We start from the raw sequence: 57,671 nt of genomic DNA, 5'->3' as shown, positions 1-57,671 counted from the left end.
GCGCGGTGTCCAGTACGGCGAGTGACGCCTCGTCGGCCGGACGGCGGGTCAGTTTCGGCCACAGTTCCCGGGCCAGTCCCGGTGGAACGTCCCCCTCGGCGCCCGCCTCGGGCTCCTCCCCGATCGCCGGCAGCGCGGCGACCAGCGTCGGGATCAGGCTCCTGGCCCCGCCCAGCACCGCTTCGCGCGACAGGTCGAACCGCAGCGGATCCGTGGTGGCCGCCGCCACCACGGCCACCCTCAGCCGGTCCGTGGAGCCGCTGTGCGGGGGCAGCGCGGCGACCGCCCGGCGGGCCGCGGCGCGGGCGTCGGCCGGTGCCGTGAACCGGACGCCCGGCCGCAGCGCTCCGGTCCACAACCACTCGGCGATCTCCTCGTACGCGTGGTTCCGGGCCAGTTCGGTCGCGTCCACGCCCCGGTAGTAGTACGCGTCGCGCTCGATGAGGGTGATGCCGGTGGGGAAGGCCGGCTCCCCGGACGGTGCCGCGTGCTCCCGGCGCCCCGTCCGGCGGGCGAGCGCCTCCACCTCCCTCGCGTCGAACGTGCTCCCGCGCCCGCCCGGCGCGCGGCTGCTGCTGAGCTGGCCCCGGCTCACGTACGCGTACACCGTCTCGGGCTTCACGCCCAGGCGCTCGGCCGTCTCCCGCGTGGTGAGCCGGCGTGGACCGGGCCCGTCCTCCCCGGCCGTCGAAGGCGCCGCTCCTGATTGATCCGTCATGCCGCCCACCGTATTCATATTGATTCAATCAACATTGACAGATCTCCAGTCAAGCATGGACAGTCGCATCAATGTCAACAGGCGTCGCACGGTCTGTTCGCCGGGCTGTCCCCGGCCGGTCCGCACGGCGACGGCACCCCTGGAGGAAGCAATGACGACCACCACCGCCCCCGCGCCGCTCGAAGCCCCCAGGGGCCTCGCCGGCGTCGTCGTCACGGACACCGCGCTCGGCGATGTCCGGGGCCGCGAGGGCTTCTACCACTACCGCCAGTACTCGGCGATCGACCTCGCGCAGAACCGGAGCTTCGAGGACGTCTGGTACCTGATGACGGAGGGAGAACTGCCCGGACCCGAGGCCCGCACCGCCTTCGCCGCCCGTACCGCCGCGCTGCGCCGACTGCCCGCAGAGGTGCGCGACGCCCTGCCGGCCATAGCGCGGGCGAGCGCCGCGTCCGGCCCGCTCTCCGGGTTGCGTACGGCCCTCTCCCTGCTCGGAGCGTCGGCCGGCTTCCGGCCCGTGTACGACATCGGCGCGGACCGCCGACGCGACGACGCGCTCGCCGCCTGCGCGGCCGTCCCCACGGTGCTGACCGCCCTGTACCGCCTGGGCCGGGGACTGGATCCGGTGGAGCCGCGCGACGATCTGCCCTACGCGGCCAACTACCTCTACATGCTCACCGGAGAGGTCCCGGACGCCGCTCGGGTGCGGGCCGTCGAGCAGTACCTGATCTCCACCGTCGACCACGGCTTCAACGCCTCGACGTTCACCGCACGCGTCGTCGCCTCCACCGGGGCCGATGTCGCCGCCTGCCTGGTCGCGGCCGTCGGCGCGCTCTCCGGGCCGCTGCACGGCGGAGCGCCCAGCCGCGCCCTCGACACCCTGGACGCGATCGGCACCCCCGACCGCATCGACGGCTGGATCCGGGAACGGGTCCTCGCCGGCGACCGGATCATGGGGTTCGGGCACCCGGTCTACCGCACCGAGGACCCCCGCTCGCGCATGCTGCGCTCCCTCGCCCAGGAGTTCGGCGGCCCGCTGGTGGACTTCGCCGTCGAGGTGGAACGGCAGGTCGAGGCGATCCTCGCCGAGCTGAAGCCCGGCCGCGAACTGCACACCAACGTCGAGTTCTACGCGGGCGTCGTCATGGAGCTGTGCGGGCTGCCGCGCGAGATGTTCACCCCGACCTTCTGCGCGGCGCGAGTCGTCGGCTGGAGCGCCAATATCCTGGAGCAGGCGGAGGACACCAAGATCATCCGCCCGGCGGCCCGCTACGTCGGCCCGCCCCCGCCGCAGCCGGTCCCCGCCGTCTGAACCTCAGGAAAGGCCCCGTCGAACGTGTCGTCCCCCTCCCGCAGCCGGCAGATCCCCGTCATCGTCCTCGCGGGATTCCTGGGATCGGGCAAGACGACCCTGCTCAACCACCTCCTTCGCCACCGCGCGGGAAACCGCATCGGCGTCGTCGTCAACGATTTCGGGACCATCGAGATCGACGCCATGACGGTGTCCGGGCAGGTCGGTTCGACCGTCTCGCTCGGCGGTGGCTGCCTGTGCTGCGCGGTCGACGCGAGTGAACTGGACACCTACCTGGAGACCCTGACCCGCCCCGCCGCCCGCCTCGATGTGATCGTCATCGAGGCGAGCGGACTGGCCGAACCCCAGGAACTCGTCCGGATGATCCTGGCCAGCGACAACCCGAACATCCTGTACGGCGGACTGGTCGAGGTGGTCGACGCGGCCGAGTTCTCGGCCACCCGGGAGCGGCACCCGGAGATCGACCGCCATCTCGCCGTCGCCGACCTCGTCGTGCTGAACAAGACGGACCGCGCCGACGAGGCCGAACAGGCCCGGGTGCGCGCGGCCGTCGCGGCGAGCGGGAGCACCGCCGCCGTCGTCCCCGCCGTTCACGGCCGGATCGACCCGGAACTCCTCTTCGACCCGGCGCTGCGTCCCGACGGCGACGAGAAGGCCCGGCAGCTCACGTTCGAGGACCTGTATCGGGAGGAGCGGGCCGAGGAGACCGGCGCATCGCACGGTGAGCATCTGCACACGGCGTACGAGAGCGTCGACTTCACCGCCGACGTGCCCCTGGACCCGCGTGCGCTGATGGGGTTCCTGGACTCCCGGCCCGAGGGTCTCTACCGCATCAAGGGACATGTCGACTTCGGGGACGGCGACCGGGACCACGCCTACGGGATGCACGCCGTCGGCCGGTTCCTGCGCTTCGTCCCCCGCCCCTGGGCCCGCGACGAACCCCGCCTCACCCGTCTCGTGCTGATCGGCTCCGGCATCGACGCGCCCGCCCTGCGCAAGGAACTGGAGAACTGCCGGGTCGCGGGGGAGACCGACCCGGAAACGACGCGGGACGCCGCACACGAGCGGGCCATGTGGGGCGTCCTGCGGTACGTGCAACAGCCCGGCGACGACGACGCGTAGCGCGCCACCGCCGCCGGGCCGGGGTCTACACGGGGCCGGCGACCACCGCGACCGGGGCCGCCAGCGGCGTACCCGACCCGTCGCGGCGCGGGTCCGGCTCGGGCAGCTCGGACGGGGCGCCGTTCTTCTGCGCGGCGCGCGCCGGCGTGGCACCCGCCCAGGCGAACACCAGCACGTCCTCGCCCTTCAGGAACCGCTGGCAGCGCACCCCACCGGTCGCCCGGCCCTTGCGCGGGTACTGGTCGAACGGGGTGAGCTTGCAGGTCAGCAACGAATCGTCCAGCGTGCCGTGCGAACCGGCGACCGTGAACACCATCGCGTCCGCCGCCGGGTCCACCGCGGAGAAGGACAGCACCTCGGCGCCGGCCGCGAGCTTGATGCCCGCCATCCCGCCGGCCGGCCGGCCCTGCGGGCGGACCTGCGCCGCCGGATACCGCAGCAGCTGCGCGTCCGAGGTGATGAAGACCAGGTCCTCCTCGCCCGAGCGCAGCTCGGCCGCGCCGACGATGCGGTCGCCGTCCTTGAGGGCGATGACCTCCAGCTCGTCCTTGTTGGCCGGGTAATCGGGCACCACGCGCTTCACGACGCCCTGGAGCGTGCCGATCGCCAGCCCCGGGGACGACTCGTCGAGCGTGGTGAGGCAGACGACCTCCTCGTCCGCCTCCAGCGTCAGGAACTCCGAGACCATCGCCCCGCCGGACAGGACGGGCGCCGCGTGCGTGTCGGGCAGCTGCGGCAGGTCGATGACCGCGAGCCGCAGCAGCCGCCCGGTGGTGGTCACCACGCCGATGTCCCCGCGCGCCGTGGCCGGGACGGCCGACACGATCACATCGTGCTTGGCCCGCTTGGCGTCCTCGGCGAACACGATCGGGTCGTCGTTGGCCGTCCGCGCCAGCAGTCCCGTCGAGGACAGCAGCACCCGGCAGGGGTCGTCCGCGACCTCCAGCGGCACCGAGGCGACCGGCGCGCCGGCCGACTCCAGCAGCACCGTGCGCCGGTCGGTGCCGAACTTCTTCGCGACCGCCGCCAGTTCCGAGGAGACGAGCTTGCGCAGCTCGCCGTCCGACTCCAGGATCGCGGTCAGCTCCTCGATCTCGGTGTTGAGCCGGTCCCGCTCGCTCTCCAGCTCGATCCGGTCGAACCGGGTCAGCCGGCGCAGCGGGGTGTCCAGGATGTACTGGGTCTGGATCTCGCTCAGCGAGAAGCGCTCGATGAGCCGCTCCTTCGCCTGCGCCGAGTTGTCACTGGAACGGATGAGGCGGATGACCTCGTCGATGTCGAGCAGCGCGACGAGCAGGCCCTCGACCAGGTGCAGCCGGTCGCGACGCTTGCCCCGGCGGAACTCGCTGCGCCGGCGCACCACGTCGAAGCGGTGGTCGAGATAGACCTCGAGGAGTTCCTTGAGGCCGAGGGTGAGCGGCTGCCCGTCGACCAGTGCCACATTGTTGATGCCGAAGGACTCCTCCATCGGCGTCAGCTTGTAGAGCTGTTCGAGGACGGCCTCGGGCACGAAGCCGTTCTTGATCTCGATGACCAGGCGCAGCCCGTGCGCGCGGTCGGTGAGGTCCTTGACGTCGGCGATGCCCTGGAGCTTCTTCGCCGAGACCAGGTCCTTGATCTTGCCGATCACCTTCTCCGGACCGACGGTGAAGGGCAGTTCGGTGACGACCAGGCCCTTGCGGCGCGGGGTGACGTTTTCCACGGAGGCGGTGGCTCGGATCTTGAACGTGCCGCGGCCCGAGGCGTACGCGTCCTTGATGCCGCCCAGGCCCACGATCCGGCCGCCGGTGGGCAGATCGGGTCCGGGGACGAACCGCATCAGGGTCTCCAGATCGGCGCCCGGGTGCCTGATCAGGTGCCGGGCGGCCGCGATGACCTCGCCCAGGTTGTGCGGCGGCATATTGGTCGCCATGCCGACCGCGATCCCGGTCGTGCCGTTGACCAGCAGATTCGGATACGCGGCCGGGAGGACGACCGGCTCCTGCTCCTGCCCGTCGTAGTTCGACTGGAAGGCGACGGTCTCCTCGTCGATCGACTCCGTCATCAACGACGTCGCGTCGGCCATCCGGCATTCCGTGTACCGCATGGCGGCGGGCGGGTCGTCGTTGCCCAGCGAGCCGAAGTTGCCGTGGCCGTCGACCAGCGGGAGCCGCATGGAGAAGGGCTGCGCCATGCGCACCAGCGCGTCGTAGATCGACGCGTCGCCGTGCGGGTGCAGCTTGCCCATGACCTCGCCGACGACCCGGGCGCACTTCACGAAGCCGCGGTCGGGGCGCAGGCCCATCTCGTTCATCTGGTACACGATGCGGCGGTGGACCGGCTTCATGCCGTCGCGGGCGTCCGGCAGGGCCCGGGAGTAGATCACGGAGTACGCGTACTCCAGGAAGGAGCCCTGCATTTCGTCGACGACGTCGATGTCGAGGATCTTCTCCTCGAAGTCGTCCGGCGGCGGGGTCTTCGTGCTGCGGCGGGCCATCGCTGCTGCGACTCCTTCACGGATTCTGATCGGGCAACCTCAGGGTCCCTCGGGTTTCCTCAGGTTCTGACGCGCACCATTGTGGACCGCCCCACTGACAACGCGGACCTCGACCCGTCCCAAAGCACGTTCTCCGTCCGCCCCGAGACGGTGATGACCCTCTTTCCCGCGAACTTTCGCGGTACGGGAACTTCGCCAGGTGTCGGTGCGCTTGCTTACAGTGGCAGGTCTCGCAGTAAAACCAGTATCGCGATCGAAGGGACGTACATGCCCATGGGTCACACGGCCACAGCCCAGGCCGGCTCCGGCGGCTTGACAGCGACCGAGCACCGTCTGGCCAACGGCCTGCGCGTGGTGCTCTCCGAGGACCATCTGACCCCGGTCGCCGCGGTGTGCCTCTGGTACGACGTCGGCTCGCGCCACGAGGTCGAGGGACGCACCGGACTGGCTCACCTCTTCGAGCACCTGATGTTCCAGGGCTCCGGACAGGTGAAGGGGAACGGACACTTCGAACTGGTGCAGGGCGCCGGCGGCTCCCTCAACGGGACCACCAGCTTCGAGCGCACCAACTACTTCGAGACGATGCCGGCGCACCAGCTGGAGCTGGCCCTGTGGCTCGAAGCCGACCGGATGGGCTCGCTGCTCGCCGCGCTCGACGAGGAGTCCATGGAGAACCAGCGCGACGTCGTCAAGAACGAGCGCCGCCAGCGCTACGACAACGTCCCGTACGGCACAGCGTTCGAGCGGCTGACCGCCCTCGCCTACCCGGAGGGCCACCCGTACCACCACACCCCGATCGGTTCGATGGCCGACCTCGACGCCGCGACGCTGGAGGACGCCCGGACGTTCTTCCGTACGTACTACGCGCCGAACAACGCGGTGCTCTCGGTCGTCGGCGACATCGACCCCGAGCAGACCCTCGCCTGGATCGAGAAGTACTTCGGCTCGATCCCCTCGCACGACGGCAAGCGGCCGCCGCGCGACGGCGCGCTGCCCGAGACCATCGGCGGTGAGCTGCGGGAGGAGGTCCGCGAGGAGGTTCCGGCGCGGGCCCTGATGGCCGCCTACCGGCTGCCCCACGACGGCACCCGGGAGTGCGACGCCGCGGACCTCGCGCTGACCGTGCTCGGCGGCGGCGAGTCCTCCCGGCTGCACAACCGCCTGGTCCGCCGCGACCGGACGGCCGTGGCCGCCGGATTCGGGCTGCTGCGCCTCGCGGGCGCGCCCTCGCTCGGCTGGCTGGACGTCAAGACGTCCGGCGGCGTCGAGGTGGCGCGGATCGAGGCCGCGGTCGACGAGGAGCTGGCCCGGTTCGCCGAGGAGGGCCCCACCCCCGAGGAAATGGAACGCGCCCAGGCCCAGTTGGAGCGCGAGTGGCTGGACCGCCTCGGCACCGTCGCGGGCCGCGCGGACGAACTGTGCCGGTACGCGGTGCTGTTCGGCGACCCCCAGCTCGCCCTGACCGCCGTGCACCGGGTCCTCGACGTCACCGCCGACGAGGTCAAGGCCGCCGCCAGGGCCCAGCTGCGGCCCGACAACCGGGCGGTCCTGGTCTACGAGCCGGTGGAGCCGGCCGACGAGGCGGACGCCGACACCGACACCGACGCGCACGAGGGGGCGGACCAGTGACCGACGCTGCCGCGACTGGAGTTTCGATGCAGTACCACCCGCAGCCCGCCCCGGGCACGGCCCGCCCCTGGGCCTTCCCCGCCCCCGAGCGCGGCGCGCTGCCCAACGGGCTCACGGTGCTGCGCTGCCACCGCCCCGGCCAGCAGGTCGTCGCCGTCGAGATCTTCCTCGACGCCCCGCTGGACGCCGAGCCCGAGGGCCTGGACGGCGTCGCCACGATCATGGCGCGCGCCCTGTCCGAGGGCACCGACAAGCACAGCGCCGAGGAGTTCGCGGCCGAGCTGGAGCGGTGCGGCGCCACCCTGGACGCCCACGCCGACCACCCCGGCCTCCGGGTCTCCCTGGAGGTCCCGGCCTCCCGGCTGCCCAAGGCACTCGGCCTGGTCGCCGAGGCGCTGCGCGCCCCCGCCTTCGCCGACAGCGAGATCGAGCGCCTGGTGGGCAACCGGCTGGACGAGATCCCGCACGAGCAGGCCAACCCCGCCCGACGGGCCGCCAAGCAGCTCTCCAAGGAGCTCTTCCCGGCCACCGCCCGGATGTCCCGGCCCCGCCAGGGCACCGAGGAGACCGTGGCCCGGATCGACGCCGGGGCCGTGCGCGCCTTCTACGACGCCCACGTCCGGCCGTCCACCGCCACGGCCGTGGTCGTCGGTGACCTCACCGGCATCGACCTGGACGGACTGCTCGCGGACACCCTCGGCGACTGGTCGGGCAACACCGTCGAGCCCCGGCCGGCCCCGGCCATCACCGGCGACGACACCGGCCGCGTGGTGATCGTGGACCGTCCGGGCGCTGTGCAGACGCAGCTGCTGATCGGCCGGATCGGCGCCGACCGCCATGACAGCGTCTGGCCAGCCCAGGTGCTCGGCACCTACTGCCTCGGCGGCACGCTGACCTCCCGGCTCGACCGGGTGCTGCGCGAGGAGAAGGGCTACACCTACGGCGTGCGGGCCTTCGCCCAGGTGCTGCGCTCCACCGCTCCGGACTCGGCTTCCGGGGCGACGGGCGCCGCGATGCTCGCGATCAGCGGTTCGGTCGACACGGAATCCACCGGTCCGGCGCTGGACGACCTGTGGAAGGTGCTGCGCACGCTGGCCGCCGAGGGGCTGACGGACGCCGAGCGCGAGACGGCCGTGCAGAACCTCGTGGGGGTCGCCCCGCTGAAGTTCGAGACGGCGGCCTCCGTCGCGGGCACCCTCGCCGACCAAGTCGAGCAGCATCTGCCCGACGACTACCAGGCCACGCTCTACGCCCGGCTCGCCGAGACCGGCACGGTGGAGGCGACCGCCGCCGTCGTGAACGCGTTCCCGGTGGACCGTCTCGTCACGGTGCTGGTGGGGGACGCCTCGCAGATCGCGGAGCCCGTCCGGGCCCTGGGCATCGGAGAGGTGTCGGTCGTCACGGGCTGAGGCACGGCCGGCCCGGACGCGTCCGGGGAGAACGGTAACGGCACCAAGGGGGATGGATCGCGCGGAGAGAGTTCCGTGCGGTCCATCCCTTTTGTCCGTCACGAAGGGAAAGGTGCACATTTGCCCTGTGGGATGTGCGACAAAAGCGGCTGTCCGTTTGGTCCGCGTCCGCGCCGCCGCTTAGCGTCGGCTCCGCTGTCCGCACCCGTATGCCGCATCCGTGACGTACCGGGCAGCCATCGCCGAGTCCCCGTCAGGCGCGAGCCCGGGGAGCCGGGGACCCACGCAGTCCCTGGGGTGAATCGGACGCCGGCGCCCCCGGACCCGGGCCGCGGCATCCGTAGGAGACCTTCCTGCTCCGAACCCGTCAGCTAACCCGGTAGGCGAGAAGGAAGGAAAGGACCAGCCACTCCATGGCGTTCACCCGTGCCTCCGGGAAGCACCGTGCCCCGGGCCGTCTGAGCCGCGCCGGCGCGAAGACCGTCGGCATCGCGACCCTCGCCACCACCGGCGTCGTCGGCGCACTGGCCTCCCCGTCGGTCGCCGCCGACGCCGAGACCCCCGTCACCGACACCGGCCTCACCCAGGTCATCGCCATCGAGCGGGACCTCGCCGACCGCGTCGACGCCCAGGCCCAGGCGCAGCGGCGCCAGGCCGAGGCCGCCGCCGAGAAGCGGGCGAAGGCCGAGGCGGCCGCCCAGAAGAAGGCCGAGGCGAAGAAGAAGGCCCAGGCCCGGGCCGAGGCGAGGAAGAAGGCCCGCGCCGCCGCCGAGGCCCGCGCCGAGGAGGCCCGCGAGACCGCAGCCCGCGCCGCCCGCTCCGCCGAGCGCGCCCGCCTCGGCGCGTACCGGCTCCCCGTCGCCGGCACGTACGTCTCCACCGGCTACAAGTCGAGCAGTTCCCTCTGGTCCTCCGGCAGCCACTCCGGCATCGACTTCCACGCCGCCTCCGGCAGCCCCGTCGTCGCCGTCGGCGCCGGCACGGTCGTCGAGGCCGGCTGGGGCGGCGCGTACGGGAACAACATCGTGCTGCGGATGAGCGACGGCACGTACACCCAGTACGGCCATCTGTCCTCGATCGGTGTCTCCGTCGGCCAGGGCGTCGCCGCCGGGCAGCGGATCGGGCTCTCCGGCTCCACCGGCAACTCGACCGGCCCGCACCTCCACTTCGAGGCGCGCACCACGCCCTCGTACGGCTCCGACATGGACCCGATCGCCTACCTCCGGGCCCACGGCGTCTCCCTCTGAGACCCGCGACGCCCCGAAGGCCCCGGCGCGCACCGCCGGGGCTTCGGCATCTCCGGGAGGGGTGGTGGCGCGTGGGGGTCACCCCCTCGCCGCCGAGGACCGGGGCCAAAAGATATTCATGAATGAACTCCCGGCATCGGAAATGCGACCGCATTGTCATAGAGTCGCGGGACAGGTGTCGATCGGCCGCGATCCGCGGGGATGAGGGCGGGGGTTCGGACATGCGTATTCCGGCGCATTCGGTATGCACGGCCATTCGTGAAGACATTGTCTCGGGTGTCTTCGAGCGCGGCAGCCGGCTGACCGAGGAGGTGCTGGCACGCCGGTACGGGGTCTCCCGCGTCCCGGTGCGCGAGGCGCTGCGCACCCTGGAGTCGGAGGGGTTCGTGGTCACCCGCAGACACGCCGGGGCCTGTGTCGCCGAGCCCACCGAGCAGGAGGCCGTCGACCTCCTGGAGATGCGGACGCTGCTGGAGCCGCTGGGCGCGGCCCGTGCCGCGCGGCGCCGTACCGAGGCGCATCTGAAGGTGCTCCGGGGCCTGGTCAGGCTCGGTCAGGAGCGGGCCAGGCGCGGTGAGGGCGAGGATCTGCGGTCCCTGGGCACCTGGTTCCACGAGACGCTCGCCCAGGCCTCCGGCAGTCCGGGCCTCATCGCCCTGCTCACCCAGCTGCGCCACAAGATCGCCTGGATGTACACGGTCGACCCGCCGTCCCGGCCGGCCGACGCCTGGGCCGAGTACGGGGCGATCGTGGACGCCGTGGCGCGCGGCGACGCCGAACGGGCCAGGGCCCTGACCGCCCAGCACGCCGAGCGGGCCGGGGCCGCGCACCGGCTGCGCCGCCCCGTCCCGGCGGGGAAGGTGAGGAATGCGCAACATCCCGTACACACCCCGAGCGGTCGTTCGTAATAAAGACGCCGTAGACAAAGGGGAGAGGAATTGGGACGGGTGCTATTCCCGCTGCCCGCATTTCTCTTTCCGGGCCCCGTCGTCGATGTTTCCGACGGGAATACGGTGGTGCCGCGTCCCGGGAATGCGGAAACCGCGCCGCCCGGTCGGGGGAGGCGCGGTTTCGGCGCGGAACCATCCGGCGCGTGCGGCCGGTCCGGGTCAGACGGTCTCGGGGAGCTCGTCCAGTCCCTCGGCGACCAGCTTGGAGAGACGGTCCAGAGCGGCGTCGGCGTTCTCCGCGTCGGACGCCAGGACGATCTCCTCGCCGCCCTGCGCGCCGAGCCCGAGCACGGCGAGCATCGAGGCGGCGTTGACCGGGTTGCCGTCGGCCTTGGCGATCGTCACGGGGATGCCGGAGGCCGTGGCGGCACGGACGAAGATGGAAGCGGGGCGGGCGTGCAGGCCCTCGGCCCAACCGACGTTGACGCGGCGCTCAGCCATGGTTCTGCCCTTCACGAATCAATGGTTGTCTAGACCAGTCTCTCATGCAGTGCGCGGTGCTCCGGCCGGACCGCGCCGCGCACCCCCACGGGTGCGCCACCGCCGCCCGGCCACCCCAGACTGCCCCGGCCCCGTCCCCCACGCGACCGGTGGCGGCGCCGTAGGCTTGGCCCATGCAGCCCTCTCCGGAGCAGAGTCCGCAGCACGCCTACCCCGATCACTGGGAGGCGGACGTGGTGCTCCGCGACGGGGGCACGGCCCGGATCAGGCCCATCACCACGGACGACGCCGAGCGGCTGGTCAGCTTCTACGAGCAGGTCTCCGACGAGTCGAAGTACTACCGCTTCTTCGCGCCCTACCCCCGGCTCTCCGCCAAGGACGTCCACCGCTTCACCCATCACGACTACGTCGACCGGGTGGGCCTCGCGGTCACGGTGGGCGGCGAGTTCATCGCCACCGTCCGCTACGACCGGATCGACGCGACCGGCCGCCCCGCCTCCGCCCCGGCCGACGAGGCCGAGGTGGCCTTCCTCGTCCAGGACGCCCACCAGGGCCGCGGGGTCGCCTCCACCCTCCTCGAACACATCGCGGCCGTCGCCCGCGAACGCGGCATCCGGCGCTTCGCCGCCGAGGTGCTGCCCGCCAACACCAAGATGATCAAGGTGTTCCGGGACGCCGGCTACACCCAGCAGCGCAGCTTCGAGGACGGTTCCGTCCACCTCACCCTGGACCTCGAACCGACCGCCGAGTCCCTGGCCGTGCAGCGCGCCCGCGAACAGCGCGCCGAGGCCCGCTCCGTGCAGCGGCTGCTCGCCCCCGGCTCCGTCGCCGTCATCGGCGCCGGACGCACCCCGGGCGGCGTGGGGCGCACCGTGCTGCGCAACCTCCTGGCGGCCGGGTTCACCGGCCGCGTCCACGCGGTGAACCACGCCCTCGCCCCCGGCCAGGACACCCTGGACGGCGTGCCCGCCCACCGCTCCCTCGGCGAGATCGGCGCACCCGTCGACCTCGCCGTGGTCGCCGTCCCCGCCGACCGCGTTCCCGAGGCCGTCGCCGACTGTGGCGAGCACGGCGTCCAGGGCCTCGTCGTCCTGTCCGCCGGATACGCCGAGTGGGGCGCCGAGGGCCGCGAGCGCCAGCGCGAACTGGTCCGCCAGGCCCGTGCGTACGGCATGCGGATCATCGGCCCCAACGCCTTCGGCATCATCAACAACTCCGACGCCGTCCGGCTCAACGCCTCCCTCGCGCCGGAGCGGCCCGCCTCCGGCCGCATCGGCCTGTTCACCCAGTCCGGCGCGATCGGCATCGCCCTGCTCTCCGGGCTCTACCGGCGCGGCGCGGGGCTCTCCACCTTCATCTCGGCCGGCAACCGGGCCGACATCTCGGGCAACGACTTCCTGCAGTACTGGTACGAGGACCCGGACACCGACGTCGCCCTGCTCTACCTGGAATCGCTCGGCAACCCCCGCAAGTTCACCCGCCTCGCCCGGCGGACCGCCGCCGTGAAGCCCGTCGTCGTGGTCAAGGGCGCCCGGCACAGCGGCTCCACCCCGCCCGGCCACGCGGTCCCGGTCAGCCGGATCCCGGACGCCACGGTCTCCGCGCTGATGCGGCAGGCCGGAGTGATCCGCGTCGACACCGTCACGGAGATGGTCGACGCCGGACTGCTCCTGGCCGACCAGCCGCTCCCCGCGGGCGGACGCGTTGCCATCCTCGGCAACTCGGAGTCGCTCGGGCTCCTCACGTACGACGCCTGCCTGGCGGAGGGGCTGCGCCCCCGGCCGCCCGTCGACCTCACCACGGCGGCCACCCCGCAGGACTTCCGCGACGCGCTGTCGGCGGCCCTCGCCGACGGCGGCTGCGACGCGGTCGTGGTGACGGCGATCCCGTGGGTGGGCGAGGACGGGGAGGCGGAGTCCGGCGACGGGGAGGTGCTGGCCACCGCCCTGCACGCGGCGGCGGCCGCGGGCCCGGCGAAGCCGGTCGCCGTGGTCCACGTGGAGATGGGCGGTCTCGCGCAGGCCCTGGCCGCCGCCACCAGCACCGCCGCCCAGCAGCGCCCGCAGTCCGCCGGCCCGCGCCCCGCCCGGGACGGGGCGCCCGGAACGGCCCCCACGGACACGGCGACCGGACCCGCGCCAGCGCCCCCCGCCCGGACGACCGCCCCCGCCCCGCCGGGCGGCGCGGACCCCGCGACCGGCGTCCCCGCCCCCGAACCCCCCCGGGCCCCCGGCCGGATCCCCGCGTACCCCGCCGCCGAGCGGGCGGTGCGGGCACTCGCGGAGGCCGTGCGGTACGCGCAGTGGCGGCGGCAGGCGGCCCTGCCGGGCAAGGTGCCCGAGTTCCTCGACGACACGATCGACGAACCGGCCGCCGCCGCGCTCATCGACACCCTGCTGGGCCCGGACCCCGATCCCCGGGGCAAGCCCCTGGACCACGACGAGGCCCGCGCGCTCCTGGCCTGCTACGGCATCACCGTCCGCCCGACGCTGCCCGCGCCCGGCCCCGAGGAGGCGGTCGCCGCGGCGGCCGAGCTGGGCTTTCCGGTGGCGCTGAAGACCACCGCCCCCCATCTGCGCCACCGCGCCGACCTCGGCGGGGTCCGCCTCGACCTCGCGGGCGATACCGCGCTGCGCAGGGCGTACGGCGAGCTGACCGATCTGCTCGGCACGCCCGCCGAACTGCGGCCCGTCGTCCAGTCCATGGCTCCGCGCGGCGTGGACACGGTCGTCCGGGCCACCATCGACCCGGCCGCCGGGGCCGTCCTCTCCTTCGGCCTGGCGGGCGCCCCCTCCGAACTCCTCGGCGACACCGCGCACCGGCTGGTCCCCGCCACCGACCGCGACGTCGCCGAGCTGATCCGGTCCATCCGGGCCGCCCCCGTCCTCTTCGGCTGGCGCGGTGCGGCCCCGGTGGACACCGCCGCCCTGGAGGAACTGCTGCTGCGGGTCTCCCGGCTGGTCGACGAGCACCCCGAGGTGGTCTCCGTCGCCCTGGAACCGGTCGTCGTCGCCCCGCACGGCCTCACCGTCCTCGGCGCGAGCGTGCGGCTCTCCCCGCCGCCGCCCCGTACGGATCTGGGCCCGCGCCGGCTCTCCAACTACTGACACGTGACCCGTGGGGCCCGGCCCGCCGGGGCCGTCACGGGCGTCCCCGGCAGCCATCGGTCCGCCGTAGGATGGTGCCCATGGCTAAGACCGGTACGACGACCCAGGGGCTGCGCGCGGCGATCGAGCGCAGCGGCTACTACCCGGCCCTCGTGGCCGAGGCGGTGGAGGCCGCCGTGGGCGGTGAGCCGGTCGCCTCGTACCTGGTGCACCAGGAGACGACGTTCGACTCCAACGAGGTGCGCCGGCACGTCACGGTCCTGGTGCTCACGGACACCCGCTTCATCGTCAGCCACACCGACGAGCAGAACGCGGACACCAGCTCCCCGTCGCCGTACGCCACCACCTCCACCGAGTCGGTCAAGCTCGACCGGATCTCCTCGGTCGTGGTCAGCCGCGTCGTCGCCAACCCCGAGAAGTACGTCGCCGGGACCCTGCCCCGCGAGGTCGTCCTGACCATCGGCTGGGGCGCGGTCTCCCGGATCGATCTGGAGCCCGCCGCCTGCGGCGACCCCAACTGCGAGGCCGACCACGGCTACACCGGCAGCTCCACCGCCGACGACCTGAGCCTGCGGGTCAGCGAGGCCGGCGACGGCCCGGACACCGTGCGCCAGACGCTCGCCTTCGCCCAGGCGCTCTCCGAGGCCACCGCCGCGACGGCGGCCGGCCGCTGATGGCCCAGCCGGCCTGGCAGGACCCCGTCCTGCTGTCCGTCGACAGCGCCCCCGTTCCGGAGTACGGCGGCGGATCGCTGGCCGATCTGCTGCCCACGCTCGTCGCCGGCCAGGAGGTCCCCGGGTTCACCGCCGCGATCCCCGAGCTGACCCCGGCCGACCGCAACTGCGTGTTCCTGATCGACGGCCTCGGCTGGGAGCAGATCGGGGCGCACCCCGACGAGGCCCCCTTCCTGCACTCCCTGCTGCCCACCTCGCGCGGCGGCACCGGCCGCCCGATCACCGCGGGCTTCCCGGCCACCACCGCGACTTCCCTCGCCTCCGTCGGCACCGGCCTCCCGCCGGGCGAGCACGGCCTGCCCGGATACACGGCGCGCAACCCGGACACCGGCGAGCTGATGAACCAGCTCCGCTGGAAGCCGTGGACCCCGCCCAAGGTCTGGCAGCCGTACCCGACGGTTTTCCAGCGCGCCGACGCCGCCGGGGTGCGCACCGCCCAGGTCTCCGCCCCCGCCTTCGAGCAGACCCCGCTGACCAAGGTCGCGCTCAGCGGCGGGTCCTTCCTGGGCCGGCTCGCCGGCGAGGAGCGGATGGACGTCGCCGCCCAGCGGCTCGCCGCCGGGGACCGCTCCCTCGTCTACACGTACTACAGCGAGGTCGACGGCGCCGGTCACCGCTTCGGCGTGGACTCCGACGCCTGGCGCGGCCAGCTGATGTACGTGGACGGGCTGGCCCGGCGCCTCGCGGAGCAGTTGCCGCCGCGCTCCGCGCTCTACATCACCGCCGACCACGGCATGATCGACATCCCGTTCGACGAGCACTCCCGGATCGACTTCGACGAGGACTGGGAGCTGCGGGCGGGCGTCGCGCTCCTCGGCGGCGAGGGCCGCGCCCGCCACGCGTACGCCGTCCCGGGCGCCGAGGCCGATGTGCTGACCGTCTGGCGCGAGGTGCTCGGCGAGCAGTTCTGGGTGGCGAGCCGCGAGGAGGCCGTCGCCGCGGGCTGGTTCGGTCCGCGCGTCGACGAGCGGGTCCTGGGCCGGATCGGCGACGTGGTGGCGGCGGCCCGCGACGACGTCGTGATCACCGCCTCCGTCAACGAGCCGCACGAGTCCGCGATGGTCGGCATGCACGGCTCCATGACCCCCGTCGAGCAGTTCGTCCCCCTCCTCGAAGTACGCTCCTGAACGGCCGTCCGGCCGCTTCCTCCCCGTTCCTCCCGAAAGGTCTGCGCCCCCTCATGCCCGAGCTTGTGTTCTTCTCCGGAACGATGGACTGCGGAAAGAGCACGCTGGCCCTCCAGATCGGGCACAACCGCTCGGCCCGCGGGCTCCAGGGCGTGATCTTCACCCGGGACGACCGGGCGGGGCAGGGCAAGCTCTCCTCGCGTCTGGGCCTGGTCACGGAGGCCGTCGAGGCGGCCGAGGGCATGGACCTGTACGCCCACCTCGTCGACCAGCTCTCCCGGGGCGGCAAGGCCGACTACGTGATCGTCGACGAGGCGCAGTTCCTCGCCCCGGAGCAGATCGACCAACTGGCCCGTGTCGTGGACGACCTGGGCCTCGACGTCTTCGCCTTCGGCATCACCACCGACTTCCGGACCCGGCTCTTCCCCGGCTCCCAGCGGCTGATCGAACTGGCCGACCGGATAGAGGCGCTCCAGGTGGAGGCGTTGTGCTGGTGTGGCGCCCGCGCCACCCACAACGCCCGCACCGTCGGCGGCCGGATGGTCGTGGAGGGCGCCCAGGTCGTGGTCGGCGACGTCAACCGCCCGGCCGAGGACATCGGGTACGAGGTGCTGTGCCGCAGCCACCACCGCCGCCGCATGACCAGCGCGTCGGCCCGCGCGGGAGCCCTCTCCCCGGACGTCCTTCCGGTCAATACCCCCTGAAACCACCGGACTTCTCCGGCAATTGCGCCGATCACCCGCGTCGGCGGGGGAGTTGCCCTATGTTGCTTGCGTGAATCCGCTGACCCCCCAGGACCCGGCCCGCATCGGCCCGTACCGACTGATCGCCCGGCTGGGCGAGGGCGGCATGGGTCTGGTCTAGGTCGTGTGCCGAAAGTGGATCTTGGGCTGTGAATGATCACGGTTCATGGGTCGGGGAGATCTCACGGACGAGCAGTGGGCGGTGCTGGAGCCGTTGTTGCCGAAGGGTGCCAAGGCGGGGCGGCCGCCCGTTTGGCCTCGGCGGCGGTTGACCGACGGCATACGGTTCCGGGACCGTACCGGTATTCCGTGGCGGGACGTCCCCATCGAGTACGGACCTTGGAACCGGGTGTACGACCTGTTCCGCCGGTGGCAGCGGAACGGTACCCGGCAGCGGATCCTCACCCGGCTCCAGTCCCTGGCCGACGCGAAAGGCGCGATCGTCCGGGACCTGAGCGTCGACTTCACGGTGTGCCGCGCCCACCAGCACGCGGCCGGAGCCCGAAGGCAGGGCGACCTCCAGAAGGAACCGCCGGGTGGCGTGTTCACCGAGCCTCGTGATCACGGGCTGGGACGCTCGCACGGCGGCTTCACCACCAAGCTGCACCTGGCCGTCGAACAAGGTCAGAAGCCCATGCCGATCGTGGTGACGGCAGGGCAGCGTGGGGACTCGCCGCAGTTCGAACCGGTGCTGGAGAAGGTTCGCGTGCCCCGCATCGGGCCGGGCCGGCCACGCGTTCGTCCCGATCGGGTACGGGCTGACAAGGCGTACGCCTCCCGCAGGAACCGTGCCTACCTGCGCCGCCGCGGGATCCGCTGCACCATCCCCGACAAGGCTGACCAGGCACGCAACCGCCAGAAGCTCGGCTCCCGCGGCGGCCGGCCGCCGCGCTTCGACCCGGTCGACTACCGCGAGCGCCATGCGGTCGAGTGCGGGATCAACCGACGCCGTTCTGCACACCTACACCGACGAGCTCCGGTGGGCCGCCGGAGCCCTGCTGCTCGCCTGCCTGACCGCCGGGCTGATGATCAGCGCCCCCGCGGCGCGGCCCGCGGGACAGGCCCCGGGCCGCTGACCGCCCGGATCAGGGACGCTCCGACCGCACGATCGTGAAGACCGCGCCCTCCGGATCGGCCACCGTCGCCACCCGGCCGCCGGACCCGTCCCTCGGCTGCTGGAGGACATGGCCGCCCAGCTCCGCCACGCGCCGGGCGGCCTCGTCGGTGTCCGCGACCTCGAAGTACGTCATCCAGTGCGGGCCCCGGTCCCGGGGGAGGGCGTTGCCGACCCCGTGCAGCGAGGCCACCGGCCGCCCGTCCAGATGCAGGGTCTGGTAGTCGAAGTCGGCCGAGACGACCGCCTCGGTCTCGTAGCCGAAGACCGTCTGGTAGAACTTCGCGACCGTCGACGTCTCCCGGGTCACCAGCTCGTTCCAGACCGGGGTGCCGGGCGCCCCGGTCTGCGCCGTCCCGGCGTGGGCACCGGCCTGCCAGATCCCGAAGACGGCCCCGCACGGATCGGAGGCCACCGCCATCCGGCCCGCCTCACCGGCGTCCAGTGGGCCCACCCCCACCGTGCCCCCGCAGGAGCGGATCGCCTCGGCCGTGAGATCGGCGTCGTCGGTGGCCAGATAGGTCGTCCAGGCGACCGGCAGGTGCCGGTCGGGCGAGAGCAGCCCCAGCCCCGCCACCTCCTTGCCGTCGCTCAGCGCCCGGACGTACGGGCCGAGCTGCTCGGGCCCGGGGCCGTACTCCCAGCCGAAGAGTTCCGTGTAGAAGGTCTGGGTGGTGTGCAGGCCGTGCACGATCAGACTGACCCAGCACGGTGTTCCCGGTGTCCGTCGGGCGGCAGCCTCGGTCATCGTCACTCTCTCCTCCGACCATCGTGGTGGCCGTACGGGGGGATCGGGGCCGGCGCGCCGTTGTGCGGTACGGGATGTGTACGCCCCGTGAAGATGCTCGCACCACCGGGCGCATGACGCGCCCCGGCCGCGCCGCTGTCACCGCGATCTCGACGGAGGAGATCCGGATCCGGGCGGCGCCGCCGTTTCGGTGTGGTGACGGGCGGGCCGGTCGCTGCGCGAGGATGGCCGGTATGAAGCCCATCATCTCCGCATCCGCATGTGCGAGCGAGTCGGCGGGGCCACGTCCGCCGGTGCTCCTTGACGTTCGTTGGCAGCTGGGCGGGCCGCACGGCCGGCCCGACTACGAGGCCGGTCATCTGCCCGGTGCGGTCTTCGTCGACCTGGACGCCGAACTCGCCGGTCCGGCCGGTGAAGGCGGACGCCATCCGCTGCCCGATCCGGAGGCGTTCGGCGCGGTGATGCGCCGCGCGGGCGTGAGCCGGGACAGTTCCGTGATCGTCTACGACGGCGGGCTGGGCTGGGCCGCCGCCCGTGCCTGGTGGCTGCTGCGCTGGGCGGGGCACCGGGACGTCCGGGTGCTGGACGGCGGGCTCGCGGCCTGGACCGGCGAGCTGACCACCAGGATTCCGGCGCCCGCCGAGGGTGACTTCGTGCCCGTACCGGGCTCCATGCCGCTCCTCGACGCGGACGGCGCGGCGGCGCTCGCCCGCTCCGGACTGCTGCTCGACGCCCGCGCCGCCGAGCGGTACCGGGGCGATGTGGAGCCGATCGACCGGGTGGGCGGCCACATCCCCGGTGCCGTCTCCGCGCCCACCACCGAGAACACCGCCGCCGACGGACGCTTCCTGACCGCCGACGCCCTGGACGCCCGGTTCCGTGCCCTGGGCGCCGAGGCGGAGGGCACCGCGATCGGCGTCTACTGCGGCTCCGGGGTGTCCGGCGCCCACGAGGTGCTGGCTCTGGAGATCACCGGCCGTCCGAGCGCGCTCTACGCCGGCTCCTGGTCGCAGTGGTCGGCCGACGAGTCCCGCCCGGTCGCCACCGGCCCCGACCCGCAGTAGGGGAGCGGAACCGTACCGGGCGCCTCGGTTCCGGGCGGGAAGCCGACAGGGGCCCGTACGCAGCGGCGTACGGGCCCTCGTCATGCTGCGGTCACCCGGTCCCTCAGTCCTGCTTCTTGCGGCGCGTGCCGAAGACGATCTCGTCCCAGCTGGGCACGGCCGCCCGGCGGCCCGGACGGACCCCGTCGGCCTCGGCCTGGCGGTCGGTCGTCCCGGTCAACCGGTCGCGGTGACCGGCGACCGCGCGCGGCATCAGCACGTCCGCGTACGCGGCACCCGCGCCGGCGGACGCGGCCGGCGGCTCCTCCGCCTCGGGCTCCTGCACGGGTGCCGGTTCGAGGGCGGGCGGCTCGGGGGGAGCCGGGCGCTCGGGGACGACCATGTCGCCGCGGAAGCTGGGCACCGCCTCCAGCAGGCTGGTCAGCGAGTCCCGCTCGCTCGCGGTGACCCCGCCGATACGCTCCTCCGGCTCCGGGGGAGGCGGCGGAGCGGGGCGCTCCATCTGGCGGTCCAGGGCTCGGTCCAGCGGCCGGTCGCGGGGCAGCCGGGCGATCCGGGGGACGAACGGGAAGCTGGGCTCGGGCGCGGCGACGTCGTCCGTCTCGCCGATCAGCGAACGGGCCTCGTCGTCGACGGCCTGGACGAGCCGGCGCGGCGGATCGTAGGTCCAGCTCGCCGAGTGCGGCTCGCCGGCGACCCGGTACACCAGCAGGACCTCCCAGGTGCCGTCGTCACGGCGCCAGGAGTCCCACTGGACGGTTTCCTTGTCGGCGCCGCGCAGCAGGAGCCGTTCCTGCACCGCCTCGCCGAGCTGGGGGCCGGTGTTCTCGCCGGGACGGCGCACGGGAGTCTTCCGGGCACGCTCGGCCATGAAGGCGCGCTCAGCGAGCACGGGGCCCTCGAAGCGGCGGACACGGTCGACCGGGATCCCGGCGAACTGGGCGACCTCCTCCGCGGAGGCGCCGGCTCGTATCCGGGCCTGGATGTCGCGGGGCCGGAGGTGGCTCTCCACCTCGATCTCGATCTGCCCGAGCCGGGCGCGGTCGTTGCGCACGGCGGCTCGCAGCCGCTCGTCGATCGGAAGCGTGTACTCCGTACTGTCCGCAGCTTTGAGCACCAGTCGTGTGCCGTCGTTGGAGACGGCCACGACACGCAGTTCGGGCATGGGGACCTCCCGGGTGGTGCCTGCCGACGTCACGTGCGTCGCTGCTTCCGCTAGTCGAGTGTGGCCTGCCCGGGTGCAGCCTGCCACAACATTGCCGTGTTGCCCGGCGTGTCGGGCGTGAGCCCGTGATCGCCGGTATGACACGGTGGCCTCTTTGCGCAACACACAGTGACCGATGGTCACTCCGCGTAGCTGGCCCCCGTGCGATGCCGCCGCGCCGCCGGATCGAGTGCCTCCTTCGGCCCCCTCCCGAAGGTTCCGGACATCCGCATGGGTGTCCGGCCCCAGGGCTCGCCACAGTACTCCATTCGGACCATGTGGGTGGACCGCCGCGCCGTCCGAGTTCTCGTCGGGCACGGGAGTTGGCGTACCCAGTTGTGGACGGAATGCCCGTCGTGCGTGTCCTGCTTCACAGAATCGCCGTAAACGGAACTATCGACTTCGCTCAATTGTCCCTTGTTGGTGCAGGGTGGGAGCGATGTCAATCAAGGGCTGGAAATGGTGCAGAAGCCGGAAAGTGGCGGAGAACCCAAGGAAAAGCGGATCGACCTGAGCCTGCCCCAGGTGGCGGGCAGCGCGGTGGCGGCGGTGGCCGCGGCCGTCGCGGCCTCCCAACTGGGCGTCTACGGGACGATCATGGGCGCCGGGGTGATGAGTGTCGTGGCCACCTGCGGGGGTTCCGTCTTCCAGCACTTCTTCCGCCGCACGGGCGAGCAGATCCGCGAGGTCACCGTCCAGGTCAAGCACCCGGACCGCGAAGTGACGGTGCACACGCGCCAGACGCGCGACGCCGGTGACCCCGACGCGGAGTGGGAGACGGCCGGGACGCGGGTCGCCCTGCGCGAGGCCGCGGCCTCCGCCCCGACCACCGCGATCCCGCTTCCGGCGGACGCCACGACGGTGCTGGGCCGGGTCGATCCCGCCGACGCGGACGCCGACGCCACGCGGGCGCTGCCCCGGGTGGACGCCACGACCGTGCTGCGCCGGGTCCCCGCCGACCCGGAACGGACCCGGCAGTTGCGCGCGGTGGACGGCACCCGGCCGCTCGCCGTCCCGCCCCCGGGACAGGACGACGCTTTCTCCTCGGCGACCACGCACGGCACCCGGATCCGGGGCTGGAAGCGCTCGGCGCTCGGCGCCGCGGTGGTGTTCGCCGTCGCCATGGTCGGGATCACCACCTTCGAGCTGGTCTCGGGGAACGATCTGAGCGGGGGTCACGGCACCACCGTCGGTTCGGTCGTGCGCGGCGACAGCGGATCGGGCGGCTCCACCGACCCCGAACCGTCCCCCGGCACCGGCACGGACCGCGACGCCACCGCCCCGGCCCGGGACGGCTCCTCGGCCCCCGCCGCACCGCGGGACGGGGCGAGTACCCGCCCGGACCCGCGCGACAGCGCGGCCCCCACCGACGCGCCCGCGCCCACCCCGACCGCGTCGGACGGCACGGGCAGCGGTACCGGCGGCGCTACGGAGCCGTCCGCCACCCCCACCCCGTCGGCCACCGGCGACGGCCCGTCCCCCGCGCCCTCGGACGCCGGCGGCGCCCCCGCGCAGGAGGGTGCCCCGGCCACCGGCGACACCGGCCGCTGAACCCCCGGCCCCGCACGCGACGGCCCCCGTCCGGAATCTCCGGGCGGGGGCCGACGCGCGCGCACATGACGGGGGAGGGGTCAGTCGCCCAGCACCCGGCGCAGATAGTCGTTGGCGAACAGACGGTCCGGATCCAGCCGGTCCCGTACCGCCGTGAACTCGCCGAAGCGCGGGTACACCCCGGACAGGTAGGCGGCGTCCCGGGTGTTGACCTTGCCCCAGTGCGGGCGGCCGGTGTGGGCGGTCATGATCCGCTCGACCGCCGTGAAGTACGCCTGGTACGGGGTGCCCCGGTACAGGTGCACGGCGATGTAGACGCTGTCCCGGCCCGAGGCCGTGGAGAGCGCGATGTCGTCCGCCGGAGCCGTGCGCACCTCCACCGGGAAGCTGATCCGCAGCGGCGAGCGGTCCACCATCGCCTTCAGTTCCCGCAGCGCCTCCACGGCGGCCTCGCGCGGAAGGGCGTACTCCATCTCCACGAACCGGACCCGGCGCGGGCTGGTGAAGACCTTGTAGGGGATGTCGGTGTACGTGCGGGCGGACAGGGCGCGGCTGGAGAGCCTGGCGATCGAGGGGATGGTCGCGGGCACCGCCCGGCCGAGCGAGCAGGCCACCTGGAAGACGCCGTTGGAGAGGAACTCGTCGTCGATCCAGCCGCTGATCCGCCCGGGAGGGGCCGCGGGGCCGGCGCTGCGGTTGTTGCGCTTGGTGTTGGTGTTGCCGGTGTGCGGGAACCAGTAGAACTCGAAGTGCTCGTTCTCGGCGACCAGCTCGTGGAAGTCGGAGGTGACCCGGTCGAAGGTCATCGGCTCCTCGCGGGCGGTCAGCAGGAAGACCGGCTCCACGGCGAAGGTGATCGCCGTGATGACGCCCAGCGCGCCGAGCCCGATCCGGGCCACGGCGAAGATCTCGGGGTTCTCGGTCTCCGAGCAGGTCAGCACCGTACCGTCGGCGGTGACCAGCTCCAGGGCGCGGATCTGCGCCGATATGGACGCCGAGTCGCGGCCGGTGCCGTGCGTGCCGGTCGAGGTCGCCCCGGCGACCGTCTGCTCCATGATGTCGCCCATGTTGGTGAGCGAGAGGCCCTCGCGGGCCAGCGCCGCGTTCATCCGCTTCAACGGGGTGCCGGCCTCGACCGTCACCGTCATCGCGTCCCGGTCGATCTTCCGGATGCCGGTGAGCAGATCGGGGCGGATCAGCACCCCGTCGGTGGCCGCCGTCGAGGTGAAGGAGTGGCCGGTGCCGACCGGCTTCACCGTCAGTCCGTCCTCGGACGCCCGGCGCAGCGCCTCGGACAGTTCGTCCACGGAGGCGGGGGACACGGTCCGTGCCGGACGGGCGGTGACATTGCCCGCCCAGTTACGCCACGCGCTCGTCGTCGTCCGTGCGTAGGTGTCGGTCATCTTCCCCGCGCCCTTCCCTAGGAGCCGGTCCACTGAGCCGGCGGTACCCCAGGAACGCCACCGCGGCCGCGAGCGCTCCCGCCACGGCGGGCACCGCGTACCCCGCCGCCGCCCCGGAGGCGTCGACCACCCAGCCGGCGGCCGAGGAGCCGAGCGCCACCCCGACGGCGAGCCCGGTACTGGTCCAGGTCATGCCCTCGGTCAGCCGGGCTCGGGGTACGTGCTGTTCGACGAGAGCCATGGTGGTCACCATCGTCGGTGCGACGAACAGGCCCGCGACAAAGAGCGACACGGCCAGAAACGGAAGGTTCCCGGCCAGTTGGAGGGGGATCATACTCACGGCCATCGCACACACACCCACCAGCCATCGGGTGGACGGCTTGCCCCGCAGCCGCAGCAGGCCGAAGACCGCTCCGGCGAGGCACGAGCCGAGCGCGTACACGGCGAGGACGAGACTGGCCGCCGCCTTCTGCCCGAGCTCCTCGGCGAAGGCCACCGTCACCACGTCGACCGCCCCGAAGATCGCCCCGGTCGCCACGAAGGTGACCACGAGCACCTGGAGGCCGCGCGAGGAGAGCGCGGAGCCCGTGGAGTGCCGTGCGTGCGGATGCGGCACCGGCTCGGTGGACCGCTGGGCGGTCAGCCAGACCACGCCGACCAGCAGGAATCCGGCCGCGAGCAGCGGTCCGGCCTCCGGGAACCAGGCGGTGGAGAGCCCGATCGAGATGATCGGGCCGAAGATGAAGCAGACCTCGTCGACGATCGACTCCCACGCGTACGCGGTGTGCAGCCGCTGCGCCGAGCCCCGGTAGATCTCCGCCCAGCGGGCCCGGACCATCGATCCGACGCTGGGGACGCACCCCGCGCCCGCCGCGAAGACGAAGAGCGTCCAGTCCGCCAGGCGCTGCTGCGCGCAGACCAGCAGTCCGGCCACGGCCGCCAGCGCGACGAGCGTCGCCGGGCGGAGCACCCGGCGCTGTCCGTACCGGTCGACCAGCCGGGAGATCCGGGGGCCGATCACCGCGGCCGACATCGCCATCGTCGCGGAGAGCGCCCCCGCCAGCCCGTACCGGCCGGTCAGCTGGGACACCATGGTCACCACGCCGATGCCCATCATGGACAACGGCATCCGGCCGAGGAAACCGGCGGCGGAGAAGGCCCGGGAGCCGGGTGCGGCGAAGATCGCGCGGTAGGGACTGGACAAGGGATCTCCGGAACGGCGTGGACACGCGCGATGTCAGGGGTGAATACGGCCGATACAGCTTACGGTCGCGGGCGACATGTCCGACAGCGGGTTTCCGGGCGGCGCGGTCCGCACCCGCGCGGCCGTCGCGGGCGAGCGGTGTCGGTGGGAACCGGGCCGTGAGCGGGTGGCAGGATCGGTGCCATGTCCGATGTGCGTGATCCCGCTCCCTACGACGCCCTGCTGCTGCTCTCCTTCGGAGGCCCCGAAGGACCGGACGATGTGGTTCCGTTCCTCGCGAACGTGACCCGCGGCCGGGGAATCCCCGAGGAACGGCTCAAGGAGGTCGGCAAGCACTACTTCCTCTTCGGCGGCGTCAGTCCGATCAACGCCCAGAACCGGGCCCTGCTCGACGCCCTGCGCAAGGACTTCGCCGAGCACGGACTCGATCTGCCCGTGTACTGGGGCAATCGCAACTGGGCCCCGTATCTGACCGACACCCTGCGCGAGATGACCCGCGCCGGGCACCGCCGCATCGCCGTCCTGGCCACCAGCGCCTACGCCTCCTACTCCGGCTGCCGCCAGTACCGCGAGAACCTCGCCGAGTCCCTGGCAGCCCTGGAGGCCGAGGGGCTGCCCGTGCCTCGCGTGGACAAGCTGCGGCACTACTTCAACCACCCCGGCTTCGTCGAGCCCATGGTGGACGGCGTCCTCGCCTCCCTCGCCGACCTCCCCGAGGACGTACGGGCCGGCGCGCACCTCGCCTTCACCACGCACTCCATCCCCACCTCGGCCGCCGACACCTCCGGCCCGGCGGAGGCCCACGGGGACGGCGGCGCCTATGTGGCCGAGCACCTGGACGTGGCCCGGCTGATCGTCGACGCGGTGGCCGAGCGGACCGGCGTCACCCACCCCTGGAAGCTCGTCTACCAGTCGCGCAGCGGCGCCCCGCACATCCCGTGGCTGGAGCCCGACATCTGCGACCACCTGGAGGCCCTGCACGGGGAGGGGGTCCCGGCCGTGGTGATGGCGCCCATCGGCTTCGTCTCCGACCACATGGAGGTCCTCTACGACCTCGACACCGAGGCCACCGCGAAGGCCGCGGAGCTGGGCCTGCCCGTGCGGCGTTCCGCGACGGTCGGCTCCGACCCCCGCTTCGCCGCCGCCGTCCGCGACCTCGTACGGGAGCGCGCGGCGACCGAGCGCGGACTCGGCCCCGAGCGCTGCGCCCTCGGCACCCTCGGAGCGAGCCACGACCTCTGCCCGGTCGGCTGCTGTCCCGCCCGAGCGCCCAAGCCGGCCGCCGCGGGCGCCGACAGCCCCTGGGCCTGATCCGAAGCCCTCCGCCCTCTTCTCACCTTCCTGGGAGCGCCGTGACCGACCCCCTGCTGTCCGAACTGCTCGACCTGGCCCTGGACGTCGCCCACCGGGCCGGAGCCCTGCTGCGCGACGGGCGGCCGGCCGATCTCGGCGTGGCCGCGACCAAGTCCAGCCCGGTCGACGTCGTCACCGAGATGGACCTCGCCGCCGAGCAGCTGATCACCGGCTTCCTCACCGAGCGCCGCCCCCGGGACGGCTTCCTCGGCGAGGAGGGCGCCAGCTCCGAGGGGACCAGCGGCATCCGCTGGGTGATCGACCCGCTCGACGGCACGGTGAACTACCTCTACGGCCTGCCCACCTGGGCCGTGTCCGTCGCCGCCGAACGCGACGGCGAGAGGGTCGTGGGCGTGGTGGAGGCCCCGATGCGCGGCGAGACCTACCACGCGGTCCTCGGCGGCGGCGCGTACGCCCGGGGCGGGGCCTTCGGGGACGGGGCCCGGCTGCGCTGCCGTCCGGCCCCGCCGCTGGCCCAGGCGCTCGTGTCGACCGGGTTCAACTACGTCGCCGACGTGCGCGCGCACCAGGCGGAGGTGGCCCGGGTCCTGGTCCCGGAACTGCGCGACATCCGGCGCGGCGGCTCGGCCGCCATCGACCTGTGCGACGTGGCCGCCGGGAGGCTGGACGGCTACTACGAGCGCGGACTGCACCCCTGGGACCTGGCGGCCGGGGACCTGATCGCCCGCGAGGCGGGCGCGCTCACCGGCGGACGGCCCGGGGAGCCCGCCGACGGCGGGCTGACCGTGGCCGCGTCACCGGGCGTCTTCGCACCCCTCCAGGCGCTGCTGGAGGACCTGGGCGCCTGGCACGACTGACCCGGGGCGGGCGCGGCGTCCCACCGGCCCCCGCGGCGCCCCTACGGGCCGTGGAGGGCCCGCGGGCCCGGCCGGAACCGAGAAGGCCCCGCCGGCGCCTGTGGAGCACCGGGGGGCCTTCTCGTGACGGCTCAGACGCTGGTCGCGCCGATGTGCACGCCGTGCTCCGCCGCGAGGCGGTGGAGATCGTCCAGTTCGCTCTGTTCGACGTCGGCGAGGAAGTCGTCCCCCGTCTCGCGGGCTTTGGTGAGGTCGGACTCGGTGGTCTTGATGCGTTGCAGCAGACCTGCGGTGAAAGCGTCCATGAAGCGCCCCCTCATCGTGGGTCGGTGGCACGGGGGTGTGCCCGGGTTTCCCTCCGCCGAGGCGGTAGGGCGGGTGATCACGCCACTCTCCGGGGCCGGAGGGGCCTGTGGCACGCCACATACAAGACGTGATCGCGGGTGTGCATTCGTCCTCCCCGGCCCAACCCTCAGAGAAACCTCAACTGGCCCGGGAATCCGTGGAATTCCCGGAAACCGCAGGTGGGGCAGCGCCGCCTTACCGCCGGTTTATGCGTGTTCCGGGCAGGATGGAGCCGCACGCCCCCTGTCCGGGCCCGCCCGTACGGGCCCGTGGACCCCGAGAAGCACTGAGGAAGGAAACGCCGTGCGCGTACTCGTCGTGGAGGACGAGCAACTGCTCGCCGATGCGGTGGCCACCGGACTGCGCCGCGAGGCCATGGCCGTCGACGTCGTGTACGACGGAGCCGCGGCCCTGGAGCGCATCGAGGTCAACGACTACGACGTCGTCGTCCTGGACCGCGACCTTCCGCTGGTGCACGGCGACGACGTGTGCCGGAGGATCGTCGAGCTGGGCATGCCCACCCGGGTGCTGATGCTCACCGCCTCCGGGGACGTCAGCGACCGCGTCGAGGGCCTGGAGCTCGGCGCCGACGACTATCTGCCCAAGCCCTTCGCTTTCACCGAGCTGACCGCCCGGGTCCGGGCCCTGGGCCGCCGTACGACGGTGGCCCTGCCGCCCGTCCTGGAGCGGGCGGGCATCAAGCTCGACCCCAACCGCCGCGAGGTCTTCCGGGGCGGCCAGGAGGTGCAGCTCGCGCCCAAGGAGTTCGCGGTCCTGGAGGTCCTGATGCGCAGCGAGGGCGCCGTCGTCTCGGCCGAGCAGCTGCTGGAGAAGGCCTGGGACGAGAACACCGACCCGTTCACCAATGTGGTCCGGGTGACCGTCATGACCCTGCGGCGCAAGCTCGGCGAGCCGCCGGTGATCGTCACGGTGCCCGGCTCCGGCTACCGGATCTGAGGCCCGTGCCCACCGTCCCGCCGCCCGCGTCGGCGCCCCCCAAGCCCACCTGGGAGCCCAAGCAGCAGGAGCCCCCGTACCCGTGGCTGCGCCCGACCATCCGGATACGGCTCACGCTGCTGTACGGCGGCATGTTCCTGATCGCGGGCATCCTGCTGCTGTCGATCATCTACATGCTGGCCGCCCAGGCCCTGCACGTGGGCAGCGAGCTGCCCTTCAAGATCGCCAACGGCCAGGTGACCAGCGAGATCTGCAACCTGCCGGAGAAGGCGTCCGCGGACGACTTCAACGCCGCGATGAACGCCTGCGTCAACCACCAGCGCCAGCAGGCGCTGGACACGCTTCTGAACAGGTCGCTGCTGGCCCTGGTCGGCCTCAGCGTCATCGCCTTCGCCTTCGGCTACGCCATGGCGGGCCGGGTGCTCTCGCCGCTGGGCCGCATCACCCGCATCGCGCGCACCGTGGCCGGGACGGACCTGGCCCGCCGCATCGAGCTGGACGGGCCCGACGACGAGCTGAAGGAGCTGGCGGACACCTTCGACGACATGCTGGACCGGCTGGAGCGGGCGTTCACCGCCCAGCAGCGGTTCGTCGGCAACGCCTCGCACGAGCTGCGCACACCGCTGGCGATCAACCGCACGCTGCTGGAGGTCCACCTCTCCGATCCGGAGGCGCCGCCCGAGCTCCAGCAGCTGGGCAAGACGCTGCTCGCCACCAACGAGCGCAGCGAGCAGCTCGTCGAGGGCCTGCTGCTGCTGGCCCGCAGCGACAACCAGATCGTCGAGCGCAAGCCCGTCGATCTGGCCGAGGTGGCCTCCCGGGCGCTGGACCAGGCCCGGGGAGAGGCCGAGGCCAAGGGCGTGGAGACGCGCGCCGCGCTCGCTCCGGCGGTCGTCCAGGGCAACGGCGTCCTGCTGGAGCGGATCGCGCTGAACCTCGTCCAGAACGCGGTGCGCTACAACGTCCCCGAGGGCGGCTGGGTCGAGGTCACGACCGAGCTGCTGCCCGGCCAGGCCCTGATGGTCGTGACGAACACCGGACCGGTGGTCCCGGCGTACGAGATCGACAACCTCTTCGAGCCCTTCAGACGGCTGCGTACGGAGCGTACGGGCAGCGACAAGGGGGTCGGTCTCGGCCTGTCGATCGCGCGGTCCGTCGCGCGCGCCCACGGAGGCCGTATCATCGCGGAGCCTCGCGAAGGCGGTGGTCTTGTGATGCGCGTCTCACTCCCCGTCTGAGCGGCGGGACGAGACGGCCGGCACACGCAGCAGTTTCGTTCGCTTTAAGCGGAATTTTCGGGACCACCTCCCGAGCGGTCCCTGTGTGATCGATCACAGGAGCGATTTTCCGCCTGTCCACGCTCCGTGACGGTGGGCCCTTCGGAAATCCGGCGATAGCCGGGGTTTTCGGGGGTCCGTATCACGGGAAGTACACGGGGTGGCGCCCGTGAGCGGCACCAGCGGGACCGTGTACGGTCCCCATCGCCACCCAAGCCGATCACTCTCGAGCGGTCCTTTTGGGTGTCGATTGAGTAACAGACCTTGATGTGAGGCAAAATCTCCGCCTCGGGTCGGGCACAAGTCCGGCCTCTCACGCGTTACGTGCGCTGAGACACCGCATACACCCAGAGGGGGAGAGCGACATGGCAACGGATTACGACACCCCACGCAAGACCGACGACGACGTCGACCAGGACAGCCTCGAAGAACTCAAGGCCCGCCGGAGCGACAAGACGGCCTCCGCCGTCGACGTCGACGAATTCGACGCGGCCGAGGGCCTGGAGCTGCCCGGCGCCGATCTGTCCAACGAGGAGCTGGCCGTCCGGGTCCTGCCCAAGCAGGCGGACGAGTTCACCTGCATGAGCTGCTTCCTCGTGCACCACCGCAGTCAGCTGGCCCGCGAGAAGAACGGCCAGCCGATCTGCCGCGACTGCGACTGAGGTCCGGTCGCCGTGACACGGGACTCACCGTTCCGCAAGCGGCGTCGCCGGCGCAGGATCGGAGGGCCGGAGGCGCGAAAGGGCGGTACAGGCCCGGCAGAAGGCACGACAGCCCCTGCCGAGCGGTCCGCCCTGCCACCCGGGCCCGACGAGCGGGACGACGACGGGCGGGGCCTGCCGGCCTCGCTCGAAGCGGTCGAGGCGGCCATCGCCGCGATCGAGGCCGACGCGGCCGACCGGGCCGAACAGGCCGAACGGACGGAGCCCGTGACCGGGGCACGCCGTCTGACATCGGTGAAACGGGGTGTACGCAGGAGCGGGGAGAGTGCGAAGGCGGTGGTCGGCCACATCGCCGATCTGATCATCGACATCGCTCCCCGCGTTCCCGTGCGCGACCTCGACACGTTGCGCGCACAGTTCCCGGGCCTGGGGCCCGATGAGATCGCCGACCGGCTCATCGCCGGCGCGACCAGGGGCACCGCCACCGTCGGCGCCGGAATCGGCGCGGTGGCCATGATGCCCGTACCACCCGCCATGCTCACCGAGCTGGCGGCCGAGATCACCGGCGTGGCCGCGATCGAGATGAAGCTCGTCGCCGAGCTGCACGAGGTCTACGGACAGCGCCCGCCCGGCGGCCTCGGACGGCGCTCCACCGCCTACCTCACGTCTTGGACGGAGGAGCGCGGCATCGACATCGCCCAGCCCATGTCCGTGGACGCGGCACTCGGCGGTCACATGAAGCGCGAACTGCGCCACCAGATCATGAAGCGCACCGTGCGCGACCTGCCGAACCTCATCCCGTTCCTGATCGGCGCGGCCGTCGGCGCGATGATGAACCGCCGCGACACCAGGAAGCTCGCCGAGCGCGTCCGCAAGGACCTGCGCGGCCGGCAGATCCCCTGGGACCGTCTCACCGGGCTGCCACCGCTGGAGCGGCCCGAGACCCCGTACGAGGCCCTTCCCGGGGACGCCGGGTCCACGGGCGGCCCCGGCACCGGGAAGGGCTGAGAAGAGGCGTCAGGCCGCCGGGGCGGCCGCCTTGAGGGCCGCCGCCAGCCGCTGGGGCTGCCGCGTCGACAGATAGACGTACGGCGTGGGGTCCGCCGGATCCGCGACCGTCACGCGCACCGCCGTCGGGATGTAGCTGCGCAGCAGCATGAAGGCCCGGGTGTCCGCCTTGTACGAACGCCAGGCGCGCGCCTCCTCGCCGTCCAGCACCTCGGCCTCGCCGAGCGCCGACAGCGGGATCCGGGCGTCCCCCGCGACCAGGGCGCCGGCCACCACCCGGATCCGGGCGGAGCCGTACGCGCTCACCGCCACCGCCGACAGCGCCGTGCCGCCCGCGAGGCCGGCCAGCAGCGGAAGGGTGCCCAGCGGCAGCAGCATCAGCGCGCACGCGATACCGACCAGAACGGCGATGAACCACCACGAACGGGGTGCGGTGAGCCGTTCGTCGAACGGCGGGGTGGAGGGCTGCATGGATCCAAGCTTGGCACGGCGCGACCTGCGGGGAGCCGCGCGGGTAAGGTCTGCGCCTGTGAGTGGAACATCTGCGGCTCTGACGCCCCCCGCCGACGCGGTGAGACCGGTCCGGCACCCCGAAGCCCCGGCCCCCGGCGAACTGCTCGGCGCGCACTACGAACACTGTTTCGGCTGCGGCGACGGACAGCCGCACGGGCTGCACCTCCAGGCACGCGCCGGAGAGGGCGTCTGCGTCACCGCGGAGTTCACCGTCCAGGCCGCCCACCAGGGCGCTCCCGGCCTCGCCCACGGCGGCGTGCTGGCCACCGCGCTGGACGAGACGCTCGGCTCGCTGAACTGGCTGCTGCGGGTGATCGCGGTGACCGGCCGGCTGGAGACCGACTTCGTCCGCCCCGTGCCCGTCGACACCGTGCTCTTCCTCGACGCGGAGATCACCGCCGTCCACGGCCGCAAGATCTACTCCCGGGCGACCGGCCGGATCGGCGGCCCCGACGGGCCCGTGGCGGTCCGGGCCGAGGCCCTGTTCATCGAGGTCAAGGTCGACCACTTCATCGAGAACGGCCGGCCGGCCGAGATCCGGGCGGCGATGGCCGACCCCGACCAGGTCAAGCGGGCCCGCGCTTTCGAGGTGAACCCCTGATGCGCCACCCCGTCGACGTGCTGATCCGCCGGGTCGACCCGGACGTTCCCCTTCCGTCGTACGGGCACCCCGGGGACGCCGGGGCCGACCTCGTGACGACCGAGGCCGCCGAGCTGGCGCCCGGCGAGCGGACCGTCCTCCCCACCGGGGTTTCGATCGCCCTTCCGGACGGGTACGCCGCGTTCGTGCACCCCCGGTCCGGCCTCGCCGCACGCTGCGGAGTCGCCCTCGTGAATGCCCCGGGGACGGTGGATGCCGGGTACCGTGGAGAGATCAAGGTGATCGTCATCAATCTCGATCCTCGCGAGACCGTGCGGTTCGAGCGGTTCGACCGGATTGCCCAACTGGTCGTGCAGCAGGTCGAGAAGGTGCGCTTCCACGAAGTGACGGAGCTCCCCGGTTCGGCGCGGGCCGAAGGGGGCTTCGGGTCCACCGGCGGTCATGCCGCCGTTGAAGTTGATGGCGTCCGGGGCGGGGTTCCCCAGGGCGGGAACGGCTACGCTTCGGTCGAATCCGACCGGGAAGGACAGTGACGTGTTCGGACGTCGCAAGAACAGTGGTTCCGCCGAGGACACGGCGGACGAGACGCGCGAGGCCGAGCAGGTCGTCGACGAGCAGGGTGACACCGAGGGCGCATCGCGCCGGACGAACCTTCCGCCGGCGCCGCGCCCGGACGGCCCGTGGGACATCGGCGAGGTGTCCAAGCCCGGCGAGGGCCGGGTCGACCTGGGCGGGATCTTCGTTCCCGGGGTCGAGGGCATGGAACTGCGTGTGGAGGTCGCCGGCGACGCGATCGTCGCGGCCACCGTCGTGATGCGCGACAGCGCGATCCAGCTGCAGGCCTTCGCCGCCCCCAAGAAGGAGGGCATCTGGGGCGAGGTCCGCGAGGAGATCGCCGCCGGCATCACCCAGCAGGGCGGCATCATCGACGAGGTCGAGGGCCCGCTGGGCTGGGAGCTGCGCGCGCAGGTCCCCGTACAGCTCCCCGACGGCACGAACGGCGTGCAGCTGGTGCGCTTCGTGGGCGTCGACGGCCCCCGCTGGTTCCTGCGCGGAGTGATCTCCGGCCAGGGCGCCGTGCAGCCGGAGGCCGCGGGCCTGCTGGAGACGATCTTCCGGGACACCGTGGTCGTCCGCGGCGAGGGCCCGATGGCCCCGCGCGACCCGATCGTCCTCAAGCTCCCCAACGACGCCCAGATGGTGCCCGAGGGCGTCCAGCAGGAGGAGCAGGAGGGGTCCCGCTTCTCCGGCGGCATGGCCGGCCTCCAGCGCGGTCCCGAGATCACCGAGGTGCGCTGACCCGCACCCCTCGGCCCAGGCCGGTGGCCCGTACCCCCTCGTGGGGCGCGGGCCACCGGCCTTTCGCATGCCCGGGGAGCGGACCGGGGGAGTGGCGCGCGGGGGCGTGCGTATGGGGCGCGTATCGGGCACGTACGGACGCCGTCAAGGGCGCGCGCTTCTCCGTATGGAAGACATCAACGCAGGTCACGGCGGGGCCGGCGGGAGGTTTGCTCAGGGGGTCCCCATCCTCCGCACCTCAATCCGGGAGCATCCGATGGCCGATCTGGCCTTCGTCGTCACCACGATCGCGGTCTTCGCGCTGGTGGCACTCGTCGCCAAGGGGGTGGCGAAGCTGTGAGCGCAGAGAACGTGGTCGGTCTCGTCGTCGCCGTGGCCCTGCTGGGCTATCTCGTCCTCGCCCTTCTGTATCCGGAGAGGTTCTAGCCCGATATGAGCCCCGTCCTCGCAGCCGTGCTCCAACTGCTCGCGCTGCTCGCGGCCCTGGCCCTGGCGTACCGCCCGCTCGGTGACCACATGGCCCGCGTCTACACCTCCACCCGCCATCTGCGGGTCGAGCGCTGGATCTACCGGGCCGTCGGCGCCGATCCGGACACCCGGATGCGCTGGCCCGCCTACCTCCGCGGCGTCCTCGCCTTCTCCGCCGTGAGCGTCCTGTTCCTGTACCTGATGCAGCGGCTCCAGGGCGCGCTGCCCGGGTCGCTCGGCTTCTCCTCGATCGACCCGGACCAGGCGTTCAACACCGCCGCCTCCTTCGTCGCGAACACCAACTGGCAGTCGTACTACGGCGAACAGGCCATGGGCCACGTCGTGCAGACCGGCGGCCTCGCGGTGCAGAACTTCGTCTCGGCCGCCGTCGGCATCGCCGTGGCCGTGGCGCTCGTGAGGGGCTTCGCCGCCACGCGCGGCGGCGAACTCGGCAACTTCTGGGCCGATCTGGTGCGCGGCACGGTCCGCGTGCTGCTGCCCATCGCGGTGGTCGGCGCACTCGTGCTGGTGGCCTGCGGAGCGATCCAGAACTTCGCCGGCATCCACGAGGTCGGGCAGTTCACGGGCGGCTCGCAGCAGTGGAACGGCGGCGCGGTCGCCTCCCAGGAGGTCATCAAGGAGCTGGGCACCAACGGCGGCGGCTACTTCAACGCCAACTCCGCCCACCCCTTCGAGAACCCCAACGGGCTCTCCAACCTCTTCGAGATCTTCCTCATCCTCGTCATCCCCTTCGCCCTCACCCGGACCTTCGGCCGCATGGTCGGCTCCCTCAAGCAGGGCTACGCGATCCTCGCCACGATGGGCGTCATCTGGCTCGGTTTCTCCGCGCTGATGATGTGGACCGAGTTCTCCCACCACGGGCCCGCCTTCGAGATCGCCGGCGGGGCCATGGAGGGCAAGGAGAACCGCTTCGGCGTCGGCGGGTCGTCCCTCTTCGCCGTGGCCACGACACTGACCTCGACGGGCGCGGTGAACTCCTTCCACTCCTCGTTCACCGGCCTCGGCGGCGGCATCACCATGCTCGGGATGCAGCTCGGCGAGATCGCCCCCGGAGGCACCGGCTCCGGCCTCTACGGGATGCTGATCATGGCGGTCGTCGCGGTGTTCATCGCCGGACTGATGGTCGGACGCACCCCCGAATACCTCGGCAAGAAGATCGGCACCCGGCAGATCAAGCTCGCCGCCTGCTACCTCCTGGTCACCCCGGCCCTGGTGCTCGGCTTCACCGCCGCCGCGCTGGCCCTGCCCACCCCGCCGCACTCCATGACGAACACCGGCGCGCACGGCTTCTCCGAGATCCTGTACGCCTACACCTCCGGCGCCAACAACAACGGCTCCGCCTTCGCCGGCCTCAACGCCGACACCCAGTGGTTCAACACCACGATCGGCCTCGCGATGCTGCTGGGCCGTTTCCTGCCCATGGTGTTCGTCCTCGCGCTCGCCGGTTCGCTGGCCGAGCAGCGGCCCGTACCGGCGACCGTCGGCACGCTCGGCACCCACCGCCCGCTGTTCAGCGGGGTGCTCGGCGCCACCGTCGTGATCGTCGCCGGTCTGACCTACTTCCCCGCCCTCGCCCTGGGGCCGCTGGCCGAGGGGCTGGCGTCATGACCCTCCGTACGAAACAGGAACCCACCATGTCCGTCACCACGCCGGCCCGCGCACCGCACCGCGACACGGCGGCCGGGCCCGGACCCGAAGGGCGCGTCGGCGCCGGGGCGTTCGATCCCCGGATGCTGGTCGCGGCCCTCCCGGACGCGATACGCAAGCTGGACCCCCGGGTGATGGTGAAGGCGCCGGTGATGTTCGTCGTGCTGATCGGTTCGGTGCTCACCACCGTGCTGGCCGCACTGGATCCGACCGACTGGTTCGGCTGGGCGATCACCGCCTGGCTCTGGCTGACCACGGTCTTCGCCAATCTGGCCGAGGCCGTCGCCGAGGGCCGGGGCAAGGCCCAGGCGGACACCCTGCGCCGGGCCAGGACCGACACCGTCGCCCGCCGCGTCACCGCGGGCGGTGAGGAGCCGGTCGCCGGAACAGATCTGCGCGTCGGCGACCTCGTCGTCTGCGAGACCGGTGACGTCATCCCCGGCGACGGCGATGTCGTGGAGGGCGTGGCCAGCGTCGACGAGTCCGCCATCACCGGCGAGTCGGCCCCGGTCATCCGCGAGTCGGGCGGCGACCGCAGCGCCGTCACCGGCGGGACGAAGGTGCTCTCCGACCGGATCGTCGTCCGGATCACCACCAAACCCGGCGAGACGTTCATCGATCGCATGATCGCCCTGGTCGAGGGCGCCGCCCGGCAGAAGACGCCCAACGAGATCGCCCTGAACATCCTGCTGGCCTCCCTCACCGTCGTCTTCCTGCTGGCTGTCGTCACCCTCCAGCCCTTCGCGGTCTACGCCGGCAGTGAGCAGTCCATGATCGTGCTGGACGCCCTGCTGGTCTGCCTGATCCCGACCACCATCGGCGCGCTGCTCTCCGCGATCGGCATCGCCGGCATGGACCGGCTGGTGCAGCGCAACGTGCTCGCCATGTCCGGGCGCGCCGTCGAGGCCGCCGGCGACGTGTCGACGCTGCTGCTCGACAAGACCGGCACCATCACCCTGGGCAACCGGCAGGCGGCCGAGTTCCTGCCGGTGGCCGGGATCACGGAGGACGAACTCGCGGACGCCGCCCGGCTCTCCTCGCTCGCCGACGAGACGCCGGAGGGCCGGTCGGTGGTGGTGCTCGCCGAGGAGCGGTACGGGCTGCGCGGGCGCACCCGGGGCGAACTGCCCGGCGCGCAGTGGGTGGACTTCACCGCCCAGACCCGGATGTCGGGCGTGGACCTGGACGGCCGCCGCATTCGCAAGGGGGCGGCCGGATCGGTGGTGGCCTGGGTGCGGGAGCGGGGCGGCACGGTCTCCCCGGACGCCGAGGCGCTCGCCGGCCGCATCGCCCGCGCCGGCGGCACCCCGCTGCTGGTGGCCGGCGAGGACGGGCGCGGGGCCCGGATCCTGGGCGTCGTCCACCTCAAGGACGTCGTCAAGGACGGCATGCGGGAACGCTTCGCCGAGCTGCGCCGCATGGGCATCCGTACGGTCATGATCACCGGCGACAACCCGCTGACCGCGAAGGCCATCGCCGAGGAGGCCGGCGTCGACGACTTCCTCGCCGAGGCCACCCCCGAGGACAAGATGGCCCTGATCAAACGGGAGCAGTCCGGCGGCGGACTCGTCGCGATGACCGGGGACGGCACCAACGACGCCCCGGCGCTCGCCCAGGCCGATGTCGGGGTGGCCATGAACACCGGCACCTCGGCCGCCAAGGAGGCCGGGAACATGGTGGACCTGGACTCCGACCCCACCAAGCTCATCGAGATCGTCGAGATCGGCAAACAGCTCCTGATCACCCGGGGCGCGCTGACCACGTTCTCCATCGCCAACGACGTCGCGAAGTACTTCGCGATCATCCCCGCGATGTTCGCGGCGGTCTACCCGGGCCTGGAGACCCTCAACATCATGGATCTGGCCTCGCCGCGCTCCGCGATCCTCTCCGCGGTGATCTTCAACGCGCTGATCATCGTGGCGCTGGTCCCGCTCGCCCTCAAGGGCGTCCGCTACCGGCCCAGCGGGGCGGACGCGATGCTCCGCCGCAATCTCGGCGTCTACGGACTCGGCGGCCTGATCGCCCCGTTCATCGGCATCAAGATCATCGACCTGCTCATCTCCCTCATCCCCGGGATCGGCTGAACCCTCATGAACACCTCACTCGGCACCACCGCCCGGCAGCTCGGGGCCGCGCTGCGCGCCCTGCTCGTCCTCACCCTGGTCTGCGGAGTCCTCTACCCGCTCGTCGTCACGGGCGTCGCCCAGGGACTCATGCCGGGCCGGGCGAACGGCTCCGAGATCACCGCCGACGGCCGGACCGTCGGCTCGGAACTCATCGGGCAGCGCTACGACCTGCCCCCGAAGGAGGGCGAGGACACCGCCGCCCCCGATCTGCGCTGGTTCCAGCCCCGGCCCTCCAACGGGCTGGGCACCAACAGCGTCAACACGCGCTACTCCCTGATCCTCTCCGGAGCCACCAACCGCTCCGGCGACAACAAGGAGCTGATCGACTGGGTCACCGCCGCCAAGGCCGCCGTCGTCGAGGACAACTCCGTCCCCGGCCATCCGGTCGACCCCTCCGACGTCCCGGCCGACGCCGTCACCTCCTCCGGTTCCGGCCTCGACCCCGACATCTCCCCGGCCTACGCACGCCTCCAGGTCCAGCGCGTCGCCCTGCGCAACCACCTCGACCCCGCGCGCGTGGAACAGCTCGTCGCGCACCACACCGACGGCCGGATCCTCGGCTTCGTCGGGGAGCCCCGCGTCAACGTACTGCGGCTCAACATCGCGCTGCGGCAGCTCGTGGAGGGCGCGCGCACGCCCTGACCGGCCCGGACGTCCCGGGGCGGGCCCCTCGCGGACCCGCCCCGGGCATTGCCCGTCCCCGTGTCGCGTGCCCATACTGGCGGCCGACGGACCGAGGACCCACGGGGGAGCGACATGACCGAGACAAGCGCCGCGCCGGACAACGGAGCGGGAGGCGGCACGGCCGTCGCCGAGACCCCCATGGTCCGAATCGAGGACCTGCACCGGTCGTACGGCTCCGGTGCGGGCGCCGTGCACGCGCTGCGCGGCGTCTCCTTCGACGTCCCGCGCGGCGAACTGGTCGCCCTCAAGGGCCGCTCGGGCTCCGGCAAGACGACCCTGCTCAACCTCGTCGGCGGCCTGGACACCCCCGACGGCGGCCGGATCACCGTGGACGGCACCGACCTCTCCACGCTCGGCGAGAACGGGCTGCTGGAACTGCGCCGCGACCGGATCGGCTTCATCTTCCAGTCCTTCGGCCTGATCCCGATCCTGACCGCCGCCGAGAACGTCGGCGTCCCGCTCCGGCTGCGCAAGGCCGACCCGCGCGAGCGCGAGGAGCGGGTCTCGCTGATGCTCTCCCTGGTCGGCCTCGCCGACCACGCCGCCCAGCGCCCCGGCGAACTCTCCGGCGGCCAGCAGCAGCGCGTCGCCATCGCCCGCGCTCTCGCCAACCGCCCCGCCCTCCTGATCGCCGACGAACCGACCGGCCAGCTCGACCAGGAGACCGGTCTCGCCGTCATGGAACTGCTGCGCGCCGTGGTGCGCAGCGAGGGCGTCACCGCCCTCGTCGCCACCCACGACGCCCAGCTGCTCGGCCTCGCCGACCGGGTGCTGGAGCTGAGCGACGGGCACATCATCGAGCACTGAGCCGGCGGTCACGGGGGCGTCCCGGCGGCGACCTCCTTCAAGCACGCCCCGCCCGCCGGAGCGGCGCCGGCCGGGCCGGTCGACGAGGCCGTCGCCCGGCTGCGACGCGACCCCGCGAGGCGCTCGGCGGCGAGCCGCCGGAACCGGGCCCGGAGGAGCGCGCCGCCTGGCTCGCCCGGCTCACCGGGGTCGCCTTCGTGTCGGACGGCTCGCTGCCCTTCCGCGACAGCGTCGACCACGCCCACCGCCACGGTGTGACCTGTGTCGCGGAACCCGGCGGACCGATCCGCTCCGACGAGGTCGCGAAGGCGTGCCGCGCCCACACAATCGCCCTGGCCGGGACGGGCCTGCGCCACTTCCACCACTGACGACGGCCGTGGCGACGGTGGCATCAGAGTTGTGTCAAGACGGGCCACCGCCCCACCCCGCGCCCGATATGCCGGATATCCACGGGGTATTTTCGACAGTGGCCGCCGCACGGCGGCCACCGGTCCCACTGGTGGCGACCGGGACCGGGAAGACAATGGGGCCATGGGGCGCGGCAAACTTCGGATCTACCTCGGTGCGGCACCGGGCGTCGGCAAGACGTACGCGATGCTCTCCGAGGCACACCGCCGGGTCGAGCGGGGCACCGACTGCGTCATCGGCTTCGTCGAGCACCACGACCGCCCGCGCACCGAGGTCATGCTGCACGGCCTGGAGGAGGTCCGGCGCCGCGAGATCGAGTACCGCTCCGCCGTCTTCACGGAGATGGACGTCGACGCCGTACTGGAACGCGCCCCGGCCGTCGCCCTCGTCGACGAACTCGCCCACACCAACGTCCCCGGCTCCCGCAACGCCAAGCGCTGGCAGGACGTCGAGGAACTCCTCCAGGCCGGCATCGACGTGGTGTCGACCGTCAACATCCAGCATCTGGAGTCCCTCGGCGACGTCGTCGAGTCCATAACCGGCGTACGCCAGCGCGAGACCGTCCCCGACGAGGTGGTCCGCCGCGCCGACCAGCTCGAACTGGTCGACATGTCGCCCCAGGCCCTGCGCCGCCGCATGGCCCACGGCAACATCTACAAGCCCGACCGGATCGACGCCTCGCTCTCCAACTACTTCCGCCCCGGCAACCTCACCGCCCTGCGCGAGCTGGCCCTCCTCTGGGTCGCCGACCGGGTCGACGAATACCTCCAGCAGTACCGGGGCGAGCACAACATCCGCACCACCTGGCAGGCCCGCGAACGCATCGTCGTCGGGCTCACCGGAGGCCCCGAGGGCCGCACCCTCATCCGCCGCGCCGCCCGGATGGCCGCCAAGGGCTCGGGCAGCGAGATCCTCGCCGTCTACGTCGCCCGCAGCGACGGACTGACCTCCGCCTCGCCCAAGGAACTGACCGTCCAGCGCACCCTCGTCGAGGACCTGGGCGGCACCTTCCACCACGTCATCGGCGACGACATACCCTCCGCGCTCCTCGAATTCGCCCGGGGCGTCAACGCCACCCAGATCGTCCTCGGCTCCAGCCGCCGCAAGACCTGGCAGTACATCTACGGACCCGGCGTCGGCGCCACCGTCGCCCGCGAGTCCGGCACCGACCTGGACGTCCACATCGTCACCCACGACGAGGTCGCCAAGGGCCGGGGCCTGCCCATGGCCCGGGGCGCCCGGCTCGGCCGGGCCCGCATCATCTGGGGCTGGTTCGTGGGCGTCGGGGGACCGGCCCTGCTCGCCCTGCTGCTCAAGGGCCTGGAGAACGGCCCGGGGCTCGCCAACGACGTCCTGCTCTTCCTCTTCATGACCGTGGCCGCGGCCCTCCTCGGCGGACTGCGGCCCGCCCTCGCCTCGGCCGCCGTGGGCTCGCTGCTGCTGAACTACTGGTTCACCCCGCCCACCCACACCCTGACCGTGCAGGACCCCGAGAACTTCGTCGCCATCGTGATCTTCTTCGCGGTGGCGGTCGCGGTGGCCTCCGTGGTGGATCTGGCGGCCCGCCGCACCCATCAGGCCGCCCGGCTGCGCGCCGAGTCCGAGATCCTCTCCTTCCTGGCCGGCAGCGTGCTGCGCGGCGAGACCACCCTGGCCGCGCTGCTGGACCGGGTTCGCGAGACCTTCGGCATGGAGTCCGTCGCGCTGCTGGAGCGCACCAGCGACGTCGAGCCGTGGACCTGCGCGGGAAGCGTCGGCCCGGCGCCCGTGACCCGACCCGAGGAGGCCGACGCGGACATGCCCGTCGGCGACCACATGGCCCTCGCGCTCTCCGGCCGGGTGCTGCCCGCCGAGGACCGCCGGGTGCTCGGCGCCTTCGCCGCCCAGGCGGCCGTCGTCCTCGACCGCCAGCGGCTGGTCGACGAGGCGGAGGAGGCCCGCAGACTCGCCGAGGGCAACCGGATCAGAACCGCCCTGCTGGCCGCCGTCAGCCACGATCTGCGCACCCCGTTGGCCGCCATCAAGGCCGCCGTCAGCTCCCTGCGCTCCGACGACGTCGCCTGGTCCGAGGACGACGAGGCGGAGCTCCTCGAGGGCATCGAGGCCGGTGCCGACCGCCTCGACCACCTCGTCGGCAACCTCCTCGACATGTCCCGCCTCCAGACCGGCACCGTGACCCCGCTGATCCGCGAGATCGACCTCGACGAGGTGGTGCCCATGGCCCTGGGCGGCGTCCCCGAGGACAGCGTCGAGCTGGACATCCCCGAGACGCTGCCGATGGTGGCCGTCGACCCCGGACTGCTGGAGCGGGCCGTTGCCAACGTCGTCGAGAACGCGGTCAAGTACAGCCCCGAGGGCGAGCGGGTCACCGTGGCCGCCAGCGCGCTCGCCGACCGCGTCGAACTCCGCGTCGCCGACCGCGGCCGCGGTGTCCCCGACGAGGCCAAGGAACGCATCTTCGAGCCCTTCCAGCGCTACGGGGACGCCCCGCGCGGCGCCGGCGTGGGCCTCGGCCTCGCCGTGGCGCGCGGCTTCACCGAGTCCATGGGCGGCACGCTCGACGCGGAGGACACCCCCGGCGGCGGCCTCACCATGGTCCTGACCCTCAAGGCGGCCCCCGGGCACGCCCCGGTCGGCCCCGGCCTGCCCGCCCGGGTCACCTCATGAACCGCGGGACGCTCCGTGCCCCGCGTACACACGGCAGAAAGGCAGGACCCCGATGACCCGGGTGCTCGTGGTCGACGACGAGCCGCAGATCGTGCGCGCCCTCGTGATCAACCTCAAGGCGCGCAAGTACGAGGTGGACGCGGCGCCGGACGGGGCCACCGCGCTCCAGCTGGCCGCCGCCCGCCACCCCGACGTCGTCGTGCTGGACCTGGGCCTGCCCGACATGGACGGCGTCGAGGTGATCCGGGGCCTGCGCGGCTGGACCCGGGTGCCGATCCTCGTCCTCTCGGCCCGGCACACCTCCGACGAGAAGGTAGAGGCGCTGGACGCGGGCGCCGACGACTACGTCACCAAGCCGTTCGGCATGGACGAGCTGCTGGCCCGGCTGCGCGCCTCGGTGCGGCGCGCCGAGCCCGTCGGCCAGGACGGCGGCGACGAGGTGGTGCTCGTGGAGACCGAGGGCTTCACCGTCGACCTCGCCGCCAAGAAGGTGCACCGCGCGGGCCGCGACGTACGGCTCACCCCGACCGAATGGCATCTGCTGGAGGTCCTGGTCCGCAACAGCGGCCGCCTGGTCAGCCAGAAGCAGCTGCTCCAGGAGGTCTGGGGGCCCTCGTACGGCACCGAGACCAACTACCTGCGGGTCTACATGGCCCAGCTGCGCCGCAAGCTGGAGGCCGACCCCTCGCACCCCCGCCACTTCGTCACCGAACCGGGAATGGGCTACCGCTTCGAGAAGGCCTGAGTCCCGCCGTGCGGGGGCAGCGGCGGCCCGGCCCCGGCCCCGCCCGCACGGGTGAACCGGTGGCGTGAGCGGAGCCACGCGGATCATCCGTTCGAGTGAGACGGTGGCCACCTGCCCGGGCCGCGGGGGACCGGTACCCTTCGGGTATGAGTGCTGTTCCTCGATTCGAGAAGTCCCCGAAGGCCGAGCGGCCGACCGGGCGCTTCCGGCGGATGCTCGACCGCCTCTCCAGCTCCCAGGAGGACCTGGAGTGCGAGGAGCTGGAGGAGGACGCGCAGGCGTCGGGATGCACCCGCATCTCCGAGTGCACCGACCGCCAGATCGTGAAGGTCACTGGTACCTTGCGGACGGTCACCCTGCGACCGCGCGCCGGAGTCCCCGCCCTGGAGGCGGAGCTCTTCGACGGCACCGCGCCGCTCGACGTGGTCTGGCTCGGCCGCCGCTCCATCGTGGGCATAGAGCCGGGCCGCAAGCTCATCGCCTCCGGCCGCATCGCCATGAGCCACGGGCGCCGGGTGCTGTTCAACCCCAAATACGAACTCCGACCGCTCGGCAAGGAGTAGCCGGTGACGTCTCTCGACAAGCCGACGTCCGACACGGACCGCACGACCGACCAGCAGGAGGCCGACGCGAAGGCCGTCACCGAGGCCGCGCTCTTCGAGGCCTTCGGCGGCGTGCGCGGCATGGTGGAGACGGTCCTGCCCGGACTCCTCTTCGTCACGATCTTCACCATCGACAAGAACCTCACGAACTCGGCCATCGCGGCCGTCGCCGTGTCGCTGGTGCTCGTGGCCGTCCGGCTGATCCGCAAGGACACCGTCAAGCACGCCTTCAGCGGTGTCTTCGGCGTCGCCTTCGGCGTGGTCTTCGCCAAGATGACCGGCAACGCCAAGGACTTCTACCTCCCGGGCATGCTCTACACCCTGGGCCTGGCCCTCGCCTACCTGGTCACCGCCCTCGCGGGCGTCCCCCTCATCGGCCTCATCCTGGGCCCGGTGTTCAAGGAGAACCTCTCCTGGCGCACCCGCAACCCCGGCCGCAAAACTGCGTACACCAAGGCCAGCTACGCGTGGGGGCTGATCCTCCTCGCCAAGTGCGCGATCCTCTTCCCGCTGTACTGGTGGGCCGACACCACCCAGTTCGGCTGGGTCCTGGTCGCCCTGAAGATCCCGCCGTTCCTGCTCGCCGTCTACCTCACCTGGGTCTTCCTGGCGAAGGCCCCGCCGCCCATCGACGTCTTCGCCGAGATGGAGGCCGAGGAGCAGGCCGAGAAGGCCCGCAAGGCGGCCGCCGCCGAGACGGCCCGCGGCCAGGAACTCTGATCCGTTCGCCCGTATGTGAGGGGCCCGGCACCGCCATGGCGGTGCCGAGCCCCTCACATACGGGCCGGCGAACGTGACGCGCTCGCCGGCCCCTCGTGTACGCGCCGCTCAGTCCTCCGGGTGGTCGCCCCGGCGCACCGACAGCAGGTCCTCCAACTGCTCCTCACGGGCCTGGGCCGCCACGAACAGCAGCTCGTCACCCGCCTCCAGGGTCTCCTCCGTGCTGGGCGTCAGCACCCGCTGACCGCGGATGATCGTGACCAGCGAGGTGTCCTCGGGCCACGCGACCGCCCCGACCTGCGTCCCCGCCAGCGCCGACTCCGGCGGCAGGGTCAGCTCGACCAGGTTCGCGTCGCCGTGGCTGAAGCGCAGCAGCCGGACCAGATCGCCGACGCTCACCGCCTCCTCGACCAGGGCCGACATCAGACGCGGCGTGGAGACCGCCACGTCCACGCCCCATGCCTCGTTGAACAGCCACTCGTTCTTCGGGTTGTTCACCCGGGCGACGACCCTCGGAACGCCGTACTCCGTCTTGGCGAGCAGCGAGACGACCAGGTTCACCTTGTCGTCGCCGGTCGCCGCGATCACGACGTTGCAGCGCTGCAGCGCGGCCTCGTCCAGCGAGGTGATCTCACAGGCGTCCGCCAGCAGCCACTCGGCCATCGGCACCCGCTCCACCGAGATGGCGGTCGGCGCCTTGTCCACGAGCAGCACCTCGTGACCGTTCTCCAACAGCTCGCCCGCGATGGAACGACCCACCGCGCCGGCCCCGGCAATCGCGACACGCATCAGTGACCGCCCTCCTCGGGGCCCTCGGCGAAGGCCGCCTCGACCTTCGCGATCTCGTCCGTACGCATCATCACGTGGACGAGGTCGCCCTCCTGCAGCACCGTCTGCGACGACGGCAGGATCGCCTCGCCCAGACGGGTGAGGAAGGCCACGCGCACGCCCGTCTCCTCCTGGAGCGTGCTGATCTTGTGGCCGATCCACGACGGCGTCGTGTGCACCTCCGCGAGCTGCACCCCACCGCTCGGATCGCGCCACAGCGGCTCCGCGCCCGAGGGCAGCAGCCGGCGCAGCATCTGGTCCGCAGTCCACCGCACGGTGGCGACCGTGGGGATGCCGAGGCGCTGGTAGACCTCGGCGCGCCGGGGATCGTAGATCCGGGCCGCGACGTTCTCGATGCCGAACATCTCGCGCGCCACCCGGGCGGCGATGATGTTCGAGTTGTCGCCGCTGCTCACGGCCGCGAACGCGCCGGCCTCCTCGATGCCCGCCTCGCGCAGCGTGTCCTGGTCGAAGCCCACGCCCGTGACCCGCCGGCCGCCGAAACCGGAGCCCAGGCGCCGGAACGCCGTGGGGTCCTGGTCGATCACGGCGACCGTGTGCCCCTGCTGCTCCAGGGTCTGCGCGAGAGCGGCTCCCACGCGCCCGCAGCCCATGATGACGATGTGCACCTTGCGCCTACCTCGCAGTCCTGGTCGTCCGGCTGACCTGCGAAAACACCCTGCTCACACTCTTTCCTCGGCTGGCCGGGCAAACAATGGGGCAACGGTTTCGTGCCGTTGCCCAGGATGAGCTTATGCGGCCCGGGGTGCGTTGCCTCATTCGAGTCTGGCCATGGCGCCGCCCGTGTGGCAAAGGCGACGCCGTCCGACACGGCCCCGAGGGCATTTGCGCGCTTTCGCGCGACCGCGGCGCAAGGATTGCGTTAAGGATTCCGTGGCCTTTCCGGCCGACCGCAGGAGATTGCGGGGCCACGGGGGTGGTGCGTCGGAGAGTCCCATACGAAACCCTTACGATCCTCAGCGTGTCCAAACTGACCGACCTGCCCAAACGGATCCTGATCGGCCGGGCCCTGCGCAGCGACAAGCTGGGGGAGACGCTTCTCCCCAAACGCATCGCCCTTCCCGTCTTCGCCTCCGACCCGCTGTCCTCGGTGGCGTACGCACCCGGCGAAGTGCTGCTGGTGCTGTCCATCGCGGGTGTGTCGGCCTACCACTTCAGCCCGTGGATCGCGGTCGCCGTCGTGGTGCTCATGTTCACCGTCGTCGCCTCGTACCGGCAGAACGTGCACGCGTACCCGAGCGGCGGCGGCGACTACGAGGTCGCCACGACCAACCTCGGCCCCAAGGCCGGACTGACCGTGGCCAGCGCGCTGCTGGTCGACTACGTCCTGACGGTCGCCGTGTCGATCTCCTCCGGGGTGGAGAACCTCGGCTCCGCGATCCCCTTCGTCGTCGAGCACAAGACGCTCTGCGCCATCGCCGCGATCGTGCTGCTCACGCTGATGAACCTGCGCGGCGTCAAGGAGTCCGGGAAACTCTTCGCCATCCCCACGTATCTCTTCGTGGCCGGCGTCTTCATCATGATCGTGTGGGGCGCCTTCCGGGGGCTGGTCCTCGGGGACACGATGCACGCCCCGACCTCGGAATACACCATCCGGCCCGAACGCGAGGGCCTGGCGGGATTCGCCCTCGTCTTCCTGCTGCTGCGCGCCTTCTCCTCCGGCTGCGCGGCGCTCACCGGCGTCGAGGCCATCAGCAACGGCGTTCCCGCCTTCCGTAAACCGAAGAGCAAGAACGCCGCCACCACCCTCGCGATGATGGGTCTGCTGGCCGTCACCATGTTCTGCGGCATCATCGGACTGGCCATGGCCACCGATGTGAAAATGGCCGAGAACCCGGCGAAGGACCTGATCAGCAATGGCACGCCGGTCGGTTCCGGATTCGTCCAGGACCCGGTGATCTCCCAGGTCGCGGCGGCCGTCTTCGGTGACGGCACGTTCTTCTTCGTGATCCTCGCCGCGGCCACCGCGCTCGTCCTGTTCCTGGCTGCGAACACCGCGTACAACGGCTTCCCGCTGCTCGGCTCGATCCTGGCCCAGGACCGCTATCTGCCCCGCCAGCTCCACACCCGCGGCGACCGGCTCGCCTTCTCCAACGGCATCGTGCTGCTGGCCGGCGCGGCGATCCTCCTGGTCTGGATCTACGGAGCCGACTCGACCCGGCTCATCCAGCTGTACATCGTCGGCGTCTTCGTCTCCTTCACCCTGAGCCAGACCGGCATGGTCCGGCACTGGAACCGCCATCTGCGCACCGAGAAGGACCCGGCCAAGCGCCGCCACATGATCCGCTCGCGGGCCATCAACACCTTCGGCGCGTTCTTCACCGGTCTGGTGCTCGTCGTCGTCCTCGCCACCAAGTTCACCCACGGCGCCTGGGTCGCCCTGCTCGGCATGGTGATCTTCTTCGGCACGATGACCGCCATCCGCCGCCACTACGACCGGGTGGCCGAGGAGATCGCCGCCGACGAGACCCCCGCGGACGAGACGATGCGCCCCTCCCGGGTCCACTCCATCGTCCTCGTCTCCAAGCTCCACCGCCCCACCCTGCGCGCCCTCGCCTACGCCAAGCTCATCCGCTCGGACCGCCTGGAGGCGCTCTCCATCAGCGTGGACCCGGCCGAGACCAAGGCCCTCAAGGAGGACTGGGAGCGACGCGGCATCAACGTCCCGCTCAAGATCCTCGACTCCCCGTACCGCGAGGTGACCCGCCCGGTCATCGAGTACGTCAAGAGCCTGCGCCGCGAGAGCCCGCGCGACGTCGTGAGCGTCTACATCCCGGAGTACGTGGTCGGCCACTGGTACGAGCACCTGCTCCACAACCAGAGCGCCCTGCGCCTCAAGGGCCGGCTCCTGTTCACCCCGGGCGTGATGGTCACCTCCGTCCCGTACCAGCTGGAGTCCTCCGAGGCCGCCAAGAAGCGGGCCCGCCGGCGCGCCGACTGGAGCGCCCCCGGCTCGGTCCGCCGGGGGCCGGTGGAACGCAAGCCGAAGGAGACCACGCCGAAGGGCTGAGCCGGCGACGGCGGCCGGCGCCCGACCGCCGTTCGGCGGTGGTCGGAGGCCGGGCGACACCCACGTAGACTCGTAGGTTGTCGTCCGGCCGCCGGCCGCCCCCTTCCCCTCTGGAGCCATCCCCTCATGCAGAACGAACCGACGTCGCCGCAGACCGGGGAGACGCAGCCGGAGTCACAGCCCGGGTCGCAGTCCGATGCACAGCCCGAGTCGCAGCCGGAGTCGCTGGTCGGCCGGGAGTACGAGGTCGAGATCGGCCCGGTCGCCCACGGCGGCCACTGCATCGCCCGTACGGACGAGGGCCGGGTGCTGTTCGTCCGCCACACCCTGCCCGGCGAGAAGGTCGTCGCTAAGGTCACCGACGGCGCCACCGACTCCCGCTTCCTGCGCGCCGACGCGGTACGGATCATCGAGGCGTCCAAGGACCGCGTCCCGGCGCCCTGCCCGTTCTCCGGCCCCGGCAAGTGCGGCGGCTGCGACTGGCAGCACGCCAAGCCGGGCGCGCAGCGCCGCCTCAAGGGCGAGGTCATCGCCGAACAGCTCAAGCGCCTGGCGGGCCTCACCCCCGAGGAGGCCGGCTGGGACGGTACGGTCATGCCCGCCGAGGGCGACAAGCTCCCGGCCGGCGAGGTCCCCGCCTGGCGCACCCGCGTCCAGTACGCCATCGACGAGGACGGCCGCGTCGGCCTGCGCAAGCACCGCTCCCACGACGTCGAGATCATCGACCACTGCATGATCGCCGCCCCCGGCGTCACCGAACTCGGCGTCGAGCACCAGGACTGGCCCCGCATGGCCTCGGTCGAGGCCATCGCCGCCACCGGCTCCCACGACCGCCAGGTCATCCTCACCCCGCGCCCCGGCGGCCGCCTCCCCCTCGTCGAACTCGACAGGCCCGTCTCCGTCCTCCGCGTCGACGAACGCGACGGCGGCGTCCACCGCGTCCACGGCCGCGCCTTCGTCCGCGAACGCGCCGACGACCGCACCTACCGCGTCGGCTCCGGCGGCTTCTGGCAGGTCCACCCCCAGGCCGCGGACACCCTCGTCCGCGCCGTCATGCAGGGCCTCCTGCCCCGCAAAAACGACACCGCCCTCGACCTCTACTGCGGCGTCGGCCTCTTCGCCGGCGCCCTCGGCCAGCGCATCGGCGAGAAGGGCGCCGTCCTCGGTATCGAATCCGGCAAACGCGCCGTCGAGGACGCCCGCCACAACCTCAAGGACCTCGACCGCGTCCGCATCGAGCACGGCAAGGTCGACCAGGTCCTCCCCCGCACCGGCATCACCGAATGCGACCTCATCGTCCTCGACCCGCCCCGCGCCGGCGCCGGCAAGGCCACCGTCAAGCACCTGGCGTCCCTGGGCGCCCGCCGCATCGCCTACGTGGCCTGCGACCCGGCGGCACTGGCCCGCGACATCGCGTACTTCGCGGAGGGCGGGTACCGGGTGCGGACGCTGAGGGCGTTCGATCTGTTTCCGATGACGCATCATGTGGAGTGCGTGGCGATCCTTGAACCGGTCTCGAAGGGCTCCTGACCTGCGGTTTTGCCTGTGCGCATTATGTGCGGTGTGGGCGTTACGGGCGATATCTTGACGCTGAAATGACGCTCGTGACGCTCATTTGACGCTCGTTCTGATGGGGTGTCACTTGCGCAATCGCAGGTCGTTTCGAGCGGCCAGTGTGTTCCCTGCGGTCCGTTCTTCGGGAAGCAGCGCTGCGAGTTGGACCTACCTGACTCTCACGAGCCCGTCCCGCCTCCCCTCACCTGACCAACGCTGGGTCGCAGATGAGGTGTCGATCTGAAGATTTTGCATGGGCGCCGACGACAGTCGGGAATACTGGTGCGTTGACGATCTCCCCAAAGGTCTCAGGTCTCCCTGAGGCTAATTCGTGTGCGAAGGAGGTCAGTCAGCTGGGTGTGATGCGTCGATGAAGGAGTGCTGTCGGGTGGCGATCGCTACGGAGTATCGGCAGGGCGCAGAAGGCGGCACGGGGCGGACAGCGGCGCTTCCACCGGTTCCGGAGCCGGGGCAGGTGGTGAAGGTCCGGGGCTCCATCTGGGCGGTCTCGGACGTCCGCCGCCAGGGCTTGCCACGGAGCCCCGCCGACGAAGGAGCCCCTGGGCTCGCCCACGTCGTGAGTCTCCAGTCACTGGATGAGGATCGGCTCGGTCAGGAGCTGACCGTGGTCTGGGAGCTGGAGGTCGGCCACACGCTGCAGCCCGATCAGGGCCTTCCTGAGGTGGTGCGGCCGGACGCGTTCGATGACCCGAACACGCTGGCAGCGTTTGTGGACGCGGTGCGCTGGGGTGCGGTTACGTCGGCGGACGCGAACTCCTACCAGGCCCCCTTCCGCAGCGGGGCGAACGTCGAGGCGTACCAGCTCGAACCGCTGCGTCGCGCTCTGCAATCCTCCCGTACGAACCTGCTGCTAGCCGATGACGTGGGCCTGGGCAAGACCATTGAGGCCGGCCTGGTCGTCCAAGAGCTGCTTCTGCGCCACCGAGCACGGACCGTGGTCATCGTGTGCCCGCCGAGCCTGTCGCTGAAGTGGCAGGACGAGATGCGGGAGAAGTTCGGTCTGGACTTCGTAATCGTCAACAGCGACCTGATGGCGAAGGTCCGGCGGAGCCACGGGTTGAACGCCAACCCGTTCCGACTGTTCCCGCGCGTGATCGTCAGCATGTCGTGGCTGCCGTCACTGCGGGCCCAGCGTCTGCTGCGTGATGTCCTGGCCGATGTGCGCAAGACCTCCAGCGCCCGACGTTTCGCCTTCGACGTGCTGGTGGTCGACGAGGCTCACCACGTGGCCCCGGCAAGTCCGACGACGGCCCCCGGTCAGCGTGGGTACGCGGTGGACAGTCACCGTACGACGGCGACGAAGGCGCTGGCGGACGTCTGCGAGCACCGGCTGTTCCTCAGTGCGACCCCGCACAACGGCTACTCGGAGTCGTTCACCGCGCTCTTGGAGATGATCGACAGTCGTCGGTTCACTCGCGGTGCGAGCATCGATCAGCGCGCTCTGGGCGAGGTGCGGGTCCGCCGTCTGAAGAGCGACCTCCCGGACAAGGGATTCAAATCTCGCAAGCTGCTGACGATCCCGTTCACACCCTCCGAAGATGAGCAGGAGCAGTTCGACCGGCTGGCACGGATGCTGACGGAGGCCGCCCGAGCGAAAGGCAAGGGCAAGGGCGGCGATATCGTCGCGATGCTGCTCAAGAAGCGCTTCCTGTCCAGCCCGTGGTCGTTCGCCCGGACTATGGAGCTCTACGAAGCGGCTGCGGACGACAACCGACAGCTGGAACTGGACGAGGACGAGTACTACACCGAGGTCGTCGGAAGCGGGCAGTCCGATGAGGAGGAGGGCGAGGCCGAGCATCCCGAGTTCACCGCGCTGCGGCACAGCAAGGGAACGGACCCGCTCACTGACGCGATCACCAGCGAGGCAGCCTCGCTGGTCGCGTGGGGCTCAAGCTACGAGCACAAGCCGGACTCCCGGCTGGAGGCTCTGGTGTCCTTCCTCGACGCGCACTGCCGGACATCGGACGGCCAGCACTGGACGAACGAGCGCGTCGTGGTGTTCACCGAGTACGCCGCGACGCTCGACTGGATCGCCGGCGTGCTCCGGCAGCGCGGCTACAAGGAGGCACTGGAGACGATCCAGGGATCCACCCCGATCGAGGAGCGCGAGCTGATCCGCGCCCGGTTCACCGAGAGCCCGGACAAGCATCCGGTGCGGGTGCTGCTCGCCACGGACTCCGCCGGCGAGGGCATCGACCTCCAAGCTCACTGCCACCGGCTGGTGAACTTCGACATCCCGTTCAACCCGTCCCGCCTGGAACAGCGAATCGGCCGGATCGACCGGTACGGGCAGACCAAGAACCCGGAGATCTACCACTTCAAGCCCGTGGCCTCCTCCTCCACGTACGCGGCGGACATGGAGTTCATGGGGATCATCGCCAGGAAGGTCGGCACGGCGACTCAGGACCTGGGAAAGGTCAACCAGGTCATCGACGCCGAGGTCCAGGAGCACTTCAGCCCAACCGGGAGCCTGCGCAAGCTGCGTCCGGCGGCGCCGGACGACGGCGATGAGGCCATGAACGAGGCTCTGGCCGGCGGTATCGAGCTGAACCGGCAGCTCACCGAGCTGACCGCGACTTACGAACAGCGCAAGGAGGTCATGCACCTCACACCGGGCAACGCACGCCGCGTCGTGGACACCGCACTGACCCTGGACTCCCAGCCGCCCTTGGTGGAGACCGGCGACGCGGACACCGACGCCCAGGTATTCGAGCTACCGAACCTCGGCCGCACCTGGCAGCCGGCCCTGCGCGGCCTCGACACCCGTCTCCAGCCGGGCGTCCTGCGCTCCATCACCTTCGACGACAAGGCCGCGGCGAATCGCACGGACCTTGTGCACATCCACCTGGGCCACGCCCTCATGCAACGCGCCACACGCACCCTTCGCGGCGCGTTGTTCAGTGTGGACGCGCCCGTCAACCGGGTTACCGCCGTCGTCACACCGGGCCTGCCCGAATCCTGCGTCGCCGCAGTCTCCCGACTCGTGCTTGTCGGCCGCGGCGGCCTGCGCCTGCACGAAGAGGTCTTCCTCACCGGAATCCGGCTGCGCGGCCAGGCACTTGCCGAGTCCAAGGTCGAGCAGGTCCTGGACGAGACCCTCGACTCACACGACCTCGTCCTGGCCGACGAGCAGGTCCGCGCTCACCTCGCGGCCCTGTGGAACGCGGACGATGCCCGGCTGCGTACCCGGCTGCTCAACGCGATGAAGCGCAAGAGCGAGAGCAGGCAAGAAAAGGTCACCGAAGCACTCAAGAAGCGCCAGGAAACCGACATCACTCGCGCTCACGAGATCTTCGGGGCCTTTCGGGTCAACCTGAGCGATTCCCGCGACCGGCTTGACCAGGAAATCCGCGAGCAGAAGGAGCAGTTTCTGTTCACCGACGACCAACAGAAACAGCGCCGCCGCGACCTGCAGAACATGATCGACCGCCTTGAAAGCCTGGGCGATGAGGAAGCGCGCGAGATCGCCGCGATCCGGGAGCGCTACAGCGACATCCGGCCCTACGTATCGGCCGCCGCGGTCGTGTTCGCCCTCACCCCCGAAGACGCGAAGAACGGAGCGGTTCAGGCATGAGCAGGAAGCACGCCCCGACCATCGCCGACCTCCACCGCGCCTGGCTCGCCCTGGTCGACACCGACGGCCCCTTCCTCGCCGTCCCCGCACTCGAACGAGCCTGGCCCCAGGGCATCCCTCAGCCCGATGCCCGCGCGCTCGCCTTCATCAAGGACGCCAAACCCGCCTTCGAGAAGGCATGGGAGCACTGGGACACCCACCCGGAGGACGACGCCGCCCTCGACCTCTACCGAGAGGCCCGCGACACCTGGGTGGACGGTGTCCTGCGCCAGGGCCTGCGCTGGGGCACCGCCTACACCGTCCCCGCCCCGACCACCGCTGAGGTCCGCTCACCCGATCACGCCGTCACCGTCCGCGCCAACGGAGCCCTCCTCCACGGTGAGAACATCGGCGCGCTCGTCCTGCTCACTGACCCCGTCGACTCCCTGCGCGACCCGCTCACCGATGGCTGGTCCGCCAGCCCCATCGACCGCATGGAGGAACTCCTGCGGACCTCTGGTGCCACCATCGGCGTGGTCACTGACGGCCGCTGGTGGGCGATCGTCAGCGCCCGTCCGCAGACGATGGTCGCCTCCGGCATCGTGGACTCCCAGACCTGGATCGAGGAGCCCCAGGCCCGCAACGCCTTCGTCGAACTCCTCCAGCGCAAGCGCCTCGTCGGAGGCAGGGCCCAGGACCGGCTCACCGAGCTGTTCGCCGAGTCGGTCACCGCCGCCGAGAAGATCACCGAAGCGCTCGGCACCCAGGTTCGCCGTGCCGTCGAACTCATCGTCCAGGCCCTGTCCGAAGGCGGCCTCAAGGCGGTACGCCGACGAGAGCCCGACCCATTGCCGGCAGAGCGCGGGCAGGTCTACGAAGCCGCCGTCACCGTCATGATGCGCGTCGTCTTCCTCCTCTTCGCCGAAGAACGTGGCCTGCTCCCCGAGAACCAGTTGTTCGCCATGGGCTACGGCGTCAGCGACGAACTCGGCAAGCTCGACGCCCGGCAGAAGGAGGAAGGTGACCAAGCCATCGACGCCACGTCGCTCACCTGGCACCGCCTCCTGGCCACCTCCCAGGCTCTCTACCGAGGCGCGACATTCGAAGACCTCCGCCTGCCCGAGTACGGCGGCTCACTCTTCGACCCCGCTCGCTTCCCCTTCCTCACCGCCCGCAACTCCCAGGGCTCCCTCGCGATCACGGTCAGCGACCGCGTCATGCTCGAAGTCCTGCGTGCCATCCAGATCGCCCAGCTACCCGGCGGAGCTCGCCAGATCTCCTTCCGCGACATCGACGTCGAGCAGATCGGCTACATCTACGAGGGCCTCCTCGGCTATTCCTGCGTCGGTGCGGACGAGACCGTCGTAAGTCTCATCGGCAGCCCCGGTTCCGAACCGGAAATCCCTCTCGCCACCCTCGAAAACCTCGCCGAAACCAAGCGCACCGACGCAGCCCTGGTCGACGCGATCCTCGCCTGGATCAAGCAGAACCAGCCGGCCGCCAAGCCTCCCACCAAGGCAGCCCTGACCAAGGCCCTCCAGACGAGAGACACGCTCGACGACGCCGACAACGCCCTGCGTGACCTCACCGACGACGCCGACCTTCGCGAGCGACTGCGCCCCTTCATCGGGATCATCCGCCGCGACCTGCGCAAGCGTCCCCTCGTGGTAGAACCCGGTGGCGTCCTTCTAGTGGAAACGCCCTCGCGGGCCTCGGCCGGCGCTCATTACACGCCCCGGTCGCTCGCCGAGGACGTGGTACGCCACGCCCTCGAACCCCTCGTCTACTCACCCGGCCCCCACCAGACCGCGGACCGGGACGCCTGGCAGCCCCTTTCCTCCGACGACATCCTCGACCTCAAGATCGCCGACATCGCATGTGGCTCCGGTGCGTTCCTAGTCGCCGCAGCACGCTTCCTCGCCGACCGTCTGGTGGAGGCATGGCAACGCGAAGGCGTGGCCTATGGGCGCACGCCGCACGAGCTCAACGTTCACGCCATAAGGATGGTGGTAGCCACCTGCCTGTACGGCGCGGACATCAACGGCATGGCCGTTGAGATGTGCAAGCTGTCCCTGTGGCTGGTCTCCCTCGACCCGAAGCTGCCGTTCTCTTTCGTGGACGACAAGGTCCTCCATGGCAACACGCTGCTCGGGCTGACCGACGCACGCCAGCTACGCGAGCTCCACATCAGTCCGGACGCGGCCAATAGCCAGACCAGCATCCTGGACCTTGATATCGACAGCACGCTGCGCAAAGCAGCCCGTCTGCGCCGCCAGCTCGCTACCGAGGTCGACGATAACGATCCGCAACGCTCCGCCGCGACTAAGCGTCGCCAATGGCGCACCTATCAAGAGCTCGTGGCACAGCTCTCGGATGTTGCCGACGGAGTGACAGCCGCCGGGCTGCGGCTTGGCGGAAAACCGGGCAAGAAGCTGCGTGAGGCATATGAGAACCTGCGTATCGCCGTCGATCTTGCATATCCTGGCGAGGGAGAGACTCCGGACCGGGCAATGCTTGACGCCATCCTGGAAGCCGGGCTCACTCCAACGGTCCTGACGGACTACGTGCGATGGAAGCCGCTCCATTGGATTCTCGCGGTTCCTGACGTTATGGAACGTGGCGGCTTCGATGCCATTATCGGAAATCCGCCTTTTGTTGCCGGTTCTGACATTACCGGCGCAATGGGCACGAACTTTCGTGACTGGATCGTTGAAGTGTGTGCATCTGGCCAACGAGGAAATGCAGATCTTGTCGCCTACTTCTTCCTTCGAGCCGGGAAGCTTCTGGCCGTGGAGGGTAAGCTCGGGCTCATTGCGACCAATAGTATCGCTCAAGGGAAGAGTCGTGAAGTGAGTCTCGATCGGATGGTTGCGGAGGGCTTTACGATCACACGGTCGATTCAAAGCCGGAAATGGCCGGCGGCTAGTGCCGATCTTGAATATGCGGCTGTGTGGGGAACGTACGGTAATGTGGAGGAGGGCGTTCCCAGGGTCGCCGACGATGTTGCCGTCCGGAAGATTTCTACGCTATTGGAGCCCGTGGGGCGAGTGGACGGTAACCCTTTTAGGCTCGCCGAGAATGTGGGCATTACTTTCGAAGGGTGCAAGCCGACCGGTGCCGGTTTCGTGGTGGATCCTGTCGAGGCGGCGGAGTGGCTAGAGAGCGATCCCAGGAACTCGGAGGTAGTACTTCCCTATGTGGGTGGTGAAGATCTAAACTCGCGTCCAGATAGCTCCGCCTCTCGATTCATTATCGACTTCAGTGTTTATCCGGAGGATGCGGCTAAGGAGTTTCGGATTCCGTATGAGAGAGTCCGTGACCAAGTCCGGCCGCAACGGCTTAAGAATAATCGCAAAGTGTATCGCGACTACTGGTGGCAATTCGCTGAGAAGCGGCCTGGACTTCGCAAGGCAATCTCTGGGCTGAGTGAGGTCCTTGTTATGCCGAGGCACTCCGTCACGGCAATGCCGAGCCGCGTACGTAATGATCGCGTCTTTGGTGATGCGTTGGTGGTCTTTGCGACTGAGTCGTTTGCAGATCAGGCTGTTCTTTCGTCTGCAGCACATCAGATGTGGGCTATGAAATATGGATCGGGCTTGCGTAAAGACCCCCGTTACACCCCATCGGGCGTCTTCGAGACCTTTCCTCGTCCT

The 57,671-nt window shown here is 71.4% G+C and carries 48 protein-coding genes and 1 riboswitch (2 of these 49 cut by a window edge); of the genes, 37 read left to right on the top strand and 11 right to left on the bottom strand.

Annotated features, from left to right (window positions below; all coding sequences use genetic code 11):
- On the bottom strand, positions 1–718 hold the 5' portion of the coding sequence (locus ACWCXC_RS13450; RefSeq protein WP_450888731.1) for a citrate/2-methylcitrate synthase. It extends 623 nt beyond the left edge of the window; 718 of the gene's 1,341 nt are visible here — the first part of the coding sequence; the start codon lies at positions 716–718; its stop codon lies off the left edge, out of view.
- Between the two features lie 151 nt (positions 719–869).
- Between ACWCXC_RS13450 and ACWCXC_RS13445 the strand changes: the two genes are divergently transcribed.
- Both ACWCXC_RS13445 and ACWCXC_RS13440 read left to right on the top strand, forming a co-directional pair.
- Complete coding sequence (locus ACWCXC_RS13445) at positions 870–2,030, top strand: citrate synthase/methylcitrate synthase (protein WP_450681964.1); 1,161 nt, start codon at positions 870–872, stop codon at positions 2,028–2,030.
- A 24-nt stretch (positions 2,031–2,054) separates the two neighbouring features.
- The gene (locus ACWCXC_RS13440; protein ID WP_450888729.1) at positions 2,055–3,152 is read left to right on the top strand and encodes a CobW family GTP-binding protein; all 1,098 of its coding nucleotides are present in this window, start codon (positions 2,055–2,057) and stop codon (positions 3,150–3,152) included.
- Between the two features lie 25 nt (positions 3,153–3,177).
- On the opposite strand, the gene ACWCXC_RS13435 is transcribed toward ACWCXC_RS13440, so the two are convergent.
- The gene (locus ACWCXC_RS13435) at positions 3,178–5,628 is read right to left on the bottom strand and encodes a DNA gyrase/topoisomerase IV subunit A (RefSeq protein WP_450888727.1); all 2,451 of its coding nucleotides are present in this window, start codon (positions 5,626–5,628) and stop codon (positions 3,178–3,180) included.
- A 267-nt stretch (positions 5,629–5,895) separates the two neighbouring features.
- On the opposite strand from ACWCXC_RS13435, the gene ACWCXC_RS13430 reads away from it, so the two are divergent.
- From ACWCXC_RS13430 to ACWCXC_RS13415, 4 genes are all read left to right on the top strand, one after another.
- On the top strand, positions 5,896–7,257 hold the full coding sequence (locus ACWCXC_RS13430) for a M16 family metallopeptidase (protein ID WP_450681967.1): 1,362 nt from the start codon (positions 5,896–5,898) through the stop codon (positions 7,255–7,257).
- A 26-nt stretch (positions 7,258–7,283) separates the two neighbouring features.
- Positions 7,284–8,666, top strand: coding sequence for a M16 family metallopeptidase (locus tag ACWCXC_RS13425; RefSeq protein WP_450888725.1), 1,383 nt, complete (start codon positions 7,284–7,286; stop codon positions 8,664–8,666).
- A 230-nt stretch (positions 8,667–8,896) separates the two neighbouring features.
- Positions 8,897–9,066, top strand: a riboswitch (cyclic di-AMP (ydaO/yuaA leader).
- A gap of 13 nt (positions 9,067–9,079) precedes the next feature.
- Positions 9,080–9,913 carry a M23 family metallopeptidase gene (locus tag ACWCXC_RS13420; RefSeq protein ID WP_450888723.1) on the top strand — a complete coding sequence of 278 codons (834 nt, stop codon included), beginning with the start codon at positions 9,080–9,082 and terminating at the stop codon, positions 9,911–9,913.
- 221 nt (positions 9,914–10,134) lie between these two features.
- The gene (locus ACWCXC_RS13415; RefSeq protein WP_450681970.1) at positions 10,135–10,821 is read left to right on the top strand and encodes a GntR family transcriptional regulator; all 687 of its coding nucleotides are present in this window, start codon (positions 10,135–10,137) and stop codon (positions 10,819–10,821) included.
- Between the two features lie 201 nt (positions 10,822–11,022).
- Here the strand turns inward: ACWCXC_RS13415 and ACWCXC_RS13410 are convergent, their stop codons facing one another.
- Positions 11,023–11,304, bottom strand: coding sequence for an HPr family phosphocarrier protein (locus ACWCXC_RS13410; protein ID WP_383646385.1), 282 nt, complete (start codon positions 11,302–11,304; stop codon positions 11,023–11,025).
- Positions 11,305–11,477: 173 nt separating this feature from the next.
- Here ACWCXC_RS13410 and ACWCXC_RS13405 point away from each other — a divergent pair, with 173 nt between their 5' ends.
- The 5 genes from ACWCXC_RS13405 to ACWCXC_RS13385 all read left to right on the top strand — a co-directional run bounded on the left by ACWCXC_RS13405 (position 11,478) and on the right by ACWCXC_RS13385 (position 18,129).
- The gene (locus ACWCXC_RS13405) at positions 11,478–14,411 is read left to right on the top strand and encodes a bifunctional acetate--CoA ligase family protein/GNAT family N-acetyltransferase (RefSeq protein ID WP_450888720.1); all 2,934 of its coding nucleotides are present in this window, start codon (positions 11,478–11,480) and stop codon (positions 14,409–14,411) included.
- 80 nt (positions 14,412–14,491) lie between these two features.
- A complete protein-coding gene (locus tag ACWCXC_RS13400) occupies positions 14,492–15,085 on the top strand; it encodes a DUF5998 family protein (RefSeq protein ID WP_383646379.1) in 594 nt (197 codons plus the stop codon).
- On the top strand, positions 15,085–16,272 hold the full coding sequence (locus tag ACWCXC_RS13395; protein WP_450888717.1) for an alkaline phosphatase family protein: 1,188 nt from the start codon (positions 15,085–15,087) through the stop codon (positions 16,270–16,272). The genes ACWCXC_RS13400 and ACWCXC_RS13395 overlap by 1 nt, the downstream gene beginning before the upstream one ends.
- Before the next feature lie 53 nt (positions 16,273–16,325).
- Positions 16,326–16,976: a thymidine kinase gene (locus ACWCXC_RS13390; protein ID WP_450681973.1), complete on the top strand. Its 651-nt coding sequence runs from the start codon at positions 16,326–16,328 to the stop codon at positions 16,974–16,976.
- A 205-nt stretch (positions 16,977–17,181) separates the two neighbouring features.
- Positions 17,182–18,129 (top strand): IS5 family transposase, encoded by a 948-nt coding sequence (locus tag ACWCXC_RS13385; protein WP_450888715.1) that lies wholly within the window; start codon positions 17,182–17,184, stop codon positions 18,127–18,129.
- Here the strand turns inward: ACWCXC_RS13385 and ACWCXC_RS13380 are convergent.
- Positions 18,101–18,877: a VOC family protein gene (locus tag ACWCXC_RS13380; protein ID WP_450888713.1), complete on the bottom strand. Its 777-nt coding sequence runs from the start codon at positions 18,875–18,877 to the stop codon at positions 18,101–18,103. The genes ACWCXC_RS13385 and ACWCXC_RS13380 overlap by 29 nt on opposite strands.
- A 233-nt stretch (positions 18,878–19,110) precedes the next feature.
- Between ACWCXC_RS13380 and ACWCXC_RS13375 the strand changes: the two genes are divergently transcribed.
- Positions 19,111–19,941, top strand: coding sequence for a sulfurtransferase (locus ACWCXC_RS13375; RefSeq protein ID WP_450888711.1), 831 nt, complete (start codon positions 19,111–19,113; stop codon positions 19,939–19,941).
- A gap of 103 nt (positions 19,942–20,044) precedes the next feature.
- Here the strand turns inward: ACWCXC_RS13375 and sepH are convergent, their stop codons facing one another.
- A complete protein-coding gene (sepH, locus tag ACWCXC_RS13370; protein WP_450681977.1) occupies positions 20,045–21,106 on the bottom strand; it encodes a septation protein SepH in 1,062 nt (353 codons plus the stop codon).
- Between the two features lie 498 nt (positions 21,107–21,604).
- On the opposite strand from sepH, the gene ACWCXC_RS13365 reads away from it, so the two are divergent.
- Complete coding sequence (locus ACWCXC_RS13365; protein ID WP_450888709.1) at positions 21,605–22,696, top strand: hypothetical protein; 1,092 nt, start codon at positions 21,605–21,607, stop codon at positions 22,694–22,696.
- Between the two features lie 80 nt (positions 22,697–22,776).
- Here ACWCXC_RS13365 and ACWCXC_RS13360 read toward each other — a convergent pair whose 3' ends face one another.
- Positions 22,777–24,099, bottom strand: a complete 1,323-nt coding sequence (locus ACWCXC_RS13360) for a D-arabinono-1,4-lactone oxidase (RefSeq protein ID WP_450681979.1) — start codon at positions 24,097–24,099, stop codon at positions 22,777–22,779.
- Positions 24,056–25,303: an MFS transporter gene (locus ACWCXC_RS13355; RefSeq protein ID WP_450681980.1), complete on the bottom strand. Its 1,248-nt coding sequence runs from the start codon at positions 25,301–25,303 to the stop codon at positions 24,056–24,058. Before ACWCXC_RS13355 ends, ACWCXC_RS13360 begins: the two co-directional genes overlap by 44 nt.
- Positions 25,304–25,486: 183 nt before the next feature.
- On the opposite strand from ACWCXC_RS13355, the gene ACWCXC_RS13350 reads away from it, so the two are divergent.
- Both ACWCXC_RS13350 and ACWCXC_RS13345 read left to right on the top strand, forming a co-directional pair.
- Positions 25,487–26,614, top strand: coding sequence for a ferrochelatase (locus ACWCXC_RS13350; RefSeq protein WP_450888707.1), 1,128 nt, complete (start codon positions 25,487–25,489; stop codon positions 26,612–26,614).
- Positions 26,615–26,655: 41 nt separating this feature from the next.
- Positions 26,656–27,474, top strand: a complete 819-nt coding sequence (locus ACWCXC_RS13345; RefSeq protein WP_450888705.1) for an inositol monophosphatase family protein — start codon at positions 26,656–26,658, stop codon at positions 27,472–27,474.
- A 131-nt stretch (positions 27,475–27,605) separates the two neighbouring features.
- On the opposite strand, the gene ACWCXC_RS13340 is transcribed toward ACWCXC_RS13345, so the two are convergent.
- Complete coding sequence (locus ACWCXC_RS13340) at positions 27,606–27,779, bottom strand: hypothetical protein (RefSeq protein ID WP_383646340.1); 174 nt, start codon at positions 27,777–27,779, stop codon at positions 27,606–27,608.
- A gap of 343 nt (positions 27,780–28,122) precedes the next feature.
- Here ACWCXC_RS13340 and ACWCXC_RS13335 point away from each other — a divergent pair, with 343 nt between their 5' ends.
- From ACWCXC_RS13335 to ACWCXC_RS13320, 4 genes are all read left to right on the top strand, one after another.
- Complete coding sequence (locus ACWCXC_RS13335; protein WP_383646337.1) at positions 28,123–28,776, top strand: response regulator transcription factor; 654 nt, start codon at positions 28,123–28,125, stop codon at positions 28,774–28,776.
- Between the two features lie 5 nt (positions 28,777–28,781).
- Positions 28,782–30,014: a sensor histidine kinase gene (locus ACWCXC_RS13330; RefSeq protein ID WP_450888702.1), complete on the top strand. Its 1,233-nt coding sequence runs from the start codon at positions 28,782–28,784 to the stop codon at positions 30,012–30,014.
- Between the two features lie 404 nt (positions 30,015–30,418).
- The gene (locus tag ACWCXC_RS13325) at positions 30,419–30,715 is read left to right on the top strand and encodes a DUF4193 domain-containing protein (RefSeq protein WP_003965732.1); all 297 of its coding nucleotides are present in this window, start codon (positions 30,419–30,421) and stop codon (positions 30,713–30,715) included.
- Positions 30,716–30,727: 12 nt separating this feature from the next.
- A complete protein-coding gene (locus ACWCXC_RS13320) occupies positions 30,728–31,723 on the top strand; it encodes a hypothetical protein (protein ID WP_450888700.1) in 996 nt (331 codons plus the stop codon).
- A gap of 9 nt (positions 31,724–31,732) precedes the next feature.
- On the opposite strand, the gene ACWCXC_RS13315 is transcribed toward ACWCXC_RS13320, so the two are convergent.
- Positions 31,733–32,194: a DUF3093 domain-containing protein gene (locus ACWCXC_RS13315; protein ID WP_450686170.1), complete on the bottom strand. Its 462-nt coding sequence runs from the start codon at positions 32,192–32,194 to the stop codon at positions 31,733–31,735.
- 58 nt (positions 32,195–32,252) lie between these two features.
- Between ACWCXC_RS13315 and ACWCXC_RS13310 the strand changes: the two genes are divergently transcribed.
- From ACWCXC_RS13310 to ACWCXC_RS13245, 14 genes are all read left to right on the top strand, one after another.
- Positions 32,253–32,837, top strand: a complete 585-nt coding sequence (locus ACWCXC_RS13310) for a PaaI family thioesterase (protein WP_450888698.1) — start codon at positions 32,253–32,255, stop codon at positions 32,835–32,837.
- Positions 32,837–33,370 carry a dUTP diphosphatase gene (gene dut / locus ACWCXC_RS13305; protein ID WP_450685807.1) on the top strand — a complete coding sequence of 178 codons (534 nt, stop codon included), beginning with the start codon at positions 32,837–32,839 and terminating at the stop codon, positions 33,368–33,370. The genes ACWCXC_RS13310 and dut overlap by 1 nt, the downstream gene beginning before the upstream one ends.
- A 1-nt stretch (position 33,371) precedes the next feature.
- The gene (locus ACWCXC_RS13300) at positions 33,372–34,136 is read left to right on the top strand and encodes a DUF3710 domain-containing protein (protein WP_383646319.1); all 765 of its coding nucleotides are present in this window, start codon (positions 33,372–33,374) and stop codon (positions 34,134–34,136) included.
- Positions 34,137–34,302: 166 nt separating this feature from the next.
- Positions 34,303–34,476 carry a hypothetical protein gene (locus ACWCXC_RS13295; protein WP_450888695.1) on the top strand — a complete coding sequence of 58 codons (174 nt, stop codon included), beginning with the start codon at positions 34,303–34,305 and terminating at the stop codon, positions 34,474–34,476.
- The gene (gene kdpF, locus ACWCXC_RS13290; RefSeq protein ID WP_383646317.1) at positions 34,473–34,562 is read left to right on the top strand and encodes a K(+)-transporting ATPase subunit F; all 90 of its coding nucleotides are present in this window, start codon (positions 34,473–34,475) and stop codon (positions 34,560–34,562) included. The genes ACWCXC_RS13295 and kdpF overlap by 4 nt, the downstream gene beginning before the upstream one ends.
- A gap of 6 nt (positions 34,563–34,568) precedes the next feature.
- Positions 34,569–36,233 carry a potassium-transporting ATPase subunit KdpA gene (gene kdpA / locus ACWCXC_RS13285; protein ID WP_450685809.1) on the top strand — a complete coding sequence of 555 codons (1,665 nt, stop codon included), beginning with the start codon at positions 34,569–34,571 and terminating at the stop codon, positions 36,231–36,233.
- Between the two features lie 26 nt (positions 36,234–36,259).
- Positions 36,260–38,356 carry a potassium-transporting ATPase subunit KdpB gene (kdpB, locus tag ACWCXC_RS13280; protein ID WP_450888693.1) on the top strand — a complete coding sequence of 699 codons (2,097 nt, stop codon included), beginning with the start codon at positions 36,260–36,262 and terminating at the stop codon, positions 38,354–38,356.
- Between the two features lie 6 nt (positions 38,357–38,362).
- The gene (locus ACWCXC_RS13275; protein ID WP_450685811.1) at positions 38,363–39,040 is read left to right on the top strand and encodes a potassium-transporting ATPase subunit C; all 678 of its coding nucleotides are present in this window, start codon (positions 38,363–38,365) and stop codon (positions 39,038–39,040) included.
- Positions 39,041–39,154: 114 nt separating this feature from the next.
- On the top strand, positions 39,155–39,889 hold the full coding sequence (locus ACWCXC_RS13270; protein WP_450685812.1) for an ABC transporter ATP-binding protein: 735 nt from the start codon (positions 39,155–39,157) through the stop codon (positions 39,887–39,889).
- Between the two features lie 197 nt (positions 39,890–40,086).
- The gene (locus ACWCXC_RS13265; protein ID WP_450888690.1) at positions 40,087–40,257 is read left to right on the top strand and encodes a hypothetical protein; all 171 of its coding nucleotides are present in this window, start codon (positions 40,087–40,089) and stop codon (positions 40,255–40,257) included.
- Positions 40,258–40,420: 163 nt separating this feature from the next.
- Positions 40,421–42,964, top strand: coding sequence for an ATP-binding protein (locus tag ACWCXC_RS13260; RefSeq protein ID WP_450685814.1), 2,544 nt, complete (start codon positions 40,421–40,423; stop codon positions 42,962–42,964).
- A 52-nt stretch (positions 42,965–43,016) separates the two neighbouring features.
- The gene (locus ACWCXC_RS13255; protein ID WP_450685815.1) at positions 43,017–43,709 is read left to right on the top strand and encodes a response regulator; all 693 of its coding nucleotides are present in this window, start codon (positions 43,017–43,019) and stop codon (positions 43,707–43,709) included.
- A gap of 146 nt (positions 43,710–43,855) precedes the next feature.
- Positions 43,856–44,272, top strand: a complete 417-nt coding sequence (locus tag ACWCXC_RS13250) for an OB-fold nucleic acid binding domain-containing protein (RefSeq protein ID WP_450685816.1) — start codon at positions 43,856–43,858, stop codon at positions 44,270–44,272.
- Between the two features lie 3 nt (positions 44,273–44,275).
- Positions 44,276–45,031 (top strand): DUF3159 domain-containing protein, encoded by a 756-nt coding sequence (locus ACWCXC_RS13245; protein WP_450888687.1) that lies wholly within the window; start codon positions 44,276–44,278, stop codon positions 45,029–45,031.
- Between the two features lie 108 nt (positions 45,032–45,139).
- On the opposite strand, the gene ACWCXC_RS13240 is transcribed toward ACWCXC_RS13245, so the two are convergent.
- Positions 45,140–45,820, bottom strand: a complete 681-nt coding sequence (locus ACWCXC_RS13240) for a potassium channel family protein (protein WP_450685620.1) — start codon at positions 45,818–45,820, stop codon at positions 45,140–45,142.
- The gene (locus ACWCXC_RS13235) at positions 45,820–46,488 is read right to left on the bottom strand and encodes a potassium channel family protein (protein WP_026242838.1); all 669 of its coding nucleotides are present in this window, start codon (positions 46,486–46,488) and stop codon (positions 45,820–45,822) included. The genes ACWCXC_RS13240 and ACWCXC_RS13235 overlap by 1 nt, the downstream gene beginning before the upstream one ends.
- Positions 46,489–46,841: 353 nt before the next feature.
- On the opposite strand from ACWCXC_RS13235, the gene ACWCXC_RS13230 reads away from it, so the two are divergent.
- From ACWCXC_RS13230 to ACWCXC_RS13215, 4 genes are all read left to right on the top strand, one after another.
- A complete protein-coding gene (locus tag ACWCXC_RS13230) occupies positions 46,842–48,890 on the top strand; it encodes an APC family permease (protein ID WP_450685621.1) in 2,049 nt (682 codons plus the stop codon).
- A gap of 126 nt (positions 48,891–49,016) precedes the next feature.
- On the top strand, positions 49,017–50,420 hold the full coding sequence (locus ACWCXC_RS13225) for a class I SAM-dependent RNA methyltransferase (protein WP_450888685.1): 1,404 nt from the start codon (positions 49,017–49,019) through the stop codon (positions 50,418–50,420).
- Positions 50,421–50,832: 412 nt separating this feature from the next.
- The gene (drmD, locus tag ACWCXC_RS13220; protein ID WP_381244497.1) at positions 50,833–54,039 is read left to right on the top strand and encodes a DISARM system SNF2-like helicase DrmD; all 3,207 of its coding nucleotides are present in this window, start codon (positions 50,833–50,835) and stop codon (positions 54,037–54,039) included.
- A protein-coding gene (locus ACWCXC_RS13215) for an Eco57I restriction-modification methylase domain-containing protein (protein ID WP_450888683.1) crosses the window boundary here: on the top strand, positions 54,036–57,671 show its 5' portion. The gene runs 384 nt beyond the window's last position; only the first 3,636 of its 4,020 coding nucleotides appear in the window; it begins with the start codon at positions 54,036–54,038; its stop codon lies off the right edge, out of view. The genes drmD and ACWCXC_RS13215 overlap by 4 nt, the downstream gene beginning before the upstream one ends.

It is taken from the genome of Streptomyces sp. NPDC001515 (assembly GCF_053597115.1).
This window is presented reverse-complemented; position numbering and strand designations above follow the sequence as displayed.

Excerpts from the sequence above, each read along its gene's own strand:
- ACWCXC_RS13445 (WP_450681964.1), top strand. The coding sequence starts at position 870 with ATGACGACCACCACCGCCCCCGCGCCGCTCGAAGCCCCCAGGGGCCTC.
- ACWCXC_RS13435 (WP_450888727.1), bottom strand. The coding sequence starts at position 5,628 with ATGGCCCGCCGCAGCACGAAGACCCCGCCGCCGGACGACTTCGAGGAG.
- ACWCXC_RS13430 (WP_450681967.1), top strand. The coding sequence starts at position 5,896 with ATGCCCATGGGTCACACGGCCACAGCCCAGGCCGGCTCCGGCGGCTTG.
- ACWCXC_RS13425 (WP_450888725.1), top strand. The coding sequence starts at position 7,284 with ATGCAGTACCACCCGCAGCCCGCCCCGGGCACGGCCCGCCCCTGGGCC.
- ACWCXC_RS13420 (WP_450888723.1), top strand. The coding sequence starts at position 9,080 with ATGGCGTTCACCCGTGCCTCCGGGAAGCACCGTGCCCCGGGCCGTCTG.
- ACWCXC_RS13415 (WP_450681970.1), top strand. The coding sequence starts at position 10,135 with ATGCGTATTCCGGCGCATTCGGTATGCACGGCCATTCGTGAAGACATT.
- ACWCXC_RS13410 (WP_383646385.1), bottom strand. The coding sequence starts at position 11,304 with ATGGCTGAGCGCCGCGTCAACGTCGGTTGGGCCGAGGGCCTGCACGCC.
- ACWCXC_RS13405 (WP_450888720.1), top strand. The coding sequence starts at position 11,478 with ATGCAGCCCTCTCCGGAGCAGAGTCCGCAGCACGCCTACCCCGATCAC.
- ACWCXC_RS13400 (WP_383646379.1), top strand. The coding sequence starts at position 14,492 with ATGGCTAAGACCGGTACGACGACCCAGGGGCTGCGCGCGGCGATCGAG.
- ACWCXC_RS13395 (WP_450888717.1), top strand. The coding sequence starts at position 15,085 with ATGGCCCAGCCGGCCTGGCAGGACCCCGTCCTGCTGTCCGTCGACAGC.
- ACWCXC_RS13390 (WP_450681973.1), top strand. The coding sequence starts at position 16,326 with ATGCCCGAGCTTGTGTTCTTCTCCGGAACGATGGACTGCGGAAAGAGC.
- ACWCXC_RS13385 (WP_450888715.1), top strand. The coding sequence starts at position 17,182 with ATGGGTCGGGGAGATCTCACGGACGAGCAGTGGGCGGTGCTGGAGCCG.
- ACWCXC_RS13380 (WP_450888713.1), bottom strand. The coding sequence starts at position 18,877 with ATGACCGAGGCTGCCGCCCGACGGACACCGGGAACACCGTGCTGGGTC.
- ACWCXC_RS13375 (WP_450888711.1), top strand. The coding sequence starts at position 19,111 with ATGAAGCCCATCATCTCCGCATCCGCATGTGCGAGCGAGTCGGCGGGG.
- sepH (WP_450681977.1), bottom strand. The coding sequence starts at position 21,106 with ATGCCCGAACTGCGTGTCGTGGCCGTCTCCAACGACGGCACACGACTG.
- ACWCXC_RS13365 (WP_450888709.1), top strand. The coding sequence starts at position 21,605 with ATGGTGCAGAAGCCGGAAAGTGGCGGAGAACCCAAGGAAAAGCGGATC.
- ACWCXC_RS13360 (WP_450681979.1), bottom strand. The coding sequence starts at position 24,099 with ATGACCGACACCTACGCACGGACGACGACGAGCGCGTGGCGTAACTGG.
- ACWCXC_RS13350 (WP_450888707.1), top strand. The coding sequence starts at position 25,487 with ATGTCCGATGTGCGTGATCCCGCTCCCTACGACGCCCTGCTGCTGCTC.
- ACWCXC_RS13340 (WP_383646340.1), bottom strand. The coding sequence starts at position 27,779 with ATGGACGCTTTCACCGCAGGTCTGCTGCAACGCATCAAGACCACCGAG.
- ACWCXC_RS13325 (WP_003965732.1), top strand. The coding sequence starts at position 30,419 with ATGGCAACGGATTACGACACCCCACGCAAGACCGACGACGACGTCGAC.
- ACWCXC_RS13315 (WP_450686170.1), bottom strand. The coding sequence starts at position 32,194 with ATGCAGCCCTCCACCCCGCCGTTCGACGAACGGCTCACCGCACCCCGT.
- dut (WP_450685807.1), top strand. The coding sequence starts at position 32,837 with ATGCGCCACCCCGTCGACGTGCTGATCCGCCGGGTCGACCCGGACGTT.
- ACWCXC_RS13295 (WP_450888695.1), top strand. The coding sequence starts at position 34,303 with ATGGAAGACATCAACGCAGGTCACGGCGGGGCCGGCGGGAGGTTTGCT.
- kdpA (WP_450685809.1), top strand. The coding sequence starts at position 34,569 with ATGAGCCCCGTCCTCGCAGCCGTGCTCCAACTGCTCGCGCTGCTCGCG.
- kdpB (WP_450888693.1), top strand. The coding sequence starts at position 36,260 with ATGTCCGTCACCACGCCGGCCCGCGCACCGCACCGCGACACGGCGGCC.
- ACWCXC_RS13275 (WP_450685811.1), top strand. The coding sequence starts at position 38,363 with ATGAACACCTCACTCGGCACCACCGCCCGGCAGCTCGGGGCCGCGCTG.
- ACWCXC_RS13270 (WP_450685812.1), top strand. The coding sequence starts at position 39,155 with ATGACCGAGACAAGCGCCGCGCCGGACAACGGAGCGGGAGGCGGCACG.
- ACWCXC_RS13260 (WP_450685814.1), top strand. The coding sequence starts at position 40,421 with ATGGGGCGCGGCAAACTTCGGATCTACCTCGGTGCGGCACCGGGCGTC.
- ACWCXC_RS13255 (WP_450685815.1), top strand. The coding sequence starts at position 43,017 with ATGACCCGGGTGCTCGTGGTCGACGACGAGCCGCAGATCGTGCGCGCC.
- ACWCXC_RS13250 (WP_450685816.1), top strand. The coding sequence starts at position 43,856 with ATGAGTGCTGTTCCTCGATTCGAGAAGTCCCCGAAGGCCGAGCGGCCG.
- ACWCXC_RS13240 (WP_450685620.1), bottom strand. The coding sequence starts at position 45,820 with ATGCGTGTCGCGATTGCCGGGGCCGGCGCGGTGGGTCGTTCCATCGCG.
- ACWCXC_RS13225 (WP_450888685.1), top strand. The coding sequence starts at position 49,017 with ATGCAGAACGAACCGACGTCGCCGCAGACCGGGGAGACGCAGCCGGAG.